The 55,734-nt window shown below is 70.7% G+C and carries 54 protein-coding genes and 2 pseudogenes (2 of these 56 cut by a window edge); 32 read left to right on the forward strand and 24 right to left on the reverse strand.

What is annotated here, in order from left to right; all coding sequences use genetic code 11:
• The 3 genes from ACSDQ9_RS05055 to ACSDQ9_RS05065 form a co-directional block, all read left to right on the forward strand.
• Positions 1-222: the 3' end of a sugar phosphate isomerase/epimerase family protein gene (locus ACSDQ9_RS05055; RefSeq protein WP_435144419.1), read on the forward strand. It extends 759 nt beyond the left edge of the window; only the last 222 of its 981 coding nucleotides appear in the window; its start codon lies off the left edge, out of view; the stop codon is at positions 220-222.
• A gap of 90 nt (positions 223-312) precedes the next feature.
• Positions 313-1,200: a proline dehydrogenase family protein gene (locus tag ACSDQ9_RS05060; RefSeq protein ID WP_435144421.1), complete on the forward strand. Its 888-nt coding sequence runs from the start codon at positions 313-315 to the stop codon at positions 1,198-1,200.
• 5 nt (positions 1,201-1,205) lie between these two features.
• Positions 1,206-2,024: a CPBP family intramembrane glutamic endopeptidase gene (locus tag ACSDQ9_RS05065; protein WP_435144424.1), complete on the forward strand. Its 819-nt coding sequence runs from the start codon at positions 1,206-1,208 to the stop codon at positions 2,022-2,024.
• Here ACSDQ9_RS05065 and ACSDQ9_RS05070 read toward each other — a convergent pair.
• Positions 2,011-2,514 (reverse strand): O-acetyl-ADP-ribose deacetylase, encoded by a 504-nt coding sequence (locus ACSDQ9_RS05070; protein WP_435144426.1) that lies wholly within the window; start codon positions 2,512-2,514, stop codon positions 2,011-2,013. The two genes, ACSDQ9_RS05065 and ACSDQ9_RS05070, sit on opposite strands and share 14 nt — an antisense overlap.
• Positions 2,511-3,374 (reverse strand): SDR family oxidoreductase, encoded by an 864-nt coding sequence (locus ACSDQ9_RS05075; protein WP_435144429.1) that lies wholly within the window; start codon positions 3,372-3,374, stop codon positions 2,511-2,513. The genes ACSDQ9_RS05070 and ACSDQ9_RS05075 overlap by 4 nt, the downstream gene beginning before the upstream one ends.
• Before the next feature lie 148 nt (positions 3,375-3,522).
• Here ACSDQ9_RS05075 and ACSDQ9_RS05080 point away from each other — a divergent pair, with 148 nt between their 5' ends.
• Both ACSDQ9_RS05080 and proC read left to right on the forward strand, forming a co-directional pair.
• A complete protein-coding gene (locus tag ACSDQ9_RS05080) occupies positions 3,523-4,545 on the forward strand; it encodes an aspartate-semialdehyde dehydrogenase (protein WP_435144431.1) in 1,023 nt (340 codons plus the stop codon).
• On the forward strand, positions 4,542-5,381 hold the full coding sequence (gene proC, locus ACSDQ9_RS05085; RefSeq protein ID WP_435144433.1) for a pyrroline-5-carboxylate reductase: 840 nt from the start codon (positions 4,542-4,544) through the stop codon (positions 5,379-5,381). The genes ACSDQ9_RS05080 and proC overlap by 4 nt, the downstream gene beginning before the upstream one ends.
• A 4-nt stretch (positions 5,382-5,385) precedes the next feature.
• Here the strand turns inward: proC and ACSDQ9_RS05090 are convergent, their stop codons facing one another.
• The 4 genes from ACSDQ9_RS05090 to ACSDQ9_RS05105 form a co-directional block, all read right to left on the reverse strand.
• Positions 5,386-7,941 (reverse strand): FtsX-like permease family protein, encoded by a 2,556-nt coding sequence (locus ACSDQ9_RS05090; RefSeq protein ID WP_435144436.1) that lies wholly within the window; start codon positions 7,939-7,941, stop codon positions 5,386-5,388.
• Between the two features lies 1 nt (position 7,942).
• A complete protein-coding gene (locus ACSDQ9_RS05095) occupies positions 7,943-8,716 on the reverse strand; it encodes an ABC transporter ATP-binding protein (RefSeq protein WP_435144439.1) in 774 nt (257 codons plus the stop codon).
• A complete protein-coding gene (locus ACSDQ9_RS05100; protein WP_435144442.1) occupies positions 8,713-9,288 on the reverse strand; it encodes a PadR family transcriptional regulator in 576 nt (191 codons plus the stop codon). The genes ACSDQ9_RS05095 and ACSDQ9_RS05100 overlap by 4 nt, the downstream gene beginning before the upstream one ends.
• A gap of 98 nt (positions 9,289-9,386) precedes the next feature.
• A complete protein-coding gene (locus ACSDQ9_RS05105; protein WP_435144444.1) occupies positions 9,387-9,968 on the reverse strand; it encodes a DUF1707 SHOCT-like domain-containing protein in 582 nt (193 codons plus the stop codon).
• A gap of 281 nt (positions 9,969-10,249) precedes the next feature.
• On the opposite strand from ACSDQ9_RS05105, the gene ACSDQ9_RS05110 reads away from it, so the two are divergent.
• The 14 genes and pseudogenes from ACSDQ9_RS05110 to ACSDQ9_RS05175 all read left to right on the forward strand — a co-directional run.
• Positions 10,250-10,351, forward strand: coding sequence for a 30S ribosomal protein bS22 (locus tag ACSDQ9_RS05110; protein WP_002550589.1), 102 nt, complete (start codon positions 10,250-10,252; stop codon positions 10,349-10,351).
• Positions 10,352-10,358: 7 nt separating this feature from the next.
• Positions 10,359-10,823 (forward strand): glutaredoxin family protein, encoded by a 465-nt coding sequence (locus tag ACSDQ9_RS05115; protein ID WP_435144449.1) that lies wholly within the window; start codon positions 10,359-10,361, stop codon positions 10,821-10,823.
• A complete protein-coding gene (gene hemA / locus ACSDQ9_RS05120) occupies positions 10,820-12,220 on the forward strand; it encodes a glutamyl-tRNA reductase (protein WP_435144451.1) in 1,401 nt (466 codons plus the stop codon). The genes ACSDQ9_RS05115 and hemA overlap by 4 nt, the downstream gene beginning before the upstream one ends.
• Complete coding sequence (hemC, locus tag ACSDQ9_RS05125) at positions 12,217-13,179, forward strand: hydroxymethylbilane synthase (RefSeq protein WP_435144454.1); 963 nt, start codon at positions 12,217-12,219, stop codon at positions 13,177-13,179. Before hemA ends, hemC begins: the two co-directional genes overlap by 4 nt.
• A 4-nt stretch (positions 13,180-13,183) precedes the next feature.
• Positions 13,184-14,770, forward strand: a complete 1,587-nt coding sequence (locus ACSDQ9_RS05130; RefSeq protein WP_435144457.1) for a uroporphyrinogen-III synthase — start codon at positions 13,184-13,186, stop codon at positions 14,768-14,770.
• A 63-nt stretch (positions 14,771-14,833) separates the two neighbouring features.
• The gene (hemB, locus tag ACSDQ9_RS05135) at positions 14,834-15,808 is read left to right on the forward strand and encodes a porphobilinogen synthase (RefSeq protein WP_435144459.1); all 975 of its coding nucleotides are present in this window, start codon (positions 14,834-14,836) and stop codon (positions 15,806-15,808) included.
• Positions 15,805-17,214 (forward strand): glutamate-1-semialdehyde 2,1-aminomutase, encoded by a 1,410-nt coding sequence (gene hemL / locus ACSDQ9_RS05140; protein WP_435144461.1) that lies wholly within the window; start codon positions 15,805-15,807, stop codon positions 17,212-17,214. Before hemB ends, hemL begins: the two co-directional genes overlap by 4 nt.
• A 2-nt stretch (positions 17,215-17,216) precedes the next feature.
• Positions 17,217-17,891: a histidine phosphatase family protein gene (locus ACSDQ9_RS05145; RefSeq protein ID WP_435144464.1), complete on the forward strand. Its 675-nt coding sequence runs from the start codon at positions 17,217-17,219 to the stop codon at positions 17,889-17,891.
• A 2-nt stretch (positions 17,892-17,893) separates the two neighbouring features.
• Complete coding sequence (locus tag ACSDQ9_RS05150) at positions 17,894-18,475, forward strand: TlpA family protein disulfide reductase (RefSeq protein ID WP_435144467.1); 582 nt, start codon at positions 17,894-17,896, stop codon at positions 18,473-18,475.
• Positions 18,476-18,501: 26 nt separating this feature from the next.
• Positions 18,502-19,251 (forward strand): cytochrome c biogenesis CcdA family protein, encoded by a 750-nt coding sequence (locus ACSDQ9_RS05155; RefSeq protein ID WP_435144938.1) that lies wholly within the window; start codon positions 18,502-18,504, stop codon positions 19,249-19,251.
• On the forward strand, positions 19,221-20,906 hold the full coding sequence (gene resB, locus ACSDQ9_RS05160; RefSeq protein WP_435144469.1) for a cytochrome c biogenesis protein ResB: 1,686 nt from the start codon (positions 19,221-19,223) through the stop codon (positions 20,904-20,906). The genes ACSDQ9_RS05155 and resB overlap by 31 nt, the downstream gene beginning before the upstream one ends.
• Positions 20,903-21,931 carry a c-type cytochrome biogenesis protein CcsB gene (gene ccsB, locus ACSDQ9_RS05165; protein ID WP_435144472.1) on the forward strand — a complete coding sequence of 343 codons (1,029 nt, stop codon included), beginning with the start codon at positions 20,903-20,905 and terminating at the stop codon, positions 21,929-21,931. The genes resB and ccsB overlap by 4 nt, the downstream gene beginning before the upstream one ends.
• A gap of 135 nt (positions 21,932-22,066) precedes the next feature.
• On the forward strand, positions 22,067-22,582 hold the full coding sequence (locus ACSDQ9_RS05170) for an RNA polymerase sigma factor (protein ID WP_435144475.1): 516 nt from the start codon (positions 22,067-22,069) through the stop codon (positions 22,580-22,582).
• 329 nt (positions 22,583-22,911) lie between these two features.
• Positions 22,912-23,319 (forward strand): annotated as a pseudogene (locus tag ACSDQ9_RS05175) (GerMN domain-containing protein); the annotation flags it as partial.
• A 335-nt stretch (positions 23,320-23,654) separates the two neighbouring features.
• Here the strand turns inward: ACSDQ9_RS05175 and ACSDQ9_RS05180 are convergent.
• A complete protein-coding gene (locus ACSDQ9_RS05180) occupies positions 23,655-24,506 on the reverse strand; it encodes an SDR family NAD(P)-dependent oxidoreductase (RefSeq protein WP_435144478.1) in 852 nt (283 codons plus the stop codon).
• 54 nt (positions 24,507-24,560) lie between these two features.
• Here ACSDQ9_RS05180 and ACSDQ9_RS05185 point away from each other — a divergent pair, with 54 nt between their 5' ends.
• On the forward strand, positions 24,561-26,024 hold the full coding sequence (locus ACSDQ9_RS05185) for a mycothione reductase (RefSeq protein WP_435144481.1): 1,464 nt from the start codon (positions 24,561-24,563) through the stop codon (positions 26,022-26,024).
• A 76-nt stretch (positions 26,025-26,100) separates the two neighbouring features.
• Here ACSDQ9_RS05185 and ACSDQ9_RS05190 read toward each other — a convergent pair whose 3' ends face one another.
• Positions 26,101-26,268, reverse strand: a complete 168-nt coding sequence (locus ACSDQ9_RS05190; protein WP_435144484.1) for a hypothetical protein — start codon at positions 26,266-26,268, stop codon at positions 26,101-26,103.
• A gap of 31 nt (positions 26,269-26,299) precedes the next feature.
• On the opposite strand from ACSDQ9_RS05190, the gene ACSDQ9_RS05195 reads away from it, so the two are divergent.
• Positions 26,300-27,298 (forward strand): glycoside hydrolase family 3 N-terminal domain-containing protein, encoded by a 999-nt coding sequence (locus ACSDQ9_RS05195; protein ID WP_435144487.1) that lies wholly within the window; start codon positions 26,300-26,302, stop codon positions 27,296-27,298.
• Between the two features lie 128 nt (positions 27,299-27,426).
• Here the strand turns inward: ACSDQ9_RS05195 and ACSDQ9_RS05200 are convergent, their stop codons facing one another.
• The 8 genes and pseudogenes from ACSDQ9_RS05200 to mshD form a co-directional block, all read right to left on the reverse strand.
• On the reverse strand, positions 27,427-27,960 hold the full coding sequence (locus ACSDQ9_RS05200; RefSeq protein WP_435144490.1) for an AMIN-like domain-containing (lipo)protein: 534 nt from the start codon (positions 27,958-27,960) through the stop codon (positions 27,427-27,429).
• Positions 27,961-28,065: 105 nt separating this feature from the next.
• Positions 28,066-28,842 carry a phosphate ABC transporter ATP-binding protein PstB gene (gene pstB, locus ACSDQ9_RS05205; protein ID WP_435144493.1) on the reverse strand — a complete coding sequence of 259 codons (777 nt, stop codon included), beginning with the start codon at positions 28,840-28,842 and terminating at the stop codon, positions 28,066-28,068.
• Between the two features lie 11 nt (positions 28,843-28,853).
• Positions 28,854-29,585 (reverse strand): annotated as a pseudogene (pstA, locus tag ACSDQ9_RS05210) (phosphate ABC transporter permease PstA); the annotation flags it as partial.
• Between the two features lie 508 nt (positions 29,586-30,093).
• Positions 30,094-31,008: a phosphate ABC transporter permease subunit PstC gene (gene pstC / locus ACSDQ9_RS05215; RefSeq protein ID WP_435144941.1), complete on the reverse strand. Its 915-nt coding sequence runs from the start codon at positions 31,006-31,008 to the stop codon at positions 30,094-30,096.
• 262 nt (positions 31,009-31,270) lie between these two features.
• Entirely contained in the window at positions 31,271-32,455 is a 1,185-nt protein-coding gene (pstS, locus tag ACSDQ9_RS05220) for a phosphate ABC transporter substrate-binding protein PstS (RefSeq protein WP_435144496.1), read from the reverse strand.
• A 218-nt stretch (positions 32,456-32,673) separates the two neighbouring features.
• Positions 32,674-33,561, reverse strand: coding sequence for an NUDIX hydrolase (locus tag ACSDQ9_RS05225; protein WP_435144499.1), 888 nt, complete (start codon positions 33,559-33,561; stop codon positions 32,674-32,676).
• On the reverse strand, positions 33,558-35,672 hold the full coding sequence (locus ACSDQ9_RS05230; protein WP_435144943.1) for an RNA degradosome polyphosphate kinase: 2,115 nt from the start codon (positions 35,670-35,672) through the stop codon (positions 33,558-33,560). Before ACSDQ9_RS05230 ends, ACSDQ9_RS05225 begins: the two co-directional genes overlap by 4 nt.
• Positions 35,673-35,810: 138 nt before the next feature.
• A complete protein-coding gene (gene mshD / locus ACSDQ9_RS05235) occupies positions 35,811-36,752 on the reverse strand; it encodes a mycothiol synthase (RefSeq protein ID WP_435144500.1) in 942 nt (313 codons plus the stop codon).
• Positions 36,753-36,865: 113 nt separating this feature from the next.
• Between mshD and ACSDQ9_RS05240 the strand changes: the two genes are divergently transcribed.
• From ACSDQ9_RS05240 to ACSDQ9_RS05250, 3 genes are all read left to right on the forward strand, one after another.
• Positions 36,866-38,098, forward strand: a complete 1,233-nt coding sequence (locus ACSDQ9_RS05240) for a M15 family metallopeptidase (protein WP_435144503.1) — start codon at positions 36,866-36,868, stop codon at positions 38,096-38,098.
• A gap of 325 nt (positions 38,099-38,423) precedes the next feature.
• A complete protein-coding gene (locus tag ACSDQ9_RS05245) occupies positions 38,424-39,053 on the forward strand; it encodes a hypothetical protein (protein WP_435144505.1) in 630 nt (209 codons plus the stop codon).
• A 10-nt stretch (positions 39,054-39,063) separates the two neighbouring features.
• Positions 39,064-39,885, forward strand: coding sequence for a hypothetical protein (locus ACSDQ9_RS05250; protein WP_435144507.1), 822 nt, complete (start codon positions 39,064-39,066; stop codon positions 39,883-39,885).
• On the opposite strand, the gene ACSDQ9_RS05255 is transcribed toward ACSDQ9_RS05250, so the two are convergent.
• Complete coding sequence (locus ACSDQ9_RS05255; RefSeq protein WP_435144510.1) at positions 39,869-40,516, reverse strand: winged helix-turn-helix domain-containing protein; 648 nt, start codon at positions 40,514-40,516, stop codon at positions 39,869-39,871. The two genes, ACSDQ9_RS05250 and ACSDQ9_RS05255, sit on opposite strands and share 17 nt — an antisense overlap.
• A 127-nt stretch (positions 40,517-40,643) precedes the next feature.
• Here ACSDQ9_RS05255 and ACSDQ9_RS05260 point away from each other — a divergent pair, with 127 nt between their 5' ends.
• Positions 40,644-41,660 carry an NADase-type glycan-binding domain-containing protein gene (locus ACSDQ9_RS05260; protein WP_435144512.1) on the forward strand — a complete coding sequence of 339 codons (1,017 nt, stop codon included), beginning with the start codon at positions 40,644-40,646 and terminating at the stop codon, positions 41,658-41,660.
• Here ACSDQ9_RS05260 and dtd read toward each other — a convergent pair.
• Positions 41,647-42,096 (reverse strand): D-aminoacyl-tRNA deacylase, encoded by a 450-nt coding sequence (gene dtd, locus ACSDQ9_RS05265; protein WP_435144514.1) that lies wholly within the window; start codon positions 42,094-42,096, stop codon positions 41,647-41,649. The genes ACSDQ9_RS05260 and dtd overlap by 14 nt on opposite strands.
• A gap of 26 nt (positions 42,097-42,122) precedes the next feature.
• Between dtd and ACSDQ9_RS05270 the strand changes: the two genes are divergently transcribed.
• Positions 42,123-42,614, forward strand: a complete 492-nt coding sequence (locus ACSDQ9_RS05270) for a GNAT family N-acetyltransferase (RefSeq protein WP_435144516.1) — start codon at positions 42,123-42,125, stop codon at positions 42,612-42,614.
• 15 nt (positions 42,615-42,629) lie between these two features.
• Here ACSDQ9_RS05270 and ygfZ read toward each other — a convergent pair whose 3' ends face one another.
• Genes ygfZ through ACSDQ9_RS05285 form a run of 3 tightly spaced genes read right to left on the reverse strand, consistent with a single transcriptional unit; the run spans position 42,630 to position 44,322 of the window.
• Positions 42,630-43,556 carry a CAF17-like 4Fe-4S cluster assembly/insertion protein YgfZ gene (gene ygfZ, locus ACSDQ9_RS05275; protein ID WP_435144519.1) on the reverse strand — a complete coding sequence of 309 codons (927 nt, stop codon included), beginning with the start codon at positions 43,554-43,556 and terminating at the stop codon, positions 42,630-42,632.
• A gap of 22 nt (positions 43,557-43,578) precedes the next feature.
• Positions 43,579-44,091, reverse strand: a complete 513-nt coding sequence (locus ACSDQ9_RS05280) for a heme-binding beta-barrel domain-containing protein (protein WP_435144521.1) — start codon at positions 44,089-44,091, stop codon at positions 43,579-43,581.
• A gap of 3 nt (positions 44,092-44,094) precedes the next feature.
• Positions 44,095-44,322, reverse strand: coding sequence for a hypothetical protein (locus ACSDQ9_RS05285; RefSeq protein ID WP_435144523.1), 228 nt, complete (start codon positions 44,320-44,322; stop codon positions 44,095-44,097).
• A 117-nt stretch (positions 44,323-44,439) separates the two neighbouring features.
• Between ACSDQ9_RS05285 and ACSDQ9_RS05290 the strand changes: the two genes are divergently transcribed.
• From ACSDQ9_RS05290 to ACSDQ9_RS05300, 3 genes are read left to right on the forward strand one after another with little or no spacing between them, the layout of a single operon-like run.
• Positions 44,440-46,188, forward strand: a complete 1,749-nt coding sequence (locus tag ACSDQ9_RS05290; protein WP_435144525.1) for a DUF4091 domain-containing protein — start codon at positions 44,440-44,442, stop codon at positions 46,186-46,188.
• A 32-nt stretch (positions 46,189-46,220) separates the two neighbouring features.
• Positions 46,221-47,240, forward strand: a complete 1,020-nt coding sequence (locus ACSDQ9_RS05295; RefSeq protein WP_435144528.1) for an asparaginase — start codon at positions 46,221-46,223, stop codon at positions 47,238-47,240.
• A 4-nt stretch (positions 47,241-47,244) separates the two neighbouring features.
• Positions 47,245-48,069 carry an NAD-dependent protein deacetylase gene (locus tag ACSDQ9_RS05300; RefSeq protein ID WP_435144530.1) on the forward strand — a complete coding sequence of 275 codons (825 nt, stop codon included), beginning with the start codon at positions 47,245-47,247 and terminating at the stop codon, positions 48,067-48,069.
• Between the two features lie 56 nt (positions 48,070-48,125).
• Here the strand turns inward: ACSDQ9_RS05300 and typA are convergent, their stop codons facing one another.
• Together typA and ACSDQ9_RS05310 are read right to left on the reverse strand one after the other, a co-directional pair.
• The gene (gene typA / locus ACSDQ9_RS05305) at positions 48,126-49,994 is read right to left on the reverse strand and encodes a translational GTPase TypA (protein ID WP_435144532.1); all 1,869 of its coding nucleotides are present in this window, start codon (positions 49,992-49,994) and stop codon (positions 48,126-48,128) included.
• Positions 49,995-50,114: 120 nt separating this feature from the next.
• Positions 50,115-50,684, reverse strand: coding sequence for a CG0192-related protein (locus tag ACSDQ9_RS05310; protein WP_435144534.1), 570 nt, complete (start codon positions 50,682-50,684; stop codon positions 50,115-50,117).
• 119 nt (positions 50,685-50,803) lie between these two features.
• Here ACSDQ9_RS05310 and ACSDQ9_RS05315 point away from each other — a divergent pair, with 119 nt between their 5' ends.
• The 3 genes from ACSDQ9_RS05315 to ACSDQ9_RS05325 all read left to right on the forward strand — a co-directional run bounded on the left by ACSDQ9_RS05315 (position 50,804) and on the right by ACSDQ9_RS05325 (position 55,673).
• A complete protein-coding gene (locus tag ACSDQ9_RS05315; RefSeq protein ID WP_435144536.1) occupies positions 50,804-53,644 on the forward strand; it encodes an acyltransferase family protein in 2,841 nt (946 codons plus the stop codon).
• 27 nt (positions 53,645-53,671) lie between these two features.
• Complete coding sequence (locus ACSDQ9_RS05320; protein ID WP_435144538.1) at positions 53,672-54,121, forward strand: DUF3151 domain-containing protein; 450 nt, start codon at positions 53,672-53,674, stop codon at positions 54,119-54,121.
• Between the two features lie 268 nt (positions 54,122-54,389).
• Positions 54,390-55,673: an adenylosuccinate synthase gene (locus tag ACSDQ9_RS05325; protein ID WP_435144541.1), complete on the forward strand. Its 1,284-nt coding sequence runs from the start codon at positions 54,390-54,392 to the stop codon at positions 55,671-55,673.
• Here ACSDQ9_RS05325 and ACSDQ9_RS05330 read toward each other — a convergent pair.
• Positions 55,657-55,734: the final stretch of an NAD(P)-dependent oxidoreductase gene (locus ACSDQ9_RS05330; RefSeq protein WP_435144543.1), read on the reverse strand. The gene runs 795 nt beyond the window's last position; the window shows 78 of its 873 coding nt (coding positions 796-873); its start codon lies beyond the right edge, outside the window; it ends in the stop codon at positions 55,657-55,659. The genes ACSDQ9_RS05325 and ACSDQ9_RS05330 overlap by 17 nt on opposite strands.

Genomic DNA, 55,734 nt, shown 5'->3' on the forward strand with positions numbered 1-55,734 from the left:
GAGGCCCGCCTCGGCGACTCGCTGATCGCGGTGCGGGAGCGGTTGGGGCAGCCGATCTCGACGACCACGAGCGACGAGACCAGGCATGCGCACGAGGAGGAGCTGACCGCCCCGCACGACCTCGTCGACGGCGATCTGCCCTTCACCGACGGCCCTCATTTCGAGGTGCGCAGGCGGGGTTCCCAGCGGGTTCGCAGCGGCTCCGGCAACGTGCAAGACTGACGACGAGAACCGGCTGACAAGGGTGACGCCGGTCGCGGAGGGAATGCGATGCTGCGACGAAGCCTGCTGCGGGTGGCCAACGATCCTCGCGTGAGGTCGCGTGTCGAGGCCGCCCCCGGAACCGACGAACTGGTGTCACGGTTCGTGGCGGGTGAGAACGCGGTGCAGGCCGTGGCGGTCGCGGACGATCTCGTGGGCAAGGGGCTCGTGGTCACCTTCGACCACCTGGGCGAGAACGCCACCTCGGAGCAGGCGGCCCAGGAGTGCAGCGACGGCTACCTCGAACTGCTGCGGGCGGTGGCCGATCGTCCGTGGGCAGGCTCGGTCGACGTCTCGGTGAAGCTGTCGGCGATGGGGCTGCTGCTGGGGCGTGCGGGCGAGGGACTCGCGCACGACTTCACGCGACGCATCTGCGAGGCGGCGACGGCGATCGGGGCCACGGTCACCATCGACATGGAGGACCACACCACCACCGACGCCACGCTGGCGATCGTGGAGCGGTTGCGCGCGGACTTCCCCTCGACGGGCGCGGTCATCCAGGCCTACCTGCGGCGCACTGAGTCGGACGCGCGCGAACTGGCGACGGCCGGGTCGCGGGTGCGGCTGTGCAAGGGGGCGTACTCGGAGCCGGCCGGGGTCGCGTGGCAGGGGCGCCACGAGATCGATCGGGCCTACGTGCGGGCGCTGCGCGTGCTCATGGAGGGTGACGGACACCCGATGGTGGCGACCCATGATCCGCGGCTGATCGAGATCGCGGCTGCTTTGGCCAAGAAAGTGGGGAGGACGCCGGACTCGTTCGAGTTCCAGATGCTGCACGGCGTTCGTCCGCTCGAACAGCGCCGGTTGGTCGACATCGGCAACCAGTGCCGCATCTACCTGCCCTACGGCACCGACTGGTACGGCTACTTCACGCGGCGGGTGGCCGAGAAGCCGGCGACGGCCTCGTTGTTCGCGCGCCAACTCGTCGGACGACGCTGACGGCCATGTCGGACAAACCCGGTGGTCGAGTGGCGGCGGGGAATGAGCCGCGTGTCGAGATCACCCCGGCCCTGCGTCGCACTCTTCACTGGGAGACGGCGCTGCTGCTGGCCATCTCGCTGGGGCAGTCGGCGATCTATTCGGTGCTCAGCATCATCGAGCGGCTGACTCGGGCCGTCCCGCTCTCGCAGCAGACCTCGACGCTGAACACGTCGGCGACCCCGGATCGTCCGTGGCTCGACCTGAGCTACCAGGTGGCGGGGGTGGTGTTCGGCGTGGTGCCGGCGGTGCTCGCGGTGTACCTGCTGGGCAGCCGGTTCGTCCCGGTCGGTGGGGTGCGCAAGGCGCTGGGAGTGCGGCCTCGTCGGGTCGGGTTCGACGTCGCGTGGGGGTTCATCATTGCTGCCGGCATCGGCATTCCCGGGCTGGGGCTGTACCTCGGCGCGCGGGCGATGGGGGTGAACACCAATGTCGCGGCCGCGAATCTGCAGGAGAACTGGTGGACGATCCCGGTGCTGGTGGCGTCCGCGGCCATGAACGGCATTCTCGAAGAGGTCGTGATGATCGGCTACCTGTTCACGCGCTGGCTGCAGGCCGGGTGGCGGACGTGGGTCGTGGTGGCGGTGTCGGCGCTGGTCAGGGGCTCGTACCACCTGTACCAGGGGTTCGGCGGCTTCGTCGGCAACCTGATCATGGGTGCCCTGTTCGGGCTGTTCTTCCTGAAGGTCAAGCGGGTGTGGCCGCTGGTGATCGCGCACACGCTGCTCGACATCGTGTCGTTCGTGGGGTACTCGCTGTTGGCGGGGAAGGTCAGCTGGCTCTGAGGGCCGCCTCGACCTTGGCGAGCACCGTGGGGTCGAGGACGACGATCCGGGCTTCGTCCACCTGGCCCGGGGTCGCGCGCAGGGTCTCGACCGCCGTGGCGATCGCGTCGTCCATGGGCCACCCGTAGACACCGGCGCTGACCAGGGGGAACGCGATGGTGGCGGCGCCGAGTTCGTCGGCGACCTCGAGGCAGCGGCGGTAGCACGAGACGAGCAGAGAGCGGTCGGTCTGGCCGGCGCGGTGGTTGGGGCCGACGGTGTGGATCACCCAGCGGGCTGGCAGGTTGCCGCCGGTGGTCCAGCCCGCGTCGCCGGTGGCGAGACCGTGCGGGAAGCGTCGGATGCAGTCCTCGAGGATGGCAGGTCCGCCGGCTCGGTGGATGGCGCCGTCGACGCCTCCGCCGCCGCGCATGGCGTTGTTGGCGGCGTTGACGATGGCATCGACGCGCTGGGTGGTGATGTCGCCGAGGGCGGCGGTGACCTGGGTCATGGGGTCAGTGTTGCGAAGAAGTCGGCCAGGTGATGGGAGCCGAAGGGCTCGCCGGTGGCCTGCTGGGTGAGGCCGTCGGAGAAGAACTCGGCGAGATCACGCTGGCGGCGGCCGATGCGTGAAGCCACGGCCACTCCGGCGGCCATCAGGGTTCGCGGGAGGACGACGAGCCGTGGCTGTTTGCCCACAGCTGTGCCCGCCAGGGTGGCGATGTCGCGATAGCTCAGGGTGTCGGGTCCACCCACGTCCCAGGAGCCGGAAGGTTCGTCCAGCTTGGTGAGGCAGAAGTCGGCCAGATCGGCGCCATGGATGGGCTGCACCTTCACGTCGGGATCAGGTGGGAGCACGGCCAGCCCGCGGCGGGCCATCTCGAGGTACTCGCTGACGTCGGAGAAGTAGCCGGAGGGGTTGATGAGGTGGTGGCGCAGGGACGACTGCTCGAGCGCGGCGCAGAAGGCGGCTTTCGACCGCAAGATCATGGAGCGGCCAGACCAGACGTGCATCACGTTCACGTAGAGGAAGGATTCGACCCCGGAGCGGCGCGCGTCCTCGAGAACGCGGAGGTTGGCGAGGAAGTCGACGGTCCAAGGGTCAGCCTTCTGGCGAGTGACACCCAGGGCCGAGACCACCCGTTGCACGCCGTCGCAGAGCCCGTCGGCGGCGCCGGGTTCGGTGAGGGGCCGTTCGATCCACTCGGCGATGCTTCCCGCCAGGCTCGGTGCTCCGTGGGCCCCGGGTTGTTCGGCCCTTGCGCGGGACCGGACCACGGCGCGGACTGAGTGGCCGGCGTTGGCGAGGGCCGTGGCGATGTGGCGCCCGGCATAGCCGGTGGCGCCGATGACGAGCACGTCGGGGGCCATGATGGCACCTCCATTGGTGGGTGTCCCACGCGAGTGGGCTAGGCGGTTTCCACGCTAGCTCGACCTCGGCGCGGCCGCCGACCCACCACCCCCACCCACCCCCTGAAACCCGCAGGCCCTCCCCACACCCCCTCGGTAGGATCACCCCATGCGAGTCGGAGTTTTCGGAGCCACCGGTCAGGTCGGCGGAGTCATGCGCACCCTGCTGTTGGAGCGCCAGTTCCCGATGGATGAGGTGCGCTTCTTCGCCTCCGCCCGTTCGGCCGGCACCGTGATCGGTTTCGGCGACAAGCAGGTGACCGTCGAGGACGCCGCCACCGCCGACTTCTCCGGTCTCGACATCGCGCTGTTCTCCGCGGGCAAGGGCACCTCGCTCGAGCTGGCACCCAAGGTGGCCGCCGCCGGCGCCGTGGTGGTCGACAACTCGTCCGCGTGGCGCATGGACCCGGACGTGCCGCTGGTCGTCAGTGAGGTCAACCCCGACGACATCGCGAACCGCCCCAAGGGCATCATCGCCAACCCGAACTGCACCACCATGGCCGCGATGCCGGTGCTTCGTCCGCTGCACGACAAGGCCGGACTCACCCGCCTGATCGTCGCCACCTACCAGGCGGTCTCCGGCTCCGGACTCAAGGGTGTCGAAGCCCTCGCCGGCCAGCTCGCGAACACCCCCAACCCCGAGCGCCTCGCGCACGACGGCTCGGTGTTCGCCGATGGTGACACCGCCCCCTACGCCAAGCCGATCGCCCACAACGTCGTCCCGCTCGCGGGCGCCCTCGTCGACGACGGATCCGAGGAGACCGACGAGGAGCAGAAGCTCCGCAACGAGTCGCGCAAGATCCTGCACATCCCCGGCCTGGCCGTCGCTGGCACCTGCGTGCGCGTGCCCGTCTTCTCGGGCCACAGCCTCGCGATCCACGCCGAGTTCGAGCGCCCCATCACCCCGGACGAGGCCCGTGCCCTGCTCGCCGACGCCCCCGGAGTGGAGCTCGCCGACATTCCCACCCCGCGCCAGGCCGCCGGTGCCGACCCGAGCTTCGTGGGCCGCATCCGCGTCGACCAGTCCGTGCCTGACGGCAAGGGTCTGGTGCTGTTCGTCTCGAACGACAACCTGCGCAAGGGCGCCGCCCTGAACGCCATCCAGATCGCAGAGTTGGTGGCGCGCCAGTGAGCGAGCCCAAGGGGGGCCGCCCGACGCGCCTGGCCATCCTGGGCGTCGGGGTGATGGGCGAGACCATCCTCTCGGGCCTGATCGATGCCGGTTGGGACCGCTCGTCCATCATCGGCACCGACCGCCGCGCCGCCCGGCGCGCGGAACTCTCCCGCACCTACGGCATCGAGTGCCTCGAGAACGCCGAGGCGGTGACCGGCGCCGACACGGTCGTCCTCGTGGTGAAGCCGCAGGACCTGCCCGACCTGCTGGCCGAGATTCGTCCGAACCTGGCCCCCGACGCGCTCGTCGTGTCGCTCGCGGCGGGCGTCACCACCGACCTCATCGAGTCGAAGCTGCCCGCCGGATCACCGGTGGTGCGGGTCATGCCCAACACCCCGGCGATGGTGGGCGAGGGCATGGCGGCGGTCTCCGGCGGCTCGCACGCCACCCCCGACCAGGTCGCCCGCGTCGTCGACCTCATGCAGGCCGTCGGCAAGGCGATCGTCGTGCCCGAGAAGTACCAGGACGCCGTCACGGCCATCTCGGGCTCCGGCCCCGCCTACCTGTTCTTCGTGGTCGAGTCGATGATCGAGGCCGGCGTGCACCTGGGGCTGCCGCGCGACGTCTCGACCGAGCTGGTCGTGCAGACGATGCTCGGCTCGGCGACCCTGCTGCGCGATTCCGGCACCCATCCGACGGTGCTGCGCGAGCAGGTCACCTCACCGGGAGGGACGACCGCTGCCGCGATCCGCGAACTCGAGGATCACAAGGTGCGGGCCGCCTTCATCACCGCCATGGAGGCCGCCCGCGACCGCTCCCGCAGCCTCGCGGAGAACCTGCGCACCCAGAGCTGAACCGTCAGTCGGCCCGCACCGCCCGGGCGGTCGCCGGCGGGGTCAGCCAGCCGGCGACACCCAGCAGCAGCGGCACCCCCACCACCAGGGGCACCAGGTACTGCCACGGGATCGACAGCAGCACATAACCGCGCGTGCCGAGAATCACCAGCACCACCGGCACCACCCCGACGAGCAACCCCGCCGCCACCCCGACGGCGGTCGTCACGGCCGCCGAGGTCGCGGTGACCTGCCGCAGCGTCCACGAGCTCGCCCCGACGACGGCCAGCACCGACGACGAGTGGCGGGCGTCCCGCAACGCCAGACTGGTCGCGATCACCGACACCACCACCAAGAGGCTGCCCAATACGAGCGCGAACCAGCGGGTGATCGGGGCATAGCTGTCGACGGGGCCCGTGTCCCACCGCGCCCTGGTCTCGCCGGCCCCGTACTCGAGCACGACCTGTTCCAGGGTGTGCTGCTGCTCGAGTGTGGGGCGACGCCCGTAGTCAAGCCACGTTTCGGTGAGGGTCAGCGGGGCCTTCACCCCATGCCTGGCCACGAATCCTGGCCCAATGATCGCCGGCATGGTGGGCTCACCATAGGGCAGCGCGGCCACCGTGATCGGCTGCTCGCTCCCGATCTCGACCTGGTTGTGGTGAATGAAGGCTGAGGGGACCAAGGCCCCACCCTCGTCCAGCACGGCGCGCTGCTGGGGTGTCGCGGGGGAGCCGGTCAGGAACTCGACGAGTGAACCGTCGTCCACGACCACCGGCACGCTGGCGCCGCAGCGTCCATCGCCCGTGCAGGTGGCCGACACGTAGAGGGCTGGGAAGACGTAGGGAGCCTCGCCCTGGGCCGGAACCGTCAGCGTGCGCACCTGCCGGGGCTCGCCGAGCACCCCGCGAATCCGGGTCACCACCTGGTTGTCGATCGAGGCGTTGCGGCTCGGTCCGCCGGTGACGATCACGAACCCGGAGGGTTCGGTCTGGGTCCAGTCGGCCACCGAGGTGCGCCCCACCGAGGCGTTCGCCACCAGCGCCGTACCCGCCAACGCCGTCACGGCCATGGTTGCCGTCACCACCGCGCTGGCCCGCGCGCGATTGCGCGACCAGTCACGACTGGCCAGCCGCACCGCGACCGGGCCTCGTCCGAGCGACCCCGACAACCGCTCGAGCACCCAGCCCATCGAGAACAGCGCCCCGAAGAACAACAGCACCACGGCTCCGACCGCCGGAATGATGCCGTTCTCGACCTTGCGAATCCCGTTCGCTTGAGGGGACGCCGCGATGGCGCCGACCACGCCGACCGCCAACCCCAGCACGGCCAGGGCCAGCCCGACCCATGGGCGACGCGCAGGCGCCTGCGCCGTCTCGGACGAGCGGATGGCCCCGACCACCTCTTGCAGGGCCACCCGGCGCGCGGGCAGCCACGCGGCGACGACGGCGGCGACGACGCCCACCGCGGTGATGGCCACCAGGGTTCCCACCGGCACCGACAGGGGTGCGGGGTAGAAGGTGTCGTGAGCCTTGGACCACCACTGCACGCCGACACCGGCCAGGGCTCCGACCACCGTGCCGGTCGCGCAGGCGACCAGACCGATCGTCAGACCTTGTCGCACCGAGATGGCGCGCAACGTTGCCGCCCTGGCCCCGGTGGCGGCGAGCAGGGCCAGCGACCGGGCCTGCTGCCGAAAACCGATGGCGAACGCAGCCGCGGCCACGGTGCCGGTGACCAGCAACACGAGCACGGTGCCGGCGGTGTACATGGCGGCCATCAGCACATTGTCGGGCGACCCGGACGGGTTGTTGCGCTGCTCGTCGATGACGGCGCTGCGCGAGAGCACGCCCACGCCCTGGTGGTTCAGGTCGGCGACCTGCTGCGCCGTCGGCACCCGGTCGAGCAGCACCTGCTGCACCGCCGCGCCGGCGGCCAACGGGTGCTCGGGGCCGACCGCGAACCAGGCGGGAGGCCCGAAGTCGTCCGCAGTCGCCGACCGCAGCCGACCCGAGATCAGGTAGTCGTGACCGTCGAGGTGCACCGTGTCGCCGGGCGCCAGCGAGAGCCGCCGCATGCCCTCGCCGGTGACCAACACCTGGCCGGCTCCGGGCAGCGCGCGGGGCTCGACGTCGTGGCGGATGGACTCCTCGGCCGCGGTCACGTCCTGCACCAACACCGGCGACGCCAGCGTGGCCCCCCGCCAGGTCAGGGTCGCCTCCCGGGTCGCCACGGTGCGAGGCTTGCTGCCGGTAACAGTGACCGCATCGAGCGGTGTGGGCGTGAAGTCAGGCTGACCCGCCGGCGACTCGGTGCTGCCGGGTTCACCCGGGCAGGTGGCGATCGCGAGATCGGGCTGGGTGCAGACACCGTCGGCCCCCGCGAGCGGGGTGAGTACGGCCGGGGCCTCACCCATCAAGCCCGAGGCGATGGCGACCGCGTCGTCCTGCGGGGCGCTCGAAGTGGCGGTGGCCAGCCCGCCCAGCGCGGCCAGCGGCACGGCGAGCAGCAGGGCGATGAGCAGGGTGCGCCCGCGATGACGGCGCAGTTCCCGGGTGGCGAGTCGGGTGGCGAGCGAGGCCATCTCAGGCCCCCCTCGACGGATCCGGCAGATCGCGGTCTGACACCCGCCGAGGAGCCGCGGGGTTGCTGCGGCGCAGCAGGGACGAGGCGTCGTCCGCCGTGGTCTCGTCGACCAGTCGCCCGTCGCGCAGGAAGACGACCCGATCGGCCCAGCCGGCGTGACGGGCCTCGTGCGTGACCATCACGACGGCCACCCCCTCGTCGGCCAGCGAGCGCAGCAGCGCCATGATCTCGTCGCCGGTGCTGGTGTCGAGGGCGCCGGTGGGTTCGTCCGCCAACACGATGCGGCGGTCGCCGACGATGGCCCGGGCGATGGCGACCCGCTGACGCTGCCCGCCCGAGACCTGGTCGAGGAAGCGGCCGCTGAGTTCGGTGAGACCGACCCGGTCGAGGGCCCGGGCGGCCTGGGCGGCGGCGTCCTTGGGGCCGACACCGTCGAGCTCGAGCGGCAGCGCGATGTTCTCGAGCACCGTCAGGGTGGGCACGAGATTGAAGTCCTGGAAGACGAAGCCCAGCTGACGGCGGCGAATGCGGGCCAGCTCGTCGCGGGATCGTCCCTGCAGGGTCACCCCGGTGACGGCGATCGTGCCCCCGGTGGGTCGGTCGAGGCCGCCGGCCAGCCCGAGCAGAGTCGACTTGCCCGAGCCGGAGGGTCCCATCACGGCGACGAACTCCCCGGCCCGCACGGTGAGGTTGAGTCGATCGAGCGCCACCACCGCGGTCGGGCCCTGTCCGTAGCTGCGGGTGACCTCGGTCAGTTCCAGCACGGCGCTCATCGGTGCGCCCGCTCACGTGCCGGGGTGGTCTCGTCCGCAGGAGCGGGTGCGGGAGTGCGATGCGCCGCACGAAGCACGGCCGCCTCGCAGTGGTCGAGCCACCGCACCTCGGCCTCGGTGGTGTGGATCAGGCTCTCGATCACCAGCTGCCAGGCGAGGTCGTCGGGGTCGGCGGCGCGGCGTGCGCGGGTGTAGTCCTGCAGGGTGGCGATGGTGGCCCGGCGCTGGATCTGGATCAGCGCCGTCAGGTCGACCCCGGGCAGCGACACCGCGATCGCGAGTTTCATCGCCAGCTCGTTGCGGGGAGGGTTGTTCAGCACCACGGGTGAGGCGAACCAGTCGTGCACCTCGGTTCGTCCGGCCTCGGTGATCGAGTGGACGACGCGACCCTCGGAGTCTTCGTCGCCGCGGACGACCAACCCGTCGCGCTCGAGGCGCTCGAGCGTGGTGTACACCTGCCCGATGTTCAGAGGCCACGAGTGACCGGTGCGCCGGTCGAACTCACTCTTCAACTCATAGCCGTGGCGCGGGCGCTCGCCGAGCAGGGCGAGCAGGGACTGGCGGATCGACATGACACTCCTTGGATGCATTACGAGTATGCATGAGCTTTGCATACGCGTTATGCATGGTCAAGGAAGTCGAGGGAAAGTGCGCGTGTCGCCGTTCGGTCTCAGCGACCCAGCTGCCGCCGACGCTGACGGCGCCGGGCCCGCAGTTCGCGGCGGCGCTCCTTGTGGTGCTCCCGGTTGATCTGATCCTGCTCGGTGTCGGTGGCATTGCGAATCACCATCAGCACCACCACGGGGATGGCGAACGCCAGCGCGACCCAGGCCGGCCAGAAGTACACCCAGTGGCCGTTGCCCAACATGACGAACAGCCAGATGACGACGTTGATGCCGACCAGACCCGCGCCCACACCACGGACGATCGAGACGGCCTTGTCGAGACCGCGTCGTCCACCCGTGGCGGCCGGCATCGGCGTCGGGGTGGGCGCACCCACCTGAGGGTGCGGGGTGAGCATCGTCAGGTCGCCGATCACCGGAACCAACTCCCCGAAGGTGGCCACCTCGGAGGCCCGGTCGAGCCGCTCCGAGTACTCGGTGTGGTTCAGCTGCCCGTCGGTGTAGGCGCTGGCCAGCACCTCGCGGGCCACGTCACGGTCGCGATCGGCCAGGCGCATCTGCGGCGCCTGGCGTGGATCGATCCGGAACTGTTGCCAGACGGGGTGATGGGGCAGGTCGGGAAGGCTCACGGGGTTCAGTCTGCCCCACCCGAGGTCGCCGGTCACCGTGCGAACTGCGCGCCCGAATCGGGGTTCGTGGCCCAGGTGGGCTGTGAACCCCGGTTCGGATGCGCATTCTGCACACTTCGCCAGCGCCACCGCCCGCAGCCCCGTCGGCCGCGGGGGTGGATTTCGCGCTCACGGTCGCACCCCAGTAGAGTGAGGGGTCTGCTCCGGGTCGTGTCCCGGTGTGTCCGGGTCCGAGGCTCACGCCAGGGTCCGCCCCTTACATTCACTGTGAAAGGCCTGACGTGGGTTCTGTCATCAAGAAGCGTCGCAAGCGCATGGCGAAGAAGAAGCACCGCAAGCTGCTGAAGAAGACGCGCATCCAGCGTCGTCGCGCCGGCAAGTGACCGCCCTGTGAGCTGGTGGCGTCGACTGCTCGGCGCCAGCACCTCGCACCCCAAGACCCCCGCACCCAGCGAGGACCCTCACGGGACCTGTGACCTGAGTGCGGGCCTTGGCGTTCCCGAAACCGACCCCGTCCCGTCGCCCGAGTACTCCGAGCACTCAGAGACGCCCGCGCTGCCCGCCTTCGTCCGCGACGTCACCGCCGCCCATCGGGTGGTGCTGCTGACCCGCGAGGGCTGCCACCTGTGTGACGATGCCGAGACCGTCGTCCAGCAGGTGGTCGCCGGCCGCGGCCTCACCCACGCCCGGGTGATGATCGACGACGACCCGGCCACCCGTGAGCGCTTCACCACCGACATTCCCGTCGTGATCGTCGACGGCCGGGTCATCGCCCGCTGGCGGGTGACGACCGACGACGTCACGACGGCGCTCGACCAGCAGTGCCCGACCGCGGCAGTGAAGGAGCAGCAGTGAACCTGTTGACGTTGTCGATCTCGCATCGCACGGCGCCCATCACCACCGTCGAACGGGTCGCCCTCGACTCCCGCGCCGCCGATGTCGTGCAGGCCCGACTGCTCACACATCCCGAGATCAGCGAGGCGCTGGTGCTCTCGACCTGCAACCGCACCGAGGTGCACCTGATCTCGGAGCGTTTCCACGCCGGTCTCGAGGCCATTGCCGACGCCCTGGGGTCGCAGACCGGCCTCGACCGCGCCGATCTCTCCGAGATCTGCGACGTCGCCTGGGACGAGGCCGCCGTGCACCACGTCTTCGCCCTCGTCTCGGGTCTGGAGTCGCTGGTCGTCGGCGAGAACCAGGTGCTGGGCCAGGTGCGTGAGGCGCTGCGCCGCGGCCAGCGCCGCCACGCCGTCGGCCCCGAACTCAACGGCCTCTTCCAGAACGCGTTGCGGGTGGGCAAGCGGGTGCAGTCCGAGACCGCCATCGGCCACGCCGGACGATCGATGTTCACCGCGGCCCTCGACCTCGCCCGCGAGCGCGGGGTCGACCTCAGCGGACGACGCACCGTGGTCGTCGGCGCCGGCCAGATGGCCGGTCTGGCCGCCCGCGGCATGCACGCGCTGGGAGCCGACCTGGTCTGCGTGAACCGCACCCGCAGCCGAGCCGACCGCCTCGCCGCCGACGTGAACGGACGAGCCGCCGACCTCGCCGACCTGCCCTCGCTGTTGGGCTGGGCCGAGGTCGTGATCACCTGCACCGGCGCCGCCCAGGGGCTGATCGACCCCGCCGTCGTCCGCGACCTCGACCGGCGACCCGAGGTGATCATCGACCTCGCGATGCCCGCCGACGTCGACCCGGCCGTGGGGGAGTGGGTGACCATGATCAACATCGCCGAACTGGCCTCCGCCGCCGAGTCGGACCACGCCCATGACGCCGAGATCGCCGCCGCCCGCGCGCTGGTCGCCGACGGGGTGGCCGACCAGGTGCGCGCCGACCGCTCCAAGGCCGTCACCCCCGCGGTGATCGCGCTGCGGGCCATGGCCGACCAGGTGGTCGAGGCCGAGCGCGACCGACTCGTCCGCCGTGGTCAGCACGCCTCGAACGAGAACGCGTTCACCCCGGCCCAGCTCGACGAGATCACCCAGGCCCTGCAGCGGGTCGCCGAGAAGCTGGTGCACGCCCCGTCGGTGGAGGCACGCCAGTTGGCCGGTTCGGACGACGCCACCGACTACGCCGAGATGTTGCGCCGCCTGTTCCGGCTCGACCTGGACGAGGTCGCCCCGCCCGCGCTGTCGACTCAGGAGCACTGCGACACCCGCGCCGCCCTGGCGGTCACCTCGCCGCGCCTGCCCGGACAGCCCGACCCCGACCGAGCAAACCAGCCCGACCAGAGCAGTGTGGGGACGCCGTGACTACGTTCACCCTCGGAGCCCGCCGGTCTCCGCTGGCCGTCGTGCAGGCCGAGTACGTGGCCGACCTGCTGCGCGCCGCCGGGCACACCGTCGACGTCGTCGGCATCACCTCGGAGGGCGACACCGACCGCCGGGCCCTCACCGAGATCGGCGGCACCGGCGTCTTCGCCGCGGCCGTCCGCGCACGCCTGCTCGACGGCTCCATCGACCTGGCCGTGCACTCCCTGAAGGACCTTCCGGTCGCCCCGCAGCCCGGCCTGGTGGTGGCCGCCATTCCCGCCCGCGAGCGGGTGAACGACGTGCTGGTGGGTCGTCCGATCGACGAGTGGACCAACGACACGGTCGTCGGCACCGGCTCGCCCAGGCGGCAGGCGCAACTGGCCGCCCTCGCCGCCGTCCGCGGGCTCACGCCCCAGTTCGTGTCGGTGCGCGGCAATGTCGACACCCGGCTGAACCTGGTCGCCGATCGTGACGCCAGCCTGGGCGGCGTCGACGCCACCCTTCTCGCGCGCGCCGGGCTGGCGCGGCTCGGCAAGGTGCCCGCCGAGGGTCACCTGCCCGCCACCATCGCGACAACCGCCGGCCCCGACGTGCCCCTGCGCGAACTCACCCTCGACGAGGTGCTGCCCGCGCCGGGTCAGGGCGCGCTCGCGGTCGAGTGCCGCGAGTCCGCCACCACCGTGCTGGCAGCGCTCAGCGCGTTGGACGACGCCCCCACCCGCGCTGCCGTGACCGCCGAACGGGCGTTCCTGGCCACCCTCGAGGCCGGCTGCCTCGCCCCGGTCGGCGCCTGGGCCCGCAGTGAGCAGGGCCTGTTGACGCTCGACGTGGCCGTCGCCGACGCGTCGGGGGCGCTCGTCCGCGATCGGGAAACCGGTGACGACCCCGCGTTGGTGGGCAGCCGATTGGCCGAACGCGTGTTGGCGCGGTTGGATGGGAAGCAACAACCTCGGAGGTGAGCTGATGGGCACGCATCGTGGCCGCATCGCCTTCGTCGGAGCCGGGCCCGGGGTGCCCTCGCTCTTGACGCTGGCCGCCGTTGACATGCTCGAGAGCGCCGACAAGATCGTGCTCACGCACGAGGAGCAGCGCGGACTGCTGACCGCCCTCGACCTGCACGGGTCCGTCGAACAGGTCGCCGAAGGCGAGAGCCTGCTGACCCACCTGCTGGACGACGCTCTGGTGGCGGTGCTCGTCGACGGCGACCCGTTGATGGACGCCCGCGCCACCCGCATCGCCCGCGAATGCAGCCAGGCCGGCTACGACATCGACGTGGTGCCCGGCATTCCGCGCAAGACGTCGATGCCCGAGTTCGCCGGCGTCTCGCTCTCCGACGGTCAGGTGCAGTTGATCACCCTGCACGACGACGTGGACGAGCACTCGCACTGGGCGCCCTCGGGCACCCTCGTGGTGATCGGCGCCGCCGCCCAGATGCCCGAGGTGCAGCGCATCGCCCTCGCCTCCGAGCGGGCGGCCGACGAGCCGGCCCTGGTGACGGTGCGGGCCGGGTCGACCTCGCAGCGGAGCCGCTCAACCACGGTGGGCCGCATCGCCGAGACCGTCGCCGGCATGAAGGTGGCCGCCACCACCACCGTGGTGGTCGTCATCGGTCGGCAGGCCGGCGAGCTCGAGCGCGCCCAGCTCGACTGGTTCGAGACCAAGCCGTTGTTCGGATGGAAGGTGCTGGTGCCGCGCACGCAGGACCAGGCGGGCCCGCTGGTGCGCCGGCTGGCCACCTTCGGCGCCGACACCCAGCTGGTGCCCACCATCGCCGTCGAGGAACCCCGCACGCCGCAGCAGATGGACAGGGCGGTGCAGGGCATCGTCGAGGGCCGCTACCAGTGGGTCGCGTTCACCTCGGCCAATGCGGTGCGGGCGCTCCGCGAGAAGGCGACCGCCTGGGGGCTCGACGCCCGCGTCTTCTCGGGGTTGCGGCTGGCCGCCGTCGGCCCCGCCACCGCCGAGGCCCTGCTCGACTGGGGTCTGCGCGTCGACCTGATGCCCACCGACGACCAGTCGGCCGCAGGGCTGGCGGCCGAGTTCCCGGCCTTCGACGAGCTGTTCGACCCGATCAACCGCGTGCTGGTGCCCAAGGCCGACATCGCCACCGACGCCCTCGCCCACGGTCTGGCCGACCTCGGCTGGGAGGTCGAGGACGTGATCGCCTACCGCACCGTGCGGGCCGCCCCTCCGCCGCTGGAGACCCGCGAGATGATCAAGACCGGCCAGTTCGACGCCGTGGTGTTCACCTCGAGCTCGACCGTGCGCAACCTCGTCGGCATCGCGGGCAAGCCGCACAACGCCAGCGTGATCGCCGCGATCGGCCCCCAGACCGCCCGCACCTGCCGCGAGCACGGGCTGCGGGTCGACGTGCAGGCCGAGCATCCCAGTGCGCTGGAGCTCGCCGATGCCCTGGCCCGCTTCGCCGAGGAACGCCGCGACGAGTTGGCCGCGAAGGGCAAGCCCAACGTTCGTCCCTCACTGAAACCCCGGCGCGGTCGCCAACCCGCCGCGCTCAAGCGGTTGCGGGAGTCCCAGGAGGACACCTGATCCCCCCAATCGTCCCGCTTGTCGTCCGAGAAGGCCAGATGGTCCTTCGAGAAGGGAAGTCCCATGGCCGAACTGGCCAACCGGCCCCGCCGGCTGCGCACCAACCCCGTCGTGCGTGGCATGGTCCGCGAACACCGCGTGCGCCCCGGCCAGCTGATCCTGCCCGTCTTCGTGGCCGAGGGCATCGCTGAGAACCGGCCCATCTCGTCCATGCCGGGCGTCGTGCAGCACACCATGGACTCCGTCAAGGCCACCGCGGCCCGCGCCGCCGAGGCGGGTCTGGCCGGCGTGATGCTGTTCGGGGTGCCCGAGCACAAGGACGCGGTCGGATCGGGCGCGATCGACCCCGACGGCATTCTCACCCGTGCGATCCGCGAGGTGCGCGCCGAGGTCGGCGACGCCACCTTGGTGATGACCGACGTCTGCCTCGACGAGTTCACTGACCACGGCCACTGCGGGGTGCTCGACGCCCACGGACGAGTCGACAACGACGCCACCGTCGAGATCTACGCCGCGATGGCGGCCCTGCACGCCGAGTCCGGCGCCCACGTCGTCGCCCCCAGCGGCATGATGGACGGCCAGGTCGCCGCCATCCGCGAGGCGCTCGAGGCCACCGGTCATCGCGACACCATCGTGCTGGCCTACGCCGCCAAGTTCGCCAGCGCCTTCTACGGCCCCTTCCGCGAGGCGGTGGCGTCGTCCCTGGTGGGCGACCGGACGACCTACCAGCAGGACCCGGCCAACACCCGGGAGGCGCTGCGGGAGGTCTTCGCCGACATCGCCGAGGGCGCCGACATGATCATGGTCAAGCCGGCCCTGCCCTACCTCGACGTGCTCGCCCGCGTGAGGGACGCCGTCGAGGTGCCCGTCGCCGCCTACAACGTGTCGGGCGAATACGCCATGGTCGAGGCTGCCGCCGCCAACGGCTGGCTCGACCGCGACCGCACAGTCGACGAGACGCTGCTGTCGATCGTCCGAGCGGGCGCAGACGTGGTGCTCAGCTACTGGGCTCTGGAATGGGCCGAAAGGAACGCATGACCGCCCCCACCCCCACCCCGGCACCCGTGTCGGCGGACCTGTTCGCACGCGCCCAGCGGGTCATTCCCGGCGGCGTCAACTCGCCGGTGCGCGCCTTCCGCTCCGTCGGCGGCACCCCCCGGTTCATCGCCTCGGCGAAGGGCGCCTACGTCACCGACGAGGACGGCAACCGGCTCGTCGACCTGGTCGGCTCGTGGGGCCCGATGCTGCTCGGTCACGCCCACCCCGAGGTGCTGGCCGCCGTCGGACGAGCTGCCGCCCACGGAACCAGCTTCGGTGCACCCACCCGCGCCGAGGTCGAGCTCGCCGAACTGATCGTCGAGCGCACCCCGATCGAGCAGGTGCGGCTGGTGAACTCGGGCACCGAGGCGACCATGAGCGTGCTCCGGTTGGCGCGCGGGGTCACCGGGCGCAACAAGATCATCAAGTTCGCGGGCTGCTACCACGGCCACGTCGACTCGCTGCTGGTGCAGGCGGGGTCGGGGCTGTTGACGCTGCGCGACACCGACCCGGCGGGCGATCGGGGCGTCGTTCCCTCGAGCCCGGGAGTCACGCCCGGCACCTCGACCGACACCGTCGTGGTGACCTACAACGACCGCGCCGGCGTCGAGGCGGCCTTCGCCGCCCACCCGGGCGAGATCGCCGCGATCATCACCGAGGCCGCCCCCGGCAACACCGGCGTGCTGCCGCCCGGGGTCGAACCCGGCCCCGACGGCGCTCCCGAGCACTTCAACGCCTTCCTCGCCCGGGTCGCCCACGAGCACGGTGCGCTGTTCATCTCCGACGAGGTGATGACCGGGTTCCGTGTCAGCCGGCAGGGCCAGTACGGCCTCGACGGCGTCGTGCCCGACCTGATGACGTTCGGCAAGGTGATGGGCGGTGGGTTCCCGGCGGCGGCCTTCGGCGGCCGATCCGAGCTGATGGCTCACCTTTCACCGGTCGGGAACGTCTACCAAGCAGGAACCCTGTCGGGGAACCCGGTGGCCTCCGCGGCGGGGGCGACCACCCTGCGCCTGGCCACCGAGGAGGTTTATGAGCACCTCAACCGCTCCGCCGATCTGGTGCGGGCTGCCGTCACCGACGCGCTCACCTCCGCCGGGGTGCCGCACACCATCAACTCCGCGGGCTCGATGTTCTCGGTGTTCCTGTTCGGCCAGCCCCTGCCCTGGGGGGGTGAACCCGGCGAGTCTCGCCCGGTCACCAACCACCTGCAGGCGGGCGAGCAGTCGTCCGAGGCGTTCGCCGCGTTCTTCCACTCCATGCTCGACCAGGGGGTCTACCTGCCCCCCAGTGGCTACGAGTGTTGGTTCCTGAGCGCGGCTCACGACGATGCTGCGCTGGCACGTATCGTGGAGGCACTGCCGCCGGCCGCCGCCGCGGCACGCCGGGCGATCGAAGGCAGGTGACGATGGTTGACCACACGCTGGTGCACCTGGTGCGCCACGGTGAGGTGTTCAACCCCACCGGCGTGCTCTACGGCCGCCTCGCCGACTTCCACCTCTCCGACAACGGACGAGCCATGGCAGACCGGCTCGGGGAGTGGTTCGCCGACAAGCCGCTGACGGCGCTGCGCTGCTCGCCGCTGGAGCGCGCGCAGGAGACGATGGCCCCCATCGCCGCCGCCCACCCCGACCTCGAGGTGGTGATCGACGAGCGGGTGCTCGAGGCCCACAACGACTTCGAAGGCCAGGTGTTCGGCGCCGGCAACCAGGCGCTGCGTCGGCCCGCCAACTGGTGGAAGTTGCGCAACCCGCTTCGTCCGAGCTGGGGTGAGCCGTTCACCGAGGTGCGCGACCGCATGGTGGCCGCCATCGCCGAGGCAGCCGTCGCCGCCCGCGAGGGAGCCGGCGGTTCGGCGGGGCAGGCCGTGATCGTGTCGCACCAGTTGCCGATCTGGATCGCCCGACTCGACGCCGAGGGCCGCAGGCTCGTCCATGACCCCCGCAAGCGGCAGTGCAATGTCGCCTCGGTGACCACCCTGCACCTGCGCGACCAGCGCATCGTCGGGGTCACCTACGCGGAACCGGCGGGCGACCTGGTCAAGGCCAAGGACCGCGGCAAGAGCTTCAGTTCGGGCTCGTGACCGTGGCGTTCTCCTCTCTCGGACGACGCGGGCTGCTCACCGGCGCCGCCGGACTCGCGACCGCGGCCCTCGTGGGCTGCTCGAACAACCCCACCGCCACCAGCGACACCGGCTTCGCGCAGGGCGACGGCAGCTTCACCCGGATCGCGGCGGACCGCCGCAAGGCGCTGCCCGCGCTGACCGGCAGCGACCTCGACGAGAAGACGCTGTCGACCGCGACGTTCGCCGGCAAGGTGCTGGTGATCAACGTCTGGGGATCGTGGTGCTCACCCTGCCGCGCCGAGGCACCGCACCTGGTCGAGGCGGCCAAGCAGACAGCCGGTGTGGCCCAGTTCCTCGGCATCAACACTCGTGACCTCGACCGGGCGCCGGCGCAGAGCTTCGTCCGCTCGTTCGGGCTCACGTATCCCAGCTTCTATGACCCCAACGGGGCGTTGCTGATGAAGCTGACCGACCTGCCCCCCAAGGCGATCCCGTCGACCCTGCTGGTCGACCCCGCCGGCCGGATCGCCGCCCGGGTGCTGGGACAGGTGTCGACCACCACGCTGGTCACCGCCGTCAACGAACTGGCGGCCTCCCGATGACGGGCGTGCTCTTCGAACTCCCGCTGCTGCAGGGCTGGATCAACGACTCCATCCAGGGCGGGCTGTTGCTGGCCATCCCCGTCGCGCTGCTCGCCGGCCTGGTCAGTTTCTTCTCGCCGTGCGTGCTGCCCCTGCTGCCCGGGTACCTGTCGTACGCGACCGGGCTCGGCGTCAGCGAGATCTCGGCCGGGCGGGCCCCGCGCCGCCGCATGCTGCTGGGCACCCTGCTGTTCGTGCTTGGCTTCGCGGTGGTGTTCACGCTGACCGGCGCCACCATCGGCGGGCTCGGCGGGCTGCTGATGGTGCACCAACGGCTGATCTCGATCGTCACCGGAGTGGTGATCATCGCCCTCGGGCTGGTCTTCGGCGGCTGGCTGCCGCTGGGCCGGGGCACGCTGCGGCTCAACCGGGCCCCCACGGTCGGCGTGGTCGCCGCCCCGCTACTCGGGCTGGTCTTCGCGATCGGCTGGACCCCCTGCATCGGGCCGGCGCTGTCGGTCGTGCTGACGTTGGCGTTCACCGAGGGGTCGGCACCACGAGGCGCCCTGCTGGCCTTCGTCTACGCCCTCGGGTTGGGCATCCCGTTCCTGGCGGCGGCCCTGGCCTTCGGTTCGATGGGTCGACTGGTCGGGTTCGTGAAGCGCCACCAGCGGCTCTTCCAGACCGTCGGTGCCGCCCTGATGGTACTGGTCGGGCTCGCGCTCGTCACCGGTGTGTGGGATCGCGCCATGGCCGAGTTGCGGCAGTGGGTCGTCTCGTTCGGGACTCCGATCTGATGGCCGCCACCGACACCGTTCCCGGCAACGTTCCCGAGTTGGGGCCCGCGGGCATGCTGCGGTGGCTGTGGACGCAGCTGACCAGCATGCGCACCGCCCTGGTGCTGCTGTTCCTGCTCGCCTTCGCCGCGATCCCCGGGTCGCTGGTGCCGCAGTCGTCGAACTCGCCGTCGCGGGTCGCCGAGATCGCCCGTGACCAGCCCCGCCTCGACGCCGTCTACCGCTTCCTGGGCATGTACCACGTGTACACCTCGGTGTGGTTCTCGGCGATCTACCTGCTGCTGTTCGTGAGCCTGATCGGCTGCATCCTGCCGCGGGTGCTGGTCTACGCCCGCGCCCTGCGCACCCCGCCGCCTCGCCTGCCCAGCCGGCTCGACCGGCTGCCCGAATGGGGGCGCGGCACCGCGGGCGGGTCGTCGTCCGGCGAAGCCAAGACGCGAGTGCTGGACGACGCCGAGGCCTGGCTGCGCTCGAAGCGGTTCCGGGTGCGGCGCACCGATCCGGCGGACGGGCAGGCCGGGCTGAGCGCCGAGCGCGGCTACCTGCGCGAGTTCGGCAACCTCGTCTTCCACGTCAGCCTGGTGGTCGTGCTGGTCGGCATCGCCTGGAACAGCCTGTGGGGGTCCAAGGGGTCGGCGATGGTGGTCGAGGGGCAGGGCTTCTCGAACAACATCACCCAGTACGACGAGTTCCATGCCGGCGCCGCCGTCGACACCGACAACCTGCCGCCGTTCACGCTGCTGCTCAACCGGTTCACGGCCACCTTCGAGACCGGGCCGGTGCAGACCGGCGCCGCCCGTTCGTTCGAGGCCGACGTCACCGTCGAGGACGGGAAGTCGACCAGCCAGCGGGTGATCGAGGTCAACCATCCGCTGCGGGTGCACGGCACCACGATCCACCTGATCAGTCACGGGTACGCGGCCAATGTCGAGGTCAAGGACGGCAATGGTGACGTCGCCTTCGCGGGCCCCGTGGTCTTCCTTCCCCAGGACGGCAACTTCACCTCGGCCGGGGTGATCAAGGCCCCCGACGGACGACCGAACCGGCTCGCGTTCGAGGGCTGGTTCCTGCCGACGGCCACCGTCGACGCCCAGGGGCCGCGGTCGCTGTTCCCCGACGCGATCAACCCCGAACTCTTCCTCAACGTCTGGTCGGGCCCGCCGAAGCAGGAGACGGGCCGACCCGAGAACGTCTACGTGCTCGACACCACCGGGCTGACGCAGGTCAAGAATCCCGACAATGCCAACGACGTGCTGCGGCTGCGCCTCACCCCGGGGCAGACCTACGACCTGCCCAACGGGCAGGGCTCGATCACCTTCCGCGGCTACCAGCGCTGGACGAAGCTGCAGTTCTCCCGCGCTCCCGGGCTGCCGCTCGTCTTCGGATCGCTGGCGGCCGGCGTGGCGGGCATCTGCCTCAGCCTGTTCGTGCGTCCACGACGGCTGTTCGTGAAGGTGCGCGAGCTCTCCTCGGAAGGCGAGGGTGGCAGACTGCAGGTGGACGTGGGCGGCCTCGACCGCGCCGACTCCCGGCTGGGGCTCGCCGACGACGTCGCCGACCTGTTGGCGGCGGCCGGAGTGGAACCCGACCCCGACAGCTCCGCCCCTGACAGCCCCGACCCCGATTCCGACCCATCCGAGGAGGCCACGCCATGACGCTGACCACATTCTCCGCGCTGGCCATCGTCGCCTCGGCGGTGCTCTACCTGGTCGCCTTCCTGTGCCACGCGGCCGAGTGGGCCTTCCTGCGTGGGGTGCCGGTCGCCCGGGCCACCGACGGGTCGGACGAGCACGACCCGGCCAGGCTGCGGGCCGACCAGTCCGGTCGCTACGGGGTCTCGCTCACGGTGCTGGCGGCGCTGGTGCACTTGGCCGGGGTGGTCACCCGCGGGCTGGCCGCCGGGCGCGCGCCGTGGGGCAACATGTACGAGTTCGTGATCTCGGCGCTCGCCTTCGTCGTGGTCGCCTACCTGGTGGGGGTGTGGCGGTTCGGGCTGCGGTGGTTGGGCGGGCCGGTGGCGCTGCTGCTTGCCGTCGGCCAGGGCGTGGCCGCCACCGTGTTCTACGTGGCGGTGGCTCCGCTGGTGCCGGCGCTGCACTCGGTCTGGTTCATCATCCACATCGTGGCGGCCTGCATCTCGGCCGCCGCGTTCAACGTGGGCGGGCTGGCCTCGATCATCTACCTGGTGAAGCTGCGTGCCGTCGAGCGCCAGTCGGTCCCGGTGGTGGCCGACGAGAGTCCGGACGAGGGTTCCGGTGGCGGATCGGTGCCGGCGGCGTCGGGCGGCGGCTCGACGGCGGTGCTCACCCGCAGCCGCCGACGCACCCAGGCCGACCCCGTGGTGCGGGGATTCCTGGGGCGCGTTCCCTCGCTGACCACGCTCGACACCTTCGCCTACCGCCTGCACGCCTTCGGCTTCCCGGTGTGGACGTTCACCGTCGCCGCCGGCTCGGTGTGGGCCGAGTACGCCTGGGGACGATTCTGGGGCTGGGACCCCAAGGAGACCTGGGCGCTGATCACCTGGGTGGTCTACGCCTGCTACCTGCACGCCCGCGCCACTGCTGGCTGGAAGGGCCGCAACGCCGCCATCATCGCTCTGGTGGGGTTGGCGAGTTTCTGGTTCAACTTCGTGGGTGTGAACCTGTTCATCAACGGTCTGCACTCCTACGCGGGGATCTGAGCGGCGCGCGAGCCCGCAAGATGGAAAACTCCGTCCCGATGACAACCACTTCGCCCCTCCGCGCGTTGACGCTGTGTGACGGTCACGCTGGAACGCCCCCTGTCTGCAGCAGGGATGCATGCGAGGCCTCGTCCGATGGTTGACCGAACCGACGGCGAGGTCTGGTTGCGCGACCTCTACGACTCCTACTGGGCGGGCATGGTGCGGCTCGCGTCGCTGCTGCTGGGCTCGTCCGATCAGGCCGAGGAGGTCGTGCAGGACGGGTTCATCGCCGTGCACCACCGCCGCGACCAGTTCGAGAACCTGGGCCATGCCGGCGCCTACCTGCGCATGACGGTGGTCAACCGTTGCCGCTCGGTGCACCGCCACCGCGCCGTGGTCAACCGCTACCGGCCCGACCCCGACGGCGGCGTCGAGACCCCCGAGGCGGCCGCCACCCGCGGCGAGACCCATGACGAGGTGATGGCGGCCCTGCGCAGCCTGCCCCAGCGGCAGCGTGAGGTGCTGATCCTGCGGTTCTACTCCGAGGCCTCCGAGGCCGAGATCTCCGAGACCCTCGGCATCTCGCGGGGAGCCGTGAAGTCGCACGCCCACCGGGGGATGCAGGCCCTGCGGCAGACTCTGGCCGCGGTCGCGAAGGGAGGGCGATGATGGACGAGCCGATGCCGCTCGGTGATCTGCCCGAGGACGAGTACACGCAGATGGTGCGCGCCGCGCTGCGCCACGAGGCCAGATCGGTGGTGCCGGGCGACCGCTTCGCGCAGATCCTGGCCATGGCCGAGGGCACCTCGGCCGACGAGGAAGCCCCCCGCCGCGGCACCTTCCGCTGGCTCGCCGCCGTCGCCGTCGCCGTGATGGCCGTGGGCGTGGCGCTGCCGCTGCTGGTTCCCGGCATCCTGCCCAGCGACCCCGCCGACACCCCGACGCCGGTGCCGACCACCAGTTCGTCCAGCAGCTCGCAGGCACCCACCGGCCCGCCGTCGATCCCGACCGTCAACACCGACGTGGCCGTCTACTACCTCGACTCCCACGGCAGTCTGGCGCGCGAGTTCCGCGACCTGCCCACCCAGGGCGATCGCCTGACCACCGCCGTCGCGGCCGTGCTGAACGTGGCCCCGCTCGACCCGGCCTACCACTCGCTGTGGTCGGGGGGTCAGGTGAATTCGGCGAAACTGTCGGGCAACCGCATCACCCTGGACCTGTCGAAGTCGGCGTTCGCGTCGATGGAATCGCGGGCGCAGGTGCTGCAGGCGATGCAGCAGGTCACCTACACCGCCACCGCCGCCGTCGGCGACCGCAACGGCCAGAAGGTGGTGCGCATCCTGATCGACGGCTCGCCCAACCTGCCGCTGATCGGCGCCCCGACGACCGACTTCGCCCGCACCGGCAACCAGCCGATCACCGACGTGATCGTCGACTCCTTCGAGTACGGGCAGACCCTGACCTCGCCGGTGACGATCACCGGGCAGATGCAGACCGTGGCGCTCGAGGGGACGAAGGGTCTGGCCTGGTCGATCGTGCCCAAGGGGCAGTCGGCGGCGACCTGGAGCCCGGTGTCGTTCGGTCAGGAGGCGGCCGGGTGGACCGCGTTCAAGATCGACGCCGGCGAGCTCGCTCCCGGTGAGTACGCCCTGCACATCGAGTACGCCTCACCCGCAGACGGGCAGCTGCAATTGGTGAAGGTCTTCGTCGTCGGCTGACGCGTTCGTCACACCCCGGACGATCAGCGGCGCCTCATCACCTTCTCGCTGATCACCAGCCCCAGCCGGGTCGGCGCGAGCCTGCCGGCCACGGCCTGGGCGAGGTTCAACGGGCCGTCCACCACGGTGGGGGAGCCCTTCGCGAGGCCGTCGAAGCAGGTCTGCACCACCTGCTCGGCGGTGCGCCGCCAGTTCAGGGCCTTGGAGTCGCCGGCCGCCTCGAAGAACCCGGTCTCGGTCGGGCCGGGGCACAGGGTGATCACCTTCACGCCGGTGCCCTTCACCTCGTGCCACAGGGCCTCTGTGAGGGCGCGCACGTAGGCCTTGGTGGCCGCGTAGACGGCCATGCCCGGCAGCGGCTGGAAGCTGGCCGTCGAGGCCACGTTGATGATGGTGCCCCGGTGGCTTTGCAGCATGCCGGGCAGGTAGCGCTGGGTCAGGTCGGTGAGGGCGGCGCAGTTGACCTGCACCTGCTCCAAGTGACGCGCCGGGTCGCTCACGGCGAAGTCGCCGATGGTGCCGAAACCGGCATTGTTGACCAGCGTCTGCACCCGCAGCTTCCGCCTCGAGATCTCGGCCACGAGCTCGTCCCGGTCGTCCTTGACGGCCATGTCGCCGGTGAGCACCACGAACTCGACGGCCCGGCCGTCGCCGGCGTCGACCCCCAGACCGCGGGCGCGCTCGGCGACCCGCTCGAGGGCGTCGCGGCGTCGTCCGGTGAGAATCACGTTGACGCCGTGGCGGGCGAGGAACAGCACGAACGCCTCACCGATGCCGCCGGACGCGCCGGTCACCAGCGCCCACGAGCCGCGCTGCGGGGCGGCGGGATGCAGGCCGTCGGTGGTGGTGTGGGCGGCGGTGCGCGTCGTGTTCATGGGCTCGATTCTAGGGGCCGACGTTGGCTGCCGCGGGCGTGAAAGACTGGCGCCATGACCCTCACTGACCCCCCGGCGCCGACCACCGGTGCCCACTCCTACGACCTGTGCGTGATCGGCTCCGGCTCGGGCAATTCGCTGCTGGACGACCGCTTTGCGGGGTGGAAGGTGGCCCTGGTCGACGAGGGTGTCAATGCCGAACTCGGGAACCCCGTCTTCGGGGGAACCTGCCTCAACGTCGGCTGCATTCCCACCAAGATGTTCGTGCTGCCGGCCGATCTGGCGGCCAGCCCCGCGGAGGCGGAGCGGCTCGGGGTCGACCTGGCGGTGCAGGGGGTGCGATTCGGCGACATTCGCGACCGCATCTTCGGGCGCATCGACGCCATCTCGACCGGCGGCCTCGAGTGGCGCGAGCAACTGCCCTGGGTCGACGTGTACCGGCAGCGCGCGCGGTTCCTCGACGAGCACACCCTCGAGTTGGCCGACGGCACCCGCCTGACCGCCCGCCAGTTCGTGCTCGCGGCCGGCTCGCGGCCGCGGCAGCTGCACGTGCCCGGCTTCGACGAGGCCCGGGCGGGCGGGCTTGTGCACACCTCGAACACCGTCATGCGGCTGCCGGAGTTGCCCCGCCGGCTGGTCATTCTGGGCGCCGGGTTCATCGCCGCCGAGTTCGCCCACGTGTTCTCGGCCTACGGGGTCGAGGTCACCCTCGTGCACCGCGGCGACCGGCTGTTGCGCGCCGCCGACGAGACCATCTCGCAGCGGTTCACCGCCGCCATGGACGAGCGCGTCGACCTGCAGCTCAACCAGCAGGTCGTCCGACTCGAGCTGGGCGGGGACGCCCCCGTGACGGTCGTGGCCACGGCCGCCGACGGCACTGAGGTGCGCCACCCGGCCGACCTGGTGCTCAACGCCACCGGACGCGTGTCCAACTCCGACACCCTCGACGTGCGCCGCGCCGGCGTCGAGGTCGACGACTCCGGTTTCGTGGTGGTCGACCCCCACCAGCGGACGACCGCCGCCCACATCTGGGCGCTCGGTGACGTGAGCTCGCCGTGGCAGCTCAAGCACGTCGCCAACCACGAGATGCGCGTCGTGCAGCACAACCTCTCCCACCCCGACGAGCTCATCGAGGCCGACCACCGGTTCGTCCCCTCGGCCGTGTTCTCCGACCCGCAGATCGGTCAGGTCGGACGAACCGAGGCCGAGTTGCGGGCCGCCGGGGTCGACTACGTCGTCAAGGTGCAGGAGTACGGCGACGTGGCCTACGGGTGGGCGCTGGAGGACCGGACGAACTGCGTGAAGCTGCTCGCCGACCGGGCCACCCGCCAGCTGGTGGGCGCGCACGTGATGGGTCCGCAGGCGGCCACGCTGGTGCAGTTGTGCGTGCAGGCGATGAGCCTGGGCACCGACGTCGAGACCATGGCGCGCGGGCAGTACTGGATTCACCCGGCACTCACCGAGGTGATCGAGAACGCGCTGCTGGGGTTGGTGGACCAGTTCGGGCAGGAGGCGTGAGCATGCGCGTGCGGCCCCAGGTGTTGGCGTCGGGGCTGGTGGCACTGTCGTTGGTGGGGGTGTCGTTGGCGGCCTGTCAGACTCCGACCGGGGGGAGCTCGACCAGTGCGGCCGGTTCGCCGGCGGCCAGCCCATCGGCGGCCAGTTCACCGGCGGCCAGTTCGCCCTCGGCCAGTTCGCCGGCGGCCAGCCCACCGGCCAGCAGCCCTTCGGCCAGCCCCTCGTCGTCGGAGCCCTCGTCCACGGCGTCGGCCTGTCGCTCGCTGGTCGACCAGATGAACCCCAAGCAGCAGGCCGGCCAACTGCTGATGATGGGCGTCGCCGGCCCCGCTGTGACCGACCAGCAGCTGACGACCATGGAGAGCTACCAGGTCGGCTCGGTGGTGCTGCTGGGCGACTGGAACGGACGCACCCAGGTGCGGGCCGCAACCGGCCCCCTGACCAGCCTGAACATGGCGGTGCCCGTGGTGGTGGCGGCCGACCAGGAGGGCGGCACCATCCAGCGGCTGCAGGGCACGGGGCTGCCCCCGATTCCGAGCGCCCGCAAGCAGGCCACCCTGACCCCTGCCCAGATCACCGCCAACTGGCAGGTGTGGGCCACCCAGCTGCGCGCCGCGGGGGTGCGCTACAACCTGGCCCCCGTCGCCGATGTGGTGCCGGCGGCCAAGCTGTCGTCCAATGCCCCCATCGGACGACTGGGCCGCAACTACGGCACCACCCCCCAGCAGGCGTCGCCGCGGGTGGCGGCGGCGGTGACCGGCATGCGCACCGGTGGGGTGGCGACCAGCCTCAAGCACTTCCCCGGGCTCGGACAGGTGACCTCGAACACCGACTTCGCCGCGGCCACCGACACCACCATCACCCGTCGCGACGCCGGCCTGGGGGTCTTCCGGGCGGGTATCGACGCCGGTGCCTCGTCGGTGATGGTCTCCAGCGCCGTCTACGCCAAGATCGATCCCGATCAGCAGGCGGTCTTCTCGCGGACGATCATCACCGGCATGCTGCGGGGCGACCTGGGCTTCACCGGCGTGGTGATCTCGGACGATCTCGGGGCCGCCGCCAGCGTCGCCAAGGTGCCGGCCGGGCAGCGCGCGGTGCGCTTCGTGGCCGCGGGTGGTGACCTGGTGATCAACGCCAATCCGGCCACCATCGACGACATGTCGGCCGCGCTGGTGGCCCGCGCCGCCTCCGACCCGGCGTTCGCCGAGCAGATGGCGGCCAGTGCCACCCGCGTGGTCGAGCTCAAGCAGTCGCTGGGGATCGTCCGCTGCTGAGTCGCCGCTCGGGCACCCCGGCTACCGACACGACACCGATCCAAAACGGCGTCACCCTGCGAGAAGTTGCCGCCAGATGGCGAGAACGTGCAGGGTGACGCCGTTTCGGATCGGTTGGTCGGGCGAGATCACCACTGGTGGGCGACGTCGACCACGATCCGGGTGGTGTTGGTCGAGGCGTCGTAGAGGGTGAACACGCGGTGCGGCAGGCGGGCGCGAACGCCGAGCCCGAAGGTGGTCTGGCCCTCGAAGGAGCCAGCCCAGGCCACCTGCCGGAAGGTGGTGTAGCCGGCGACACTGGGCATGGCGGGTCGCGACCAGGCCGCGGCGCGTACCACGACCTGGAGCTTGGCTCCGCCGGCGACGGCCACGGGCAGGCCCGAACCGTCCATGGTGACCTGCGAGACGTAGCGCACGTCGTACCCGGTGACCTTGCCCTTGATGTCCACGACCAGTCGGTCGTAGCAGGCGTGGCGTCCGGTGCGCAGCCCGAGCACCGTCGAGGCGGTCATCGTCTGCGACGACTTGGCCAGCGATCCCCAGGTGATGCCGCAGTAGGGAGCGGCGTTGGCACTCGTGGCTCCCAGAGCGACGGGTGCGCCCGTCACAGCGAGGCCCAGAGCAAGGGCGGCAGCGCTGCGGCGAAGGGTTGAGCGGAACATGATGTCCTCCTCGGTGTGTGGTTGCCCCGTACACGCCGAGCCCGCACAGCCGGTTCACAGCCGCGCGGAATCTTCAGCTTCGTCCGCCCCCCAGATGGGGACAGGTCAGCCGAAGCGACCGGTGATGTAGTCCTCCGTGGCCTTCTTCTCGGGATTGGAGAAGATCTTCTCGGTGGTGTCGAGCTCGACCAGTTCACCGGGCTGACCCTGGGCGGCCAGGTTGAAGAAGGCCGTCTTGTCGCTCACCCGCGAGGCCTGCTGCATGTTGTGGGTCACGATGACGACGGTGTACTCGTCCTTCAGCTCGTGGATCAGGTCTTCGATGGCCAGGGTCGAGATCGGGTCGAGGGCCGAGCAGGGCTCGTCCATCAGCAGCACGTCGGGCGAGACCGCGATGGCGCGGGCGATGCACAGACGCTGCTGCTGGCCACCCGACAGGCCGATGCCCGGCTTGTCGAGGCGGTCCTTGACCTCGTTCCACAGGTTGGCGCCCTTGAGTGACTTCTCGGCCGCTTCGTCGAGCACGCTCTTCGACTTCACGCCGTTGAGCTTCAGGCCCGCGACGACGTTCTCGTAGATCGACATCGACGGGAACGGGTTGGGGCGCTGGAACACCATGCCCACCTGGCGACGCACGGCCACCGGATCGACGTTTTTGCCGTAGAGGTTGACGCCGTCGAGCAGCACCTCGCCCTCGCAGTAGGCGCCGGGGATCACCTCGTGCATGCGGTTCAGGGTGCGCAGCACGGTCGACTTGCCGCAGCCCGACGGGCCAATGAAGGCCGTCACCGAGCGGGGCTCGACGGTCAGGTTGACGTTCTGCACGGCGTGGTGCGTGCCGTAGTAGATGTTGAGGTCCTTGACCTCGATGCGCTTGGCCATTGTGTCTTTCCTCAGCGGGTCTTCTTGGTGCGGGCACCGATGAACTTGGCGATCAGGTTGAGCCCCATCACCAACAGGATCAGGGTGAGGGCCGCACCCCAGCCGCGCTCGGCGCCGGGGTAGTTGCTGGCCGTGTTGGCGGCGCCGGTGATCATGGTCGGCAGCGAGCCCATGTTGCTGCCGAACGGGTTGCCCACCAGGCGCGGGCCGTAGTTGAGCAGGATCAGCAGCGGAGCGGTCTCGCCCATGACGCGGGCCATGCCGAGCACGACACCGGTCGCGATGCCGGTGAACGAGGTCGGCACCACCACCTGCAGGATCGTCTTCCACTTCGGCACACCCAGGGCGTACGAGGCCTCGCGCAGCGAGTCCGGCACCAGCTTGAGCATCTCTTCGGTCGACCGCAGCACCGTGGGCAGCATCAGCAGCACCAGGGCCATCGACGAGGCGAAGGTCGATCGTCCCATGCCGAAGACCGTGATCAGCAGCGCGTAGATGAACAGCGCTGCCACGATCGAGGGCACACCGGTGAGGATGTCGACCATGAAACTGACCACCCGGGCCAGCTTCTTGCCGCGGCCGTACTCGACCAGGTAGATCGCTCCCAGAATGCCCAGCGGCACCGCCACCAGCGAGGTGATCAGCCCGATCTCGAGGGTGCCGACGATGGCGTGCAGGGCGCCGCCGTTGGGCACGGTCTGGTCGGTCTTCGACTGGTCCTGCGTCCACCACTGCAGGCTGAACGTGCGCACCTTGCCATCGGAGTCCGAACCCGGGATGCCGATCACGGCGGTACCGGCGGCGGGCTTGTTCTCCTGGCCCTTGATGCGAATGGTCGACTTGCGCTCGTTCGGGTCGGCCTTCACGGCCGGCACCGGGTTGTAGTCGACGAACTGGCCGACGGCGGGGTACTGGCCGCCCACGTTCCAGATCGGGAAGGCACCCTGGGCGCCGGTCTCGCAGTCGGCGTTGGGCACCCGCTGGTAGTTCTGGTGGGCGCTGTCGGGGGCCTTGGCTTCGACCACGCAGATGCGGGTGTAGGCGGGTTCCGCGGTGAACAGCAGTGCCGCCCCCTTGGTGACCACGGTCACCAAAATCCAGACGAGGGGGATGATCGCGAGCAACGCGGCCAGCCAGATCAGCGCGCGCATCAGGTTGTCGACGAGCTGGCGTGACCCCTTCGGACGACCCAGGTCGGTCGCCTTGGCGGTGTAGCCGCGGGTCGGCGAGGTGGTGGTCTCGGACGACATCTCAGGCCTTCTTTCCGCCGGCGACCAGGCGCGCCACGCCGTTGACCGCGAAGGTCAACACGAAGAGCACCAGGCCGGCGGCGATGTAGGCGCCGGCCTTGGTCGGGCTGTCGAACTCGGGGGCGCCGCGGGCGATCAGCGACGCGAAGGTCTGGCCGCCGGAGAACAACGACCAGCTGAAGCCGGGGACGGTGGACAGGATCAGCATGACGGCGATGGTCTCGCCGAGGGCGCGGCCCAGACCCAGCATGGCGGCGGCGATCGAGCCGGACCGGCCGTAGGGGATCACGGCCAGGCGGATCATCTCCCACTTGGTCGATCCCAGGGCCCAGGCGGCCTCGATGTGGTCGCGGGGGGTCTGGTCGAAGACGTCACGCGAGATCGAGGTGACGATCGGCAGGATCATGATCGCCAGCACGATCGAGGCGGCGAACACGGTGCCGGCCGAGGTGATGCCGGTCTCGAACAGGGGAATGAAGCCCAGCGCTCCCGACAGCCAGTCACCGAACGGCTTGAGCCACGGGGCGAACACGCGGGCGCCCCACAGGCCGTAGACGATCGAGGGCACGGCCGCCAGCAGGTCGACCAGGAAGCCGACCACTCGTCCGACCTTCGGCGGCGCGTAGTGCGTGATCAGCAGCGCCACGCCCATGGCGACCGGCACGGCGATCAGCATGGCGACGATCGAGCTGATCACCGTCGTCCACAGCAGCGCGGCGATACCGAAGGCCAGGCGCTGGTCGTTGATCGTCCACTCGCGCGAGGTGAAGAAGTTGACCTCGTTGCGGCTCATGGGGCCGGCGGCCGAGTAGAGCAGGAAGAGCGCGATCGCGGCGATCAGCAGCACGATCAGCACGCCGGTGGTGACGGTGAGGCCGCTGAAGAACTTGTCGGGGCCCTTGGTGGGGGGCGGCATCTCGACGTGCGGGATGCCGATCCGACCCTTGGTCTCGGGGGTGAGGTGCTTGCCGACCGGTGACTCGTCCGCGCTGCCCGCCATCTCGGCGGTCAGGTCGTGCTCCTCGGGTTCGAGCGTCGCAGCCTCGGTGGAGTGGTCTGCTGGCTGGTTCATGATTCTCCCTGACGAAAGAGGACCCCCCGCTGCGTGAGCGGGGGGCCCTCCCGTGGCTTTCTCGTGAGGGGCGCCCTCACGAACTGACCCGTGTGGGGTCAGTGTGTCACTTCAGCGCCTGGATGGCGGCGGTGACCTTGGTCGAGACGGCCTCCGGCAGCGGGGCGTAGCCGGCGCTCTCGAGGGTGGTGACGGCCTCGGGGGTGGTCATGTAGGTCAGGAAGTCCTTCATGACGGCACCCTCGGCGGCGTCCAGACCGGCCGAGCAGACGATCTCGTAGGTCACCATGACCATCGGGTACACGCCGGCGGGGGTGCCGTCGTACTTCAGCTTCATCGACAGGTCGTTGCCGGTGCCGACGACCTCGGCCGACTCCATGGCCTTGCCGGCGGTCTCGGCGGTCAGCTCGACGGCGCCAGCGCCGTTGTCGATCTGGGCGACACCGACCTGGGCGTCGACGGCGTACTTCCACTCGACGTAGCCGAAGCCACCCTTGGTGGCCTTGATGGCGTCAGCGACACCCTGGGTGCCCTGCTTGCCCTCGCCGGCCTTGGCCGGGAAGGTCTTCGAGGTCTCCTCGGTGAAGTTCTTCGGGGCGGCGGCCTTGAGGAACTTGGTCACGTTCTCAGAGGTGCCCGACTCGTCGCCACGGAAGAAGGGGGCGATCTTGTCGGCGGGCAGGGTGACGCCGGGGTTGGCGGCGACGATGGCCTTGTCGTTCCAAGTGGTGACCTTGCCGGCGTAGATGTCAGCGACGATGGCCGGGGTCAGCACCAGCTTGTCGACACCCTCGAGGTTGTAGGCGAAGGCGACCGGGCCGACGATCATCGGCAGGTTCCAGCCCTCGTTGCCACCGCAGCGCTCCTTGACCTTCTCGGTCTCGACGACGCCGTCCTTGGCCTCCGACTTCAGCGCTGAGTCCGAACCGGCCCACTGCAGCTGCTTGTTGTAGAAGTCCTTGATGCCCTGACCGGAACCCGACTTGGTGTAGATCACCTCGGTGCCGTTGGAGCCACACAGCGAGTTGTACTCCTTGGTCAGCGCCTGCATGGCGATGTCCTGGGCGGACGAACCGCCGCCGTTGATCTTGCCCGCGGGGCAGGTGAGCTCGGTGCCACCGGCGGACGACTCGGTCGACGAGGCCTCGGTGGAGCTCGAGGCCTGCGAGGCGGCCGAGGTCGCCGAGGAGCCGGCCGACGGGGTGGTGGTGGTCGTGCCACCGCAGGCGGCGAGGCTGAGGGTGCCGATGGCGGCGATGGCCGCGACGGTGGCGAAACGGTTGAGGATCACAGTCCTGATTCCTTCTCTGGGCGAGCGTGGTCCGCGACCGCGAGTCGTGCTCGTGCGGCGGCGTTGAGCCTCACGCTAAAGAGCCTGTGTGACGCGAAACCTCTCAATGCGTGAACATTCGGTGAACGTCGCTCGTATTCTGGCCAGCGCGCACAATCGGCGGATGACTTGGGAGTATGCCCGAAGTGAACGGGCGATCAGTTCGTCTTGTCGTGAGCTCAGAACCGCGAGGCGTGCCGTTCGACCGCGATGATGCCGCCGTCGGCATCGACGTGCAGCACCTGCACCTCGCCGGTCAACATCGGGTCGGTGGGGGCGAAGATCGCCTCCCGCATCTCGGGCAGCACCGGTCGGTGGCCGCAGACCGCGAGGCCTCGTCCGGGTGACTGGGCGGCCGACGCGAGCAACTCGCGCATGGTCTTGCGCACCGGGGCGGGGTCGTCCTCGAACGACTCCTCCGAGAACTCGGCGGCCCGCTCCAACTCAATCTCCGCCCGCGCGGCGAACGGCTCCAGGGTCTGCACGCACCGGGTCGAGGTCGACGTGACAGCACGGGTCAGGCCGTAGGCCCGCAGCAGCGGCACCAGCCGCTTGGCCTGCCGGCGACCCCGGCTCGACAGCGGCCGCAACCAGTCCTTGCCCGACCAGTGCTTGCGATCCATCGCCTTGCCGTGACGGACGATCGCGAGTACCGCCGTGGGTGGCATCGCCGCCGCGCGGTCGAGCACGGCGACCTCGTCGGGGTAGGAGAGCTTGCGCCGGGCCCGCTTGAGGCTCATCCACTCGACGCGGTCGACCTCGTCGTCGGGGGTGCGGGGTGCCTCGCTGATCAGCGTGCCCACCCACCAACTCACCCGCTTGCGACCCTTGCCGGTGTCGTAGTGCTCGCGCCCCAACGGTGCACCGATGGCGACCAGGCAGCCCGTCTCCTCGAGCACCTCGCGCACGGCGGTGACCGGCAGGTCCTCGTCGGGGGAGGGTTTGCCCTTGGGCAGGCTCCAGTCGTCGTAGGCCGGACGATGCACCACCAGCACCGCCGGCTCGCCGTCGGTGCCGGCCCGCAGCACGCACGCCCCGGCGGCCTGCAGCTTCGGCTTCTTGCTCACTTGCCGACGCTCGCCCGCCGCCCGGCGGTCTCGGTGACCAGCAGTTCCTGCATGTCGACCAGGGCGGCGCCCTCGGAGTCGCGGGAGTGCTCGGTCCAGGTGGTGTCGTCCAACTGCCACGACACCGTGTCGTCGGCGAAGGCCAGGTCGAACAGTCGCTCGATCTGGGCGACGTGGGCCTGGTTGGTGATGCTCACCACCACCTCGACGCGACGGTCGAGGTTGCGGTGCATCAGGTCGCTCGAGCCGATGCCGACGCTGGGCCGGCCGGCGTTGGCGAACCAGAACAGTCGCGAGTGCTCGAGGAACCGCCCCAGAATGCTGCGCACCCTGATGTTCTCGCTCAACCCCGGCACGCCCGGACGAATGGTGCAGATGCCGCGCACCCACAGGTCGACCGGCACGCCCGCGTTCGAGGCGCGGTAGAGGGCATCGCTGATGGCCTCGTCGACCAGGGAGTTGACCTTGATGCGAATGCCGGCGGGCAGCCCGGCGGCGTGGTTGTCGATCTCGGTCTGGATGCGTTCCAGCAACCCCTGGCGCACCCCGTGCGGTGCCACCAGCAGGCGGCGGTAGTCGGTGTTGTGGGTGACCCCCGACAGGTGGTTGAACAACTGGGCCACGTCTTCGGTGATGATCGGGTTCGACGTCAGCAGACCGATGTCTTCGTACTGCCGGGCCGTCTTGGGGTTGTAGTTGCCGGTGCCGATGTGGGCGTAGCGGCGCAGGGTCTCGGCCTCGTCGCGCACCACCAGCGACAGCTTGCAGTGCGTCTTGAGGCCGACCATGCCGTAGACCACGTGCACGCCGTACTGCTCGAGCTTGCGTGCCCAGGCGATGTTGTTCTGCTCGTCAAAGCGGGCCTTGATCTCGACGACGGCCAGCACCTGCTTGCCGGCGAGGGCGGCCTCGATGAGCGCGTCGACGATGGGGGAGTCGCCCGAGGTGCGGTAGAGCGTCTGCTTGATGGCCAGCACCTGCGGGTCGGCCGCGGCCTGCTCGATGAACCGCTGCACCGAGGTGGCGAACGAGTCGTAGGGGTGCTGCAGCAGCACGTCGCGCTTGCGGAGCGCCGCGAACATGTCGGCGGGCCGGGCGCTCTCGACCTCGGCGAGGTGCGGGTGGGTGATCGGCAGGAAGTTGGGAAAGCTGAGGTCTTCCCGGTCGACGCCACCCAGCGAGAACAACCCGGTCAGGTCGAGCGGGGCCGGCATCGCGAACACCTCCTTCGCGCTGACGTCGAGTTCGGCCATCAGCCGTTCGAGCATCTGCTCCGAGATGTCGTCCTGCACCTCGAGGCGCACGGGCGGTCGTCCGACCTTGCGACGCAGCAACTCCTTCTCGAGGGCGAACAGCAGGTTCTCGGCATCGTCCTCCTCGACCTCGAGGTCTTCGTTGCGGGTGACGCGGAAGGTGGTGTGCTCGACGACGCGCATGCCGATGAACAGCTGGTCGAGGTGACGCCGAATGACCTCTTCCAGGGGCAGGAAGCGGCCACCGCCGAGATTGATGAACCGGCTCAGGATCGAGGGCACCTTGATGCGCGCGAACTGGTGGGCGCCGGTGAGCGGGTGCTGCAGCCACACCGCGAGGTTGATCGACAGCCCCGAGATGTAGGGGAACGGGTGGGAGGGGTCGACCGCCAGTGGGGTCAGCACGGGGAAGATGCGCTCGGCGAACAGCGAGCGCATGCGGTCCTTCTCGGCGGCGTTGAGTTCCTCCCAGCGCAGCACCTCGATGCCGTTGGCGGCCAGTTCGGGGCGCACCACCTCGTGGAAGGTGCGGGACTGTTCGGCCACCAGTTCCTGCGCGCGACTGAGAATCGCGTCGTGCAGGTCGCGGGGCATCTGGCCGGTCACCGAGGGCACGGCCACCCCGGCGGCGATGCGCCGCTTCAGCCCGGCGACGCGCACCATGAAGAACTCGTCGAGATTGGACGAGAAGATGGCCAGGTACTTGGCGCGCTCCAACAGCGGCACCCGCAGCGAGTCCTTGGCGAGGTCGAGCACCCGGTTGTTGAACGCCAGCCACGACAACTCACGGTCGGAATAGCGGTCGGCCGGCAGCGACCCCTCGGGCGACGACTCCAGTGCACGGCGGGCCGCGATCACCGCGTCCTTGGCGACCGAGCCGGCCCGCTGGCCCGCTCCGGACACGGTGCTCACCCCGGACGAAGGGCCCACCTCACGGCTGGTCTCACTCTTGGCCACGGCTCTGATCCCACCTCTCACGGACGACGCCGCCACGGTTCACGCGTAGCTGGAGTCGCGGTTCTTGATCACAAAGTTAGCGGAGTCGTACAGGTGCACCACCCGTTCCTGGTCGGCCTCGACGAACAGGTGCACGTGCTCGACGCCCTGGCCCGTCATGCGGGCCAACCCGGCGCTCAGCAGGTGGCGGCCGAGCCCCCGGGAGTGCACGTCGGGATGCACGCCGAGCACGTAGACCTCGCCCACTCCCTTGGCCTGACCGGCGGGGTGTTCCACCTTCGTCCAGTGGAAGCCCAGCACCTCGCCGGTGGCGTCGTCGCGGGCGAACAGCAGCCCCTCGGGGTCGAACCACGGTTCGGCCACCTTGGTGGCCACGTCGTCGACGCTCATCGCCCCCTGCTCGGGGTGGTGGGCGAAGGCGGCGGCGTTGATGCGCACCAGGTCGGCGGTCAGCTCGGGGGTGAAGGGCTCGAGCGCCACCCCCGGCAACGGGGCCGGCTCGGGTTCCGGGTGCGCCACCAGGTCGCGGACCATGATCAACAACTGGCGTTCGAGCGTGAGTCCCAGTGAGGCGGCCAGCGCGGCGGCCGCCGGCAGGGTGCCGAACGACCACCAGTGGCGCGGGTGCGCGTCGCGCCTGACGGCCTCGGCGAGCTCGCGCCCGATGCCGCGGCGTCGGTGGTCGGGGTGCACGACCAGTTGCACCGAGGAGTCCTCGGGGTCGAGCCACGCCCAGCCGGTGACGGTGGTCTGGCCGTCCGTGGCCTGGCTGTCCGTCGCCAGCCAGTGCACCCCGGGCCGTCGGCCGTGCAGGGCGAATCGTCCGAGTTCATTGACGGGTGAGACCCCGTCGACGCGGCGGGCGGCCTCGACGAGCGCGTGCACGGCGGCGGCACCCCCGGGCTGGGAGGCGGGCTGGAGTTCGGCCAGGGAGTCGGCCAGGGCGGAAGCATCGGTGTACGGCAGGCGGGTCACGGTCACGGTCCCCATTCCATCACCCCCATCGCCCACCGGCCCGATGGAACCGGCCCGTGTTAGCGTCGAGCCAACTCCCCGGTGACCCACCCCCATGTCAACGAGAGTGACCCCGCATCGTGACCACGCCCCAACGCCCTGCCCTCCTGTCTCTCATTGCCGCGACGGCGACCGCCGTCGCGCTGGCGGTGGCCGGTCTCGCCGCCCCGCCCGCCCGCGCGGCCGAAGCCTGGACGATCGTGGCCGCCCGCAACGGCGAGCCCGTGACCACACTGTCGGCGGGGCAGGGGGCCCGGATCACCGCCACCGGCAGTGACTGCGCCGGCACCAACACGCTGTGGTTCTCCGACGGGCAGACGCTGCGCTGGCGGGCGTTGGTGACCCGCACCGTCACTGATGACACCAACGGATGCACCCTCACGGAGGTGCTGCCCTCGCTCAAGCCGTCGGTCTACCGGTTCGCCGTCACCGCCGGGGGCGAACCCACGGCGACCACCCCGACGCGCACGCTGCGGGTGAACCCGTCGGCGGTCACCCTGACGGCCCCCTCGTCGATCCTTCCGACCGACAAGCCGGTGATCACCATGTCGGCCGGCGCCGGCTCGGCGGGCTCCACCGCCGAGATCAGGGCCCTGGTCAACGGCGTCTGGACGATCGTCGGCAAGGGTCGACTCGACGCCACCGGGCGCCTGCGCGGCACCCTCACCCAGGGGGTGGGCACCAGCGGCCGCATCTGGCTCGAGGCCCACGTCTGGTTGTCGCCCACCGTCACCACCCGCTCGGCGGCGTGGCTGGTCACCCGCGAGACCGTCTTCCGCGCCACCACCCACACGGCCACCGCGGCCGAGTTGGGCACCACCTGGCGCGCCGGCTGCCCGGTCGCGCCGAGCGGCCTGACCGTGATCGAGATGAACCACTGGAACTACTCCGGCACCGTCAGCAACGGCATGTTGGTGGTCAGCAACGCGAACGCGCCGCGGGTGGTCGCGGCGTTCAAGCAGGCCTTCGCCGGACGACAGCCCATTCAGCAGATGAAGAACCCGACGCTGTGGGGCGCCGATGACGTCAAGGTGATGGCCGCCGGCAACACCAATGCCTTCAACTGCCGATCGGTGGTGGGCAACCCCTACGTGCAGTCGCCCCATTCCTACGGCATCGCCATCGACATCAACCAGCGCGAGAACCCCTACCGCGACCCGCAGGGCCGCTGGTACCCGACCTCGACCTACGCCTACAACCGCCCCGCCTCCGTGAAGGGCCTGCACACCTCGTCGAGCCCCATCGTGGTGGCCCTCAAGGCGCAGGGATTCGACTGGTACTCGGGGTGGGACTGGCACCACTTCGAGCGCTGAGGTGGCTGACATGAGCCGGTTTGTTTCGCAGCTGAGCGGACGAGGGGCCCCGCGTGCGCTCGCACGGGGGGCACTCGCGCTGGTGGTGCTGGCGGCGATGGGTGTCTCGGGTTGCTCGCGGGACGAGCGGGCCGAACCCTCACCGGTGAGTGTGCGCCCCTCGATGCCAGTCTCGAGCCCAGCTGTGACTGGATCGCCGGCGTCGGGATCGCCCGTCTCCAGTGCGCCCGTCTCGAGTGCGCCCGTCTCGAGTGCACCCGTCTCGAGTGCTCCCGTCACGAGCGCACCTAGTTCGCCCGCTTCGTCGGGACCCGCGTCGTCCGGGGTGGACGCCGATGGGTTGCCGTCGGTCGATCGTGCGCGGCTCAACCGGCAGCCCACGCTGCCCCCGCCCAGCTACTCCGACGAGCGCCCCGCGACCACGGCCGGTCCGCTGACCGCGGCCACGCAGCCCCGCCCGCCGGGGTGGGCGCTGACCCCGTTCCCCGACACCGAGACCTCGCGCAGCAACGGCACGGCGGCCCAGCGACGCGACGCCGCCCGTGCGGCCTGGGAGGCGGTGCTCGTCTGCGGCGGCGTCGACCGGCGCGACTGGGTCGACCCGACCCACGCGCTGATGCTCAACGTCACCGGCGAGGGGTCCGCGCAGGGGCGAGGCGGCATCGGGCTCGTGCTGCAGTTCGCCCACGAGGCCGAGGCCCGGCGCTACCAGGCGGTCGTGCAGCGGGTGCTGCAGGCCTGCCCCGACACTGCTTCCGGCGGTGCCCCCGGGGTGCAGCGGATGCCGGGCACCACGACCGGCACCTGGCTCGGCCACCGCACCTATTCGGGCGGGGTCGTCTGGTCAGAGATCGTGGTCGTGCACGGGTCGCAGGTGCGCCTGTGGATCGTGCAGCAGAACCTCGATGCCGGTCAGTTGCAGGTCGCCGCGCGTCGTGTCGGTGCCGCCCGTTAGGGTGGCTGCCATGTCTGCCGATGGCCCCGACGAGGGGGTTGCCGACCGGCCGCCCGCGCGGCCGGGCCGGGTCGCCAGGTTGCGCGCCGCGACCCTCGATCGGCTGGGTCGCGCCCGCCCCTCGAACCTGCAGCGCCGGTGGACCCCACCGGCGGGTTCGTCCGACGCGGAGCAGGCCGATCGCGAGACCGAGACGCTGGTGATCCGGCGCCGGGGGCAGCCCGCGGACGACGCCGAGACCACGGTGCACCTGCCGCGCCCCACGGCCGACCACGCCTTCTTTCCCCCGCAGGCGCACCGCGGCGAGACCCTCGTGCCGAATCCCGCGCTCGCCGACCGCGCCCGGCGGCGCATCGGCCTCACCCGGCTCGGCGTGGTGGCGGCGCTGGTGGGGGCCGTGTTGATGGTGACCGCCTCGGTGCTGCGACTCGACCCGGGGTCGGACCGGTTGTGGTCGACCGCCGCCAATGTCGGCGCCGTCGTGGTGCTGATGTTGGGGGTGCTGCAGTGGCGGGTGTGGGTGTCGGCCTGGCTGGAGTGGCGGGGCGTGCGGGCCGCGCGGTTGTCGCCGTGGCTTGGCCTGTCGATGTTGGGCGGGTGGCTGTCGGTGGTGGTGGTCGTGCTCGAGGCCTTCGCCGGGTGGCGGGCCACCATGACGCCGGCCGCCGGTGACGCGGCCACCCTGCTGACCTGGTTCGCGCTGGTGGCCAGCGTGATCGGGGTGGTGCTCGCCGGGCTGCGCAGTTTCTCCCCCGGGAGCGCAGCTTGGCAGGCCACGGCCTCGTCCGACAGCCGGGGCCCCCGCGGCGGCGGGCTCAGCGGACGGGGCTGAAGCGGTAGCCCACGTTCCGGACGGTGGTGACGTGACCCTCGAACTCGGAGCCGAGCTTGGCCCGCAACCGACGCACGTGCACGTCGACCGTGCGGGTGCCGCCGTAGTAGTCGTAGCCCCAGACCTCGCTGAGCAGGTGCTCACGGGTGAGCACGCGCCCGGGATGGGTCGCCAAGTACTTCAGCAGTTCGAACTCGGTGTAGGTCAGGTCGAGAGAGTGGCCGCCCGCCTGCACCGTGTAGCCCTCCTCGTCGATGACGATGGGCCCCGCCTCGATCAGCGACGAGGTGCGCCGCGACTGGGTCAGCAGACGAATGCGGGTCTCGTACTCGGCCGACTCCGCCGACTCGAGCACGAAATCGTCCGCACCCCAATTGGGCTGCACGACCGACAGTGCCTGGGTGCTGGCCAGCAGCAGGATCGGCATGGACGAACGGGTGCGCACGGCCACGCAGGCATCGCGGGCGCGGCTCAGGTCGGAGCGGGCGTCGATGATCACCACATCGGCGTCGATCACCGACATCTGCTCGCTGGCATCGGTGGAGAGCACGACCGAGTGCGGCAGCAGCGTGAGGGCCGCCGGCAGGTCGTCGAGGCTCGAGCGGGCAGTGACCACCACGAGATCGGCCATGACGCCCTCCCTCGCTCGATCGTCTGCGGCGGGGCTGGTTCGCCCGGCCGCTCGCCATTCTGGCACCCCGAGTGTGGTTCGACGGCACCATCTTGTCGGTGCCCGGCTGCGGGCTAGAGTGGCGGCGATGCCCGACGACATGCCCGACGACTGGTTCCGCCCTCGCGATTCCGACGCCAACCAGGCCCCTGGTCAGGCTGCGCCGCGCCCGCAGACCCCCGGTGCTGGCCAGGCTGGTGCTGGCCAGACCCCCGGTGGCGGCGAGACCCCCGTCGAGCAGACGATGGAGCGCTACACCACCCAGTTCAAGCCGGGCTACCGCCCGCGGGAGCGCGCGGGCGTGGAGCCCGTGCCCCCGCGCCAGCAGCCCAGCCCCTCACCGGCCGAGGTGAACGAGGGCCCCCGGGTGCCCCCGGCCACCCACGACCGCGGACGAACCGCGCCGCCCACACCGTCGTCGTTCGTCGGGCGACACCGGGTGGTGGTCACGGTCGTCGCCGTGCTGCTCGCCCTCGTCGTCGGGCTCGCCGCTGGGCAGGTGCTGCGCGACCGCACCCGCGGGTCGCAGGTCTCGACCCCGCCGGCGAGCACCGCCGGCAGCCCCAGTGGCCCGTCGGCCACCAGCGCGACCCCCACCAGCAGCGTCGTGCCCCCGTGGTCGGGTGCCACCAAGGCGCTGGTGCCGGCCACCACGGCCGCCTCGTGCACCGCCCCCAACGCCACCGACATCGAGGGCAAGCCGGTCACCTACCCGGCGACCAACGTCACCGACAACGAGCCGGCCACCGCCTGGCGATGCGACGGCGACGGCCTCGGCCAGTCGCTGACCTTCACCTTCGCCCCCGGGTCGGTGCTGGTCGGGGTGGGGGTGCAGAACGGGTACGTGAAGACCTCGGGCAAGGCCCAGCTGTATGACGAGTACCGCAAGGTCACCCGGGTGCGCTGGACGCTGGCCGACGGGTCGTGGTTCACCCAGTCGCTGTCGGACAACAACACTTCTGTGCAGCAGGTGCTGATTCCGCCGACGCAGGTCACCGGGCCGGTGACGCTGACCATCGAGGCCTCGACCCAGCCGGGCAAGACCGGCGAGGCCACTCGCGACGCCGTGCTGCTGTCGACGGTCGCGTTCGTCACCCAGGGCTGAGGTCGGCGCTGTCGAGCAGGATCGTCACCGGGCCGTCGTTGACCAGGTCCACCTGCATGTGGGCACCGAAGATGCCCGTCTCGACGTGGGCCCCCAGCGCGCGCAGGGCCGCGACGTAGGCGTCGACGAGGGGCTCCGAGACGGGCCCCGGGGCGGCGGCGCTAAACGACGGACGACGTCCCTTGCGCGCATTGGCGTAGAGCGTGAACTGGCTCACCACCAGGATCGGCGCGCCGAGATCGGAGGCGCTGCGCTCGTCGTCGAGGATGCGCAGCCCCCAGGTCTTGGCGGCCAGCTTGTCGACCACGGTGGGATCGTCCGGGTCGGTGTGGGTGACGCCGACCAGGGCGACCAGACCGGGGGAGGGGAGTCGTCCGACCACCTCGCCGTCGACGAGAACCTGGGCCCGGGAGGCCCGCTGCAGCACGACACGCATGGGATTCAGGCTGCCACAATGCTCGAATGGAGCAGACCTTCTCGATCAGCGTGCCCGTCACCTTCCGCGACCTGCAGGCCGACGACATCTCGCCCGATCGGCTGGGGTGGTCGGGTGGCCCGGCCCACCTGGTGGCGATTCGGGAGGCCCTCGAACGGGCGTGGCTGGGCGAGGTCGACCTGCTGGTGGGCGAACTGCCCACGGGTCAGCTGATCGCCTGCGGGGCCCTCAACCACGGCAAGCAGCCGAGTGAGCTGTGGATGCTCTCGGTCGACGCCCGCTGGCAGTCGCTCGGCGTCGGCACGGCCCTGATCGGTGCCCTCGAGGGCCGGGCCAGGGAGCGTGGACTCGACCGGGTCGGGCTGGGCGTCGAGTGGGACAACCCGCGCGCCCACGCCCTCTATCGCCGCCTCGGCTACGTCGACCAGGGCGTCGAACTCGACGGCTGGCCGCAGGACGACGGCACTCAGTACGTCACCCTGTGCGCCACTATGACGAAGATGCTGACGCCGCGCTGACGGGGCGCCGTGCAGTCAGCGCAGGGGACGCACGTGCAGGCCGACCTCGGGGTCGACCAGGGCCTCCTGCGAGGCGGCGATCCCGTCGGCCAGCAGCGTCTGCTCGACCGGCACATTGCGCTTCACCAGTGCGAGCGCGACCGGCCCCAGTTCGTGGTGCCGCGCGGACGACCCGACCACCCCCACCTCGCGGCCGGGCTGGCCGTCCTCGCCGGGCAGGGTGGCGGACGAACCGAGCGCCGGCAGGGCGTCGACCGATCCGTCCAGGAGCAGCTGCACCAGGCGGCGCGGGGGTCGTCCGAGGGTGTGCACGCGGGCGACGGTCTCCTGCCCGCGGTAGCAGCCCTTGTCGAGGTGGGTGCCGAGCAGCCCGATCTCGTTGGGGATGGTCTTGTGGTCGGTGTCGAGCCCGATGCGGGGCTGACCAGCGGCGATGCGCAGCGCCTCGGCCGCCCAGGTGCCGGCGGGAGTGCCGTCGGGCAGGGCCTCGGAGCGGGGGACGACCCGCAGCTCTCGTCCGACCTGCATGAGCCGGAAGTCGGCCGACCGATCGGCCACCTCGACGCGGGTCATGAACCGCATGCGGTCGAGCCAGCCGACCAGCGACTCGAGTTGGCCGGGCTCGGTCCAGGCCCAGACGGTCTCGTCGGCGGCGTGGTCGACACCGTGCAGCACGTGCTCGATGTGCCCGGTCGGCGACAGCAGCAGGGCGGTGAAGGGCTCACCGTCGGCCTGCCGCTCGAGGTGCTGGGTGGTCAGTGAGTGCAGCCAGGTCAGCCGATCGGGTCCGGTGACGGTGAACACCCCGCGGCCCACGCCGGGAGCGGGTGACCAGTCGACCACCCCGGTGCCCGCCTCGAGGGCGCGCTGCTCGGCCACCGGCTGGCCGTGGTGCCAGACCAGACCGGCGTCGATGCCTTCGAGAACCTCGACGGTGCTCATGCCTTCTCCTTCGCTGGTTGGCTCACGCCCGCTGCAGGCGAGCCCACAGGTAGGGCTGCAGGGGCTGATCGGCCGTGGCGCGGTCGAAGGTCCACAAAAGGTCGCCCTCGACCTGACCGTAGAGGCGCTGGCCGCCGGTGTAGCTGACGGCCGCGCCCTGGGTGCGCATCACCGCGTCGGTGACCAGCTCGATCTTGGCGCCCTCGACCTTGCCGGCCCACACCTCGGCCCAGCCCTCGGGGTTGCTCATCACCACCTCGACGGTGCCGTCGAGCGAGGGGCGCCAGTAGCCCGACTCGGTCCACAGCGGCTTCTCGGGGGCACCCGAGGCATCGGTGGTGTAGATCTGCGAGTGGTAGTGCAGGAAGTCGCCACCGTTCTCGACGATGTCGATCTGCTGGCCGTACTCGAACTGCTGCCCGGCCTCGCCGTTGGTGCCCGGGTGGGTGCCGTGGCCGTTGCCGCGCCAGGTGCCGATCATCCAGGCCAGGCCCATCAGGTTGTTCGACAGGTTCTGGGGAATCTCGAAGGCCATGGGTCAGGACTCCTTCTGCGCCGACGCCCCGGGTGAGGGGTCCAGGCGCACGTGGGTGGGTTCGTCCGCGGTCTGCGGGGAGGTGGGGGCGGGACGCCGGCGCTGGGGGAGTTCCTCGAACTGCACCCGGCCGCTGCGGAGCGACAGCAGGATCACGCCGACGACGGCGGCGAGCCCGATCAGCCCCACCACCGCGATCAGGATGATCACCACCACGCCCGCTTGGTCCACTCGGTGAGTCTATCCGGGTCGCGTCTGTTCGGCTGGGGCGGGCCGGCTCGTGCAGGCCGGTCGCGCGATCGGGCGCCCGCGTTGGCCGGGGCCGAGGGCCGCTGGAAGAGTGGGGTCATGCCCGAACATGCCGCCACCCACGCCCTGCCCAGCCTCGACCTGCCCAGGGACCGGTTCGTCGCCGTGGTCGTCGACGACCTCGAGAAGGTCTTCCCCAAGCGAGACCCTCGTCCGTTCGATGCCGGCGTGCCGCTCACCGGCTTCACCGGCGAGCGGATCGGCCTGCAGGTGGCCGTGCGGATTCCGCTGACGGCTCACCTGTCCATGGACGAACTCGAGCTGACCGTGCGCTGCCCCGGCGCGGCGGTGGCGCTGCACCGGGTGGGGCTGGTGCCGGCCGACATGCCGATCTTCCCCGAGCACGACGAGAACTACCTCGACGACGTGCCGGGGCTCTACCCCGACCTGCTGGAACCCCTGCCCCAGGGGAGCGGGGTCGGTGAGGTCACGGCCCGCCTCGACCTGCGGAGCCCCGGCTGGAACTCCACCTGGATCGACCTCACGCTGGCGGAGGAGTCGTCCGAGGTGGAACTCACGGTGACCCGCCGCGGCCGGCAGTGGGGCAGCGATGAGCTGGACGACCCGGAGACCCTGCTGACCCAGGTGCTGCCCATCGAGGTCACCGGTGCCGAGGCGCCGCCCACGCCGATCCGGCACATCGCCTGGCTGCACGCCGACTCGCTGTCGACCTACCACGACGTCCCGGTCTGGTCCGAGCCCCACTGGCGCGCCCTCGAGGCGCACATCGCCTCCGCCGCCGAGATGGGGGTGACCGCGGTGCTCACGCCCGTGTGGACTCCGGCCCTCGACACCGCCGTCGGCACCTACCGCCCCAACGTTCAGCTGCTCGGCATCTGGCACGACGAGGACGGCTACCAGTTCAACACCGACCTGCTCGACCGCCACCTTGGCATCCTCGCCGCGCACGGCATCCGCGAGGTCGAGATTGCCCACCTGTTCACCCAGTGGGGCGCCCGGCAGACGCCCCAGATCTGGGTCGACACCCCGTCGGGCCCCGAGATGCGGTTCGGCTGGCACGTCGACGCCACCGACCCGGCCTACCGGGAGTTCCTGGCCGAGGCGATCCCGTTCCTGCGCGCCCACCTCGAGCCGACCTGGGGGGTCGAGAACGTGCTGTGGCACATCTCGGACGAGCCCAGCCAGCAGCACCTCGACGCCTACCGGGCCGCGCGCGCCGTCGTGGCCGACCTGCTCGAGGGTGCGGTGGTGATCGACGCGCTCTCGTCCCCCGACTTCGTCGACGTGGTCGACCACCCGATCGTCGCGACCGACCACGTGCATGCCTTCCTGGAGCGTGGTCTCGAGGTGCCGTGCGTGTACTACTGCGTCTCGCAGAACCGCGCGGTCTCGAACCGCTTCATCGCGCAGCCCGCCGTCGGCCACCGTCACCTGGCCGCGCAGATGTTCGTGCAGGGGGCCGACACCTTCCTGCACTGGGGGTACGACTTCTACTGGGCCCAGCACGCGACCCGCCCGATCGACCCCTACCGCGAGACCTCGGCCGGCGGACGATTCCCCTCCGGCGACCCGTTCACGGTCTACCCGGGGCCCGACGGCAGCTGCCTGCCGAGCCTGCGCCACCGGGTGCTGGCGACCATGACCGCCGACGCGCGGGTGATGGCGTGGGCCGCCGAGCTGGCCGGACGAGAAGCCGTGGTCGCGATCATCGATCCCGAGGGTGACTTCGCCGGTGAGCGCGGCTACGAGGCCGCCTGGCCCGACCCCGTCGACTACCGTCGGCGTCGGCTCGAGCTGGATCGCCTGGTGCGGGCACGGCTCGGCTGACCGGGCGGGTGGAGGCCTGCCAGAATGCGGGCATGAGTCTTCCTGGCAGCTTGGCCCGCATCGACGCCCCCGCCCTGTCGTCCGCCCTCGACGACGACCCGATCGTCACCGAGGTGGTGCGCGGCGACCTGCTCGAGTGCGTGCACCGAGGGCGCGTGGTCGTCACCGCCCCCGACGGTTCGGTGGTGTTCGGGCTGGGGTCGGTGGAGGCCTCGATGTTCCCGCGGTCGTCGATCAAGCCCGTGCAGGCGATCGCCATGCTGCGGGCCGGGCTCGACCTGTCGGGGGCGGCGCTGGCGCTGGCGGCCGCCTCGCACTCGGGCGAGACCTTCCACCGCGACCTGGTGGTCGAGGTGCTCACGGGGGCCGGGCTGGGTGTCGACGACCTGCAGACCACGCCCGACTTCCCGCTGGACGAGGCCGCCCGCGTGGCCTGGATTCGCGAGGGCCACGACAAGGAACCGCTGGCCATGAACTGCTCGGGCAAGCACGCGGCGATGCTGCGCACCTGTGTGCGGGCGGGCTGGCCCACCGAGACCTACCGCGATCCGTCGCACCCGCTGCAGCAGGCCATCGCGGCGGCGGTCGAGGAGTTCGCCGGTGAGGCCACCCACACCTCGGTCGACGGCTGCGGGGCACCCCTGTTCGCCATGTCGCTGACCGGGTTGGCGCGGGCGTTCGGCCGGATCGCCGGGGCCTCCGACGGGCCCGAGCGGGCCGTCGCCGACGCCTACCGGCAGTTCCCCGAGTACGCCTCCGGGTCGTCCCGCGAAGATCTCTCGCTGCATCGCGCGGTGCCGGGGCTGATCTGCAAGGGCGGGGCCGAGGGGTGCCTGGCGATCGGGCTGCCCGACGGCACCGGGGTCGCCATCAAGTCCGACGACGGCAACATGCGCGGGGTGTTCGCGCTGGCCGCGGTGGTGTTGACGGCGCTTGGGCACGGGTCGTCGGCACTGGACGAGCTGGCGCTCACCCCGGTGCTCGGCCACGGCGAGCCGGTGGGCGTGGTGCAGGTGCGGCGTGGGGTGCTTGACGGGCTCGCGCAGGCGTGAGGCGGTGGTGACCGGGCGACGCGCACCCGAGGCGTTCGAGGTCGCGCGGCTGGCGTCGGTGATCGATGGCCGAAGGTGGGTCGCACTGACCGGCGCCGGGCTGTCGACGGACTCGGGCATTCCCGACTACCGCGGGCCGGATGCCCGGCCCACCAACCCGATCCAGTACCAGGCGTTCATCGGCGACGAGGGTGCCCGGCGGCGCTACTGGAGCCGGTCGATGATGGGCTACCGCAGCTTCGGTGGGGCCTCACCCAACGCTGGACACCTGGCGCTGGCGCGGTTGGGATGCCCGGTGCTCACCCAGAACGTCGACGGCCTGCACGCGTCGGCGGGGTCGTCCGAGGTGATCGACCTGCACGGACTGATCAGCCGGGTGATCTGTCTGGCGTGCGGTCGGACGAGTTCCCGCGACCACCTGCAGGATCGGCTCGAGGCCGCCAACCCGCACGTGACCGGCCGCATTCCCGCTGGTCAGGCCGAACTTCGCCCCGACGGCGATGCCGAGGTGGCCGAGCCGGAGGGGTTCGTGGTGCCCGCCTGTGAGCTGTGCGCGGGGGTGCTGAAGCCCGACGTGGTCTTCTTCGGGGAATCCGTGCCGGCGGCGCGCGTCGAGCAGGCGTGGTCGATGGTGCACGCGGCCGAGGTGCTGCTGGTGGCCGGATCGTCGCTGACGGTGATGAGCGGGCTGCGGTTCGTCCGGTGGGCGGCGAAGGCGGGTCGTGAGGTGGTGATCATCAATCAGGGACGAACCCGAGCCGATGACCTGGCGACGCTCAGGATCGACGCGGGCACGTCGGAGACCCTGGCAGCCCTGGTCGACCACTGATCGAGTAGGCCGCCTGCGGCCGTGCCGAGATCACTCGACCGACGGGTTGGCAGACCTCAGGCGTTCTTCGCGCGGTTGCGGCTCTTGGCGCGATCGGTCGCGGCCAACTGCACCTTGCGGATGCGCACCGTCTCGGGGGTGACCTCGACGCACTCGTCCTCGCGGCAGAACTCGAGGCACTGCTCGAGGCTGAGCTTGCGCGGCGGCACCAACTTCTCGAAGTTGTCCGAGGTGGAGGAGCGCACGTTGGTCTGCTGCTTCTCCTTGGTGATGTTCACGTCCATGTCGTCGGCGCGCGAGTTCTCACCGACGATCATGCCCTCGTAGACCTCGGTGGTGGGCTCCACGAACATGGTGCCGCGCTCCTGCAGGTTGGTCATCGCGTACGACGACGCCTTGCCGGCGCGGTCGGCGACCAGCGAACCCGACTCGCGGGAACGGATCTCGCCCGCCCACGGCTCGTAGCCGTCGCTGACGTGGTGGGCGATGCCCGTGCCGCGGGTCTCGGTCATGAACTGCGTGCGGAAGCCGATCAGGCCACGGGCCGGCACGACGAACTCCATGCGCACCCAGCCGGTGCCGTGGTTGGTCATCGACTCCATGCGGCCCTTGCGGACGGCGAGCAGCTCGGTGATCGTGCCGAGGAACTCCTCGGGCGCGTCAATGGTGAGGCGCTCGATCGGCTCGTGCAGCTTGCCGTTGATTTCACGGGTCACCACCTGCGGCTTGCCGACGGTCAGCTCGTAGCCCTCGCGGCGCATCTGCTCGACCAGGATCGCCAGGGCGAGTTCGCCTCGACCCTGCACCTCCCAGGCGTCGGGGCGCTCGGTGGGCAGCACGCGCAGCGACACGTTGCCGATCAGCTCCGAGTCGAGTCGCTCCTTGACCAGACGGGCGGTGACCTTGTGGCCCTTGCCACCCTTGCCGACCAGCGGCGAGGTGTTGGTGCCGATGGTCATCGAGATGGCCGGCTCGTCCACGTGGATCAGCGGCAGAGCGATCGGGTTCTCGGCGTCGGCCAAGGTCTCACCGATGGTGATCTCGGGAATGCCGGCCACGGCGATGATGTCGCCCGGGCCGGCCGATTCGCCGGGCTTGCGCTCGAGGCCTTCGGTGATCAGCAGTTCGGTGATGCGCACGTTGTGGCGGGAGCCGTCGCGCTTCATCCAGGCGACGGTCTGGCCCTTGTTGAGTCGTCCCTGACGGATGCGCAGCAAGGCGAGTCGACCCAGGAACGGCGAGGCGTCGAGGTTGGTGACGTGCGCCTGCAGCGGGGCGTCCTCGTCGTAGGTGGGCGCCGGGATGGTGTCGAGGATCGTCCGGAACAGCGGCTCCAGGTCCTCCGCGTCGGGCATGCCGCCGTCGGCGGGCTGGGTCAGCGAGGCGCGACCGGCGCGGGCCGAGGCGTAGATCACGGGGAAGTCGAGCGCCTCCTGCGAGTGCGACTCGTCCAGCAGGTCCATGAACAACTCGTAGGTCTCGTCGACGACCTCGCTGATGCGGGCGTCGGAGCGGTCGACCTTGTTGACGACGAGCACGACGGGCATGTCGGCGTTGAGCGCCTTGCGCAGCACGAAGCGGGTCTGGGGGAGCGGGCCCTCGGAGGCGTCGACCAGCAGCACGATGCCGTCGACCATCGACAGGCCGCGCTCGACCTCGCCACCGAAGTCTGCGTGACCGGGGGTGTCGATGATGTTGATGGTGATCGGCTCACCGTCGATGACGTGGTGTACGGCGGTGTTCTTGGCGAGAATGGTGATGCCCTTCTCGCGCTCGAGATCCATGGAGTCCATCACGCGGGCCGCGACATCGGCGCCCTCGCGGAAGGCACCGGACTGCTGCAACATGGCGTCGACCAGGGTGGTCTTGCCGTGGTCGACGTGGGCCACGATGGCGATGTTGCGCAGGTCTTGGCGTGAGGGCATGGGCGCTCCAAATCTGGGTGGGGGCGCCGGGAAGCGCCGAGCCATCGTAACGGTTGGGGCCGCTCGTCCGAGAATCGCCCGCTCGCCCTCGCCTTCGTGCGCTCCGGCGGGGGAGGGGCGTCAGCGCAGAACGGCGACCACGGCGTCGCGCTGCTCGCCGTCCACGGTGAAGGTGACGGTGAGCAGCCCTCGCGCCCGGGCCGTCGAGAAGTCGTCGATGTTCCTGGCGATCCGCACCACGCCGGACGACTCCGCGGTCGGGTCGACCCACGAGCCCAGCGCCGTCGCCTTGTCGGGAAGCGGCTCGTCGCCCACCCGCAGGGCCGCCTGGGTGTCGCCCTCGCGGATCACGCGCATCAGCTCCACCTGGTAGACCGGGTCACCGGTCGCGTCGTAGACCCACCGCTGACCCAGCGCCGAATGGTCCATGGTGCCGATCAGCCACTCCTCGGCCCCCTCGAGCGGAGCCCCGCGATAGGTCACCGGCACGTGGTGGATCACCCCGCCCGCACGCACGAGATGCGTCTCGATGCCGACCTCGCCGTCGGGGTCGGTGAACCGGAACGCGTCGAGCAGTTCAAGGTCACCACCGTCGGACGAGAACCAGGGCTGGCGCGGCAACCACTCGGCCAACAGCTCGGCCTTCGTGGGCGTCAACGTTGCCCGGTGAAGCTCGGCGGTACCAGACATGCGACACCCTCCTCGGTGGACTCACCCCAGCCTACGCCGCCGACGTCGGATCCTGTCCCGGACTGGCCTAGGCTGGGGCCTCGTCCCCCCACCACAGGCATTCGGCAGAAAGGCGACCCGTGCAGCCCGGCCCCTCCCGTGGCGCGTCAGACGAGACGTCGCGTTCCGAGATCGGCGAGCCCGGCTCGGGTGCCGAGGCCACCCCCACCCTCGGTCGCCGCTTCGTCGACGAGATCGTGCAGTCGGCCAGGCGTGCGCAGTTGGCGGCCCGCCGGGCGCTCGCCTCCGTCGACCCCGATCCGGTGGTGGACGAGCCGGTCGCCCCGCTCAGGATGGTTCCCGTGGTGCCCGGACGACGGACCGCGGACGATCCTGAGCCGATCACCCCCCAGCCGAGCCCCAACGCCGACGCCCAGACCACCGACCCTGAGGCAACCGAGCCCGAGGCACCCGAGGCTGAGGCACCCGAGCCCGACCAGCCCGAGCCCGACCAGCCGAAGCCTCCCGAGGTCGTCCCCCTGCGGCCGGCGGCGAACCTCGAGCCTGCGTCGCTACGCTCGCTCCCGGTGCCCGTGCCCCGGGCTCGTGCGGCGACGGCAGCGGCCAACCACCTCGGGTCGGACTTCGACTTCGACCTCGATCGCGACGACCCCGACGCGCCGGCCACCCGCACGCCGGCCGCCCGCACCCCGGCCGCCCGCACACCGGCCGCCCGCACGACTGACCCCGCACCTCAGCCGACCGGCCCTCGCCGGGCGATGGCAGCTCCCCGCCGCACCTGGAAGCGGGTGCTCCTCGACCTGGCGGTGCACCGTCGTCCGAAGTACTCCACGGTGCGCGGCGACATCGAGGGCCTGCGCGCCATCGCGGTGGTCTGGGTGCTGCTCTACCACCTGGGCGTGCCCGGGCTGTCGGGCGGGTTCGCGGGCGTCGACGTGTTCTTCGTGATCTCGGGGTTCCTGATCACCGGGCAACTGCTCAGCATGGTCAAGCGCACCGGCCGGCTCGACCTGGCCGACTTCTGGTCGCGACGCCTGCGCCGTCTGATGCCGGCGGCGACCCTGGTGCTGGTCACGGGCATGCTGCTGGGCTGGTGGTTGCTGCCGCGCAGCGAATGGCAACGGCTCACCACCGACGGCCAACTCGCCGCCGTCTACGTGCTCAACTGGGGGCTCGCCGCCCGTTCGGTCGACTACCTCGCCGAAGATGCGGGCCAGTCGGTGTTCCAGCACTACTGGAGCCTGGGGGTCGAGGAGCAGTTCTACATCCTGTGGCCGCTGACCATCATCGTCTGCCTCTTGATCGCGCGCCGCTGGACCAAGCGCGCACTGGTCACCATCACCGCAGGCCTGGCCCTGATCACCGTCGCCTCGGCGCTCTACTCCTGGTTCTACACGGGTGTGGACGCCGGCCGCGCCTACTTCTCGACGCTGACCCGCCTGTGGGAGCTCGCGGTCGGTGCCCTGGTCGCCTGCTTCTCGGTCAAGGTGCGCCGCTGGTTCCCCGGCTGGACCGCCGTGCCGGTGGCGCTGGTGGGGCTGGCGGCGGTGGTCTCGTCCGCCTTCGTGATCGGACGAACGGACCCGTGGCCGGGTGTCTGGGCCTGGCTGCCGGTCGCCGGTGCCGCCGCGGTGCTGCTCGCCGGCAACGTGCGCTCCGACAACCTGGTCGCCCGGGCGTTGGGCAACCCGGTGATGCGCCAACTCGGCATGCTGAGCTACTCGCTCTACCTGTGGCACTGGCCGCTGATCGCGATCTGGACCCTGCGCCACCCCGACGCCGGCTGGCTGTCGAAGGTGGTGATCGTGCTGCTCACGGTGGTGCTCTCGATGCTCACCCTCGGCCTGGTGGAAGACCCCATCCGGTTCTCGGGGGTGCTGCAGAAGCACGCCGGACGAGCCTTCGTGCTCGCGATCGTGCTGTTGGCCCTGACCATCGGCGTCGCCCAGGCGATTCGTACCCAGTTGCCGACGGTGAGCCAGGTCGACGTGCTCGGCGACGACCCCAGCGGCAGTGCCTCGGCCGTCGTGCCGACCCCCGTCGAGACCCCCAGTGTCACTCCCACCCCCGAGCCCACGCCGCTGCCCGTCACCGGCGACTACACCGGGGGACTGGCGTGGGTGTTCAACTCGTCCGTCGACGGCGTGCCGACCCTGCGCACCGACCTGACCGCCGCCACCAGGGTGACCCGGACGGTCGTGCCCGACGTCTCGGCGGCCAGCCTCGACCAGCCGTCGGTCTACGCCTCGGGCTGCCAGCGGACGAAGCAGCAGGCCAACCCGGTGCGGCCCGACCAGTGCCTGATCGGCTCGGGCCCGGTGCGGGTGGCCCTGGTCGGCGACTCGAAGATGGACCAGTGGGAACCCGCCCTGGGCCTGATCGGCGCCCGGCACGGGTGGACCGTGCAGACGCTGGCCAAGTCGGGGTGCTCGTTCTCGTCGGCCACCCAGTACGAGACCTGCAACACCTACAACCAGGCCTTGCTCAAGCAACTGCTGGCCGACCCGCCCGACCTCGTGATCACCTCGACCTACGCCGAGCGACAGGGCACGGTCGGCCCCGGCATGGTCGACCTGCTCGGGCAGTTGCAGGCCAAGGGGTCGAAGCTGCTGTTCCTCGAGGACAACCCCACCCCGACCGTCGGTGAGTCGCCCTACCAGTGCGCGGAGCGGGAGGGCTCGACGACGGCCTGCGAGTTCGCGAACAACGAAGGCCACGGCACGGCCGATCTGCGCTACGCGGCGCGCGAACTGGGCGCCCCGGTGCTCAGCATGAACGAGTGGATCTGCCCGCCGACCCTGCAGAAGTGCCCGCTGGTGGTCGGCAACGTGTTCGTCTACCGCCAGTCGAGTCACCTCACCAAGACCTACGTCACGTCGCTGACGCCGATCCTCGAGCGCGAACTCGCCGCCCAGGGGTTCCTGCAACCGCCCGTGTTGCCGCTGCAGCCGAGCCGCTGACCGGCGCCGCTCCACTAGAGTCTGAGCATGGCGATTCCCGAGACGCATCCGAACCTGATGGCTGCCTCCGGCATTCCGACGCGGCTGCCCGACGACCCTGCCCTGGACGCTCTTTCCGAGCGCGGACGAGAGGGCTTCCTCGCGGTGGTGCGGGAGTACCCGGCGTCGTCCGTGGTCTGGGCCCTGCTGGCCGAGGGATCGCTGCTGGCGCACACCGAGGGTGGCGACGTCGCCGCCTACGCGTACGCCCGCACCGGCTACCACCGCGGGCTCGACGCCCTGCGCCGCGCCGGCTGGAAGGGTGCCGGCCCGGTGCCGTGGGACCACGAACCCAACCAGGGCTTCCTGCGGGCGCTGTGGGCGCTGACCGTGGCGGCCGACCGGATCGGTGACGCCGACGAGGCCGAGCGCTGCGCACAGTTCCTGCGCGATTCGTCCGAAGAGGCCTGGCAGGAGCTGAGCGCCAACACCTTTTGAGGTGCCGCCTCACCCCTGCGGGTGAGCGTTCACGGCCCCCGGGCGGCTGGCGGGTCACGGTCCGCTAACGGTCGCGTGCTGATCTCGGTCGGGGTCGGGTGAGGGCCAGCCGGTGGCCTAGACTCGGGTCGCACGAGCCCCTCGTCCCAGCGATCTCATCGTGCGGTGACGGCGGGGCTCGCGACGTGTCATGCGACATGTCGGGTGGATCGGGTCGGCAACCAGCCGACCCGCGCCAGCGACTGGACCTCAGATCGAGGGGAGAACCATGCCGGGCATCATCGTCGTCGGCGCCCAGTGGGGCGACGAAGGCAAGGGAAAGGCCACCGACCAACTCGGGGAGCGCGTCGACGTCTGCGTGCGATATTCGGGCGGCAACAATGCCGGACACACCATCGTCGTCGGTGACGAGAAGTTCATCCTGCACTTGCTGCCCTCGGGCATTCTCAACCCCGACACCACCACGATCCTCGGCAACGGCGTGGTCATCGACCTCGACGTGCTGGCCACCGAGCTCGACGCCCTGTGGTCGCGTGGGGTCAACGTTCCGCACCCGCTGTTGAGCGCCAACGCGCACATCATCACGCCGTACCACTCGACCCTCGACAAGGTCACCGAGCGGTTCCTGGGCAAGCGCAAGATCGGCACCACCGGTCGCGGCGTCGGCCCGGCCTACTCCGACAAGGTCAATCGCCTCGGCATCCGGGTGCAGGACCTGTTCGACGAGTCGATCCTGCGGCAGAAGGTCGAGGCTGCGCTCGACCAGAAGAACCACCTGCTGCTCAAGGTCTACAACCGCCGCGAGATCGACCCGGTGCAGATCACCGAACTGCTGCTCAGCCATGCCGAGAAGCTGCGCCCGCACGTGATCGACTCGGCGCGGGTGATCAACGAGGCCCTCACCGAGGGCAAGGTGGTGCTCTTCGAGGGCGCCCAGGCCTCGCACCTGGACGTCGATCACGGCACCTACCCCTACGTGACCTCGTCGAACCCGACCGCGGCCGGGGCCTGCACGGGCACGGGTGTGGGCCCGACCCGCATCGACCGCGTCGTCGGCATCGCGAAGGCCTACACCACCCGCGTGGGCGAGGGGCCCTTCCCGACCGAGCTGTTCGACGACGACGGCGAGCAGCTGCGTGAGAAGGGCGGCGAGTACGGCGCGACCACGGGCCGCAAGCGTCGCTGCGGCTGGTTCGATGCGCTGGTCGTCGAGCATGCCTCGATGGTGAACGCCTTCACTGACATTTTCCTGACCAAGCTCGACATCCTGTCGGGCTGGGAGAAGATCCCGGTCTGCGTCGCCTACGACGTCAAAGGCGTGCGCCACGACACCATGCCGATGACCCAGTCGGATCTGCACCACGCGAAGCCGATCTATGAGTTCCTCGACGGTTGGACCGAGGACATCTCGTCGGCCCGCAGCTTCGAGGAGCTGCCGGCGAACTGCCAGGCCTACGTGCGCTTCCTCGAGCAGAAGATCGGCTGCCGCATCTCGGGCATCGGGGTCGGCCCCGGGCGCGAGCAGTCGGTGATGATCAACGACCTGCTCTGATCGACTTCACCACCGCGATCGAGTCCTCGGCCCCCAGGCCGGACTCGATCGCGGCGTCGTT

Source organism: Aestuariimicrobium soli, assembly GCF_051192575.1.
Taxonomy (GTDB): domain Bacteria; phylum Actinomycetota; class Actinomycetes; order Propionibacteriales; family Propionibacteriaceae; genus Aestuariimicrobium; species Aestuariimicrobium soli.

What these genes read in the sequence shown, in the direction of transcription:
- ACSDQ9_RS05325 (WP_435144541.1), top strand. Translation starts at nt 54,390, where the DNA reads ATGCCGGGCATCATCGTCGTCGGCGCCCAGTGGGGCGACGAAGGCAAG.
- pstB (WP_435144493.1), bottom strand. Translation starts at nt 28,842, where the DNA reads ATGGCCAAGCGCATCGAGGTCAAGGACCTCAACATCTACTACGGCACG.
- dtd (WP_435144514.1), bottom strand. Translation starts at nt 42,096, where the DNA reads ATGCGTGTCGTGCTGCAGCGGGCCTCCCGGGCCCAGGTTCTCGTCGAC.
- pstC (WP_435144941.1), bottom strand. Translation starts at nt 31,008, where the DNA reads ATGCCGCCCCCCACCAAGGGCCCCGACAAGTTCTTCAGCGGCCTCACC.
- ACSDQ9_RS05255 (WP_435144510.1), bottom strand. Translation starts at nt 40,516, where the DNA reads ATGGCCGATCTCGTGGTGGTCACTGCCCGCTCGAGCCTCGACGACCTG.
- ACSDQ9_RS05065 (WP_435144424.1), top strand. Translation starts at nt 1,206, where the DNA reads ATGTCGGACAAACCCGGTGGTCGAGTGGCGGCGGGGAATGAGCCGCGT.
- ACSDQ9_RS05280 (WP_435144521.1), bottom strand. Translation starts at nt 44,091, where the DNA reads ATGGCCTTCGAGATTCCCCAGAACCTGTCGAACAACCTGATGGGCCTG.
- ACSDQ9_RS05180 (WP_435144478.1), bottom strand. Translation starts at nt 24,506, where the DNA reads ATGAACACGACGCGCACCGCCGCCCACACCACCACCGACGGCCTGCAT.
- ACSDQ9_RS05290 (WP_435144525.1), top strand. Translation starts at nt 44,440, where the DNA reads ATGCCCGAACATGCCGCCACCCACGCCCTGCCCAGCCTCGACCTGCCC.
- ACSDQ9_RS05070 (WP_435144426.1), bottom strand. Translation starts at nt 2,514, where the DNA reads ATGACCCAGGTCACCGCCGCCCTCGGCGACATCACCACCCAGCGCGTC.
- ACSDQ9_RS05095 (WP_435144439.1), bottom strand. Translation starts at nt 8,716, where the DNA reads ATGAGCGCCGTGCTGGAACTGACCGAGGTCACCCGCAGCTACGGACAG.
- ACSDQ9_RS05185 (WP_435144481.1), top strand. Translation starts at nt 24,561, where the DNA reads ATGACCCTCACTGACCCCCCGGCGCCGACCACCGGTGCCCACTCCTAC.
- ACSDQ9_RS05200 (WP_435144490.1), bottom strand. Translation starts at nt 27,960, where the DNA reads ATGTTCCGCTCAACCCTTCGCCGCAGCGCTGCCGCCCTTGCTCTGGGC.
- ACSDQ9_RS05295 (WP_435144528.1), top strand. Translation starts at nt 46,221, where the DNA reads ATGAGTCTTCCTGGCAGCTTGGCCCGCATCGACGCCCCCGCCCTGTCG.
- ACSDQ9_RS05145 (WP_435144464.1), top strand. Translation starts at nt 17,217, where the DNA reads ATGGTTGACCACACGCTGGTGCACCTGGTGCGCCACGGTGAGGTGTTC.
- ACSDQ9_RS05080 (WP_435144431.1), top strand. Translation starts at nt 3,523, where the DNA reads ATGCGAGTCGGAGTTTTCGGAGCCACCGGTCAGGTCGGCGGAGTCATG.
- ACSDQ9_RS05130 (WP_435144457.1), top strand. Translation starts at nt 13,184, where the DNA reads ATGGGCACGCATCGTGGCCGCATCGCCTTCGTCGGAGCCGGGCCCGGG.
- ACSDQ9_RS05195 (WP_435144487.1), top strand. Translation starts at nt 26,300, where the DNA reads ATGAACCCCAAGCAGCAGGCCGGCCAACTGCTGATGATGGGCGTCGCC.
- ACSDQ9_RS05075 (WP_435144429.1), bottom strand. Translation starts at nt 3,374, where the DNA reads ATGGCCCCCGACGTGCTCGTCATCGGCGCCACCGGCTATGCCGGGCGC.
- ACSDQ9_RS05090 (WP_435144436.1), bottom strand. Translation starts at nt 7,941, where the DNA reads ATGGCCTCGCTCGCCACCCGACTCGCCACCCGGGAACTGCGCCGTCAT.
- ACSDQ9_RS05270 (WP_435144516.1), top strand. Translation starts at nt 42,123, where the DNA reads ATGGAGCAGACCTTCTCGATCAGCGTGCCCGTCACCTTCCGCGACCTG.
- ACSDQ9_RS05100 (WP_435144442.1), bottom strand. Translation starts at nt 9,288, where the DNA reads ATGTCGATCCGCCAGTCCCTGCTCGCCCTGCTCGGCGAGCGCCCGCGC.
- ACSDQ9_RS05170 (WP_435144475.1), top strand. Translation starts at nt 22,067, where the DNA reads ATGGTTGACCGAACCGACGGCGAGGTCTGGTTGCGCGACCTCTACGAC.
- ygfZ (WP_435144519.1), bottom strand. Translation starts at nt 43,556, where the DNA reads ATGAGCACCGTCGAGGTTCTCGAAGGCATCGACGCCGGTCTGGTCTGG.
- typA (WP_435144532.1), bottom strand. Translation starts at nt 49,994, where the DNA reads ATGCCCTCACGCCAAGACCTGCGCAACATCGCCATCGTGGCCCACGTC.
- ACSDQ9_RS05320 (WP_435144538.1), top strand. Translation starts at nt 53,672, where the DNA reads ATGGCGATTCCCGAGACGCATCCGAACCTGATGGCTGCCTCCGGCATT.
- ccsB (WP_435144472.1), top strand. Translation starts at nt 20,903, where the DNA reads ATGACGCTGACCACATTCTCCGCGCTGGCCATCGTCGCCTCGGCGGTG.
- hemB (WP_435144459.1), top strand. Translation starts at nt 14,834, where the DNA reads ATGGCCGAACTGGCCAACCGGCCCCGCCGGCTGCGCACCAACCCCGTC.
- ACSDQ9_RS05260 (WP_435144512.1), top strand. Translation starts at nt 40,644, where the DNA reads ATGCCCGACGACATGCCCGACGACTGGTTCCGCCCTCGCGATTCCGAC.
- ACSDQ9_RS05250 (WP_435144507.1), top strand. Translation starts at nt 39,064, where the DNA reads ATGTCTGCCGATGGCCCCGACGAGGGGGTTGCCGACCGGCCGCCCGCG.
- hemL (WP_435144461.1), top strand. Translation starts at nt 15,805, where the DNA reads ATGACCGCCCCCACCCCCACCCCGGCACCCGTGTCGGCGGACCTGTTC.
- ACSDQ9_RS05310 (WP_435144534.1), bottom strand. Translation starts at nt 50,684, where the DNA reads ATGTCTGGTACCGCCGAGCTTCACCGGGCAACGTTGACGCCCACGAAG.